Raw genomic sequence first — 57,671 nt, 5'->3', positions numbered from 1 at the left:
CTGCGCCTCGTCGACGATGACGAACGCGTCGTGCAGGGAGCGGCCGCGGATGTGCGTGAGCGGCAGGACTTCGAGCATCCCGCGCTCCAGCACCTCCGAGATCACGACGTCGTTGGTGACGGCGCCGAGCGTGTCGAACACGGCCTGGCCCCAGGGGCTCATCTTCTCGCCCTCGGAGCCGGGCAGGTAGCCCAGCTGCTGGCCGCCGACCGCGTAGAGCGGGCGGAACACGATGACCTTCTTGAACAGCTCGCGTTCGAGCACCTGCTCGAGCCCGGCGCACAGCGCCATCGCGGACTTGCCGGTGCCGGCCTTTCCGCCGAGCGAGACGATCCCGATCTCGGGATCGAGCAGCAGGTCGAGCGCGACCCGCTGCTCGGCGGAGCGGCCGTGGACGCCGAAGGCGTCCCGGCCCCGGATGAGGCGGATCCGCTTGTCCACAGTGACCCGGCCCAGCGCCTTGGAGCTGTTGCCGGTGAGGACGAGCCCGGTGTGGCAGGGCAGTTCCAGGTCGTGCGGGAGGTCGGCTTCACCGCCGTCGAAGAGCTGGTCGATCACTTCGTCGGCCACGGCGAGCTCGGCCATCCCGGACCACGTGGGGTCCACGGCCTGCCCGTGGCGGTACTCCTCGGTGGGGATGCCGACGGCGGAGGCCTTGACCCGCAGCGGCATGTCCTTGGTGACCAGCACGGCATCGGCGCCTTCGAGCCCCAGTGCCCGGGTGACGGCGATGATGCGCGAGTCGTTGGTGTCCACGGCGAAGCCGGCCGGCAGGCCGGAGGTGTCGACGTGGTTGAGCTCGACCCGGATGGAACCGCCGTGGTCCCCGACGGGGATCGGCTGGTCGAGGCGCCCGTGCCTGATGCGGAGTTCGTCGAGGCGCCTGAGGCACTCCCGGGCGAACCAGCCCAGTTCCGGATGGTGGCGTTTTGCCTCCAGTTCGCTTACTACGACGAGCGGAATGACCACGTGGTGTTCGTCGAACCGTGAGAACGCACCAGGGTCTGATAGCAGAACCGAGGTGTCGAGGACGTAAGTGCGTTGCACTGGCACGGTCGCCTCCCGGGTGTCGATGTGTAGGGGACGAGCCCCGTTGGTACTCACACTCTAGTTGGGAGGTACGTCACTTCGCCACCGTTAAATGCATTGAAAGCAACACTCGCAGTCACCGCAGCGTCGGAAATCCGACAAAGCAGACACGCCGGGTTATGGGCCGATCACTGAAAGTGGACGCGGTCTCGGTGAGAATGAGCCTGTGTCCACCGTGAGCGTCGCCGAACTCAAGTCCGCCATCGCCGCCGCCCTCCAGCAGGTCCGCGACGGCCAGGCCGCCATTGCCTCCGCCAGCCAGAACATCGAAGCCGCCCAAGGGAGCCTCACCGCCGTCACCGCAGGCTCGGGCCACGACTCGGTCGCCACCGCCCAGGCCGCGCTCGCGCAGGCGGCCGCCGAACTCGAGCAGTCCCTGGCCGCCACCTTCGCCGCCGCCGAGCAGGCCGAGGCGTACGCCGCGACCCTCTAGACAGTGCCTTCCAAGACCAGGCCCTTGCAGACCGTGCCCTCGAAGACAGTGTCCCTGTAGAACGGAGCCCCCTGTGGACGTCGCCGCCCTCGCCGGGCGCCTCAAGGCCCTGGCCGCCGACCTCCCCCTGCCCGCCCTCGACACCGCTGAGCAGTGCTTCGAAGCCGCCCAGGCGGAACTGAAGGAAGCCTCCCGGGAGTCGAACGCCGAGGTCGGCCTCCACAAGCTCGGCGCCGCCCGCGAACGCCTCGACGCGGCCCGGGTCCGCCTCACCGAGGCCGCCACCGCGATCGACGACTACCTCGACGGCATCGGCGCCGGAGCCGCCGCGGCACCGGCCGCGGCCGCCCCCAAGGGCAGCGCGGCGAAGCCGCCGCCGGTCGACCCGCGGCAGTGGTGGACCGACCGCGTGAACGAGCTCTGCGACCGCACCGGCGCCGCCGACCCGCAGCAGGTGCCGCCCACGCGACTCTTCAACGACCTGCTCAAGGCCGCCGGCGACGGCAACGCCGAGGCCTACTGCAAGCGTCTGCGCGACGCCGGACCGCAGACCGGGGTGAAGCTGCCCGGCCTCGCCTGGCCGCTCGTGCGCACCCTCGCCGCCGAACATCTCGGGCGCGCCCCGACCGCGCGCGACGTGCCCTCCCTGCGCGACAAGTGCGCCGACAAGGTGCGGTCGCTCGTCCCCAAGGCCGAACCCGACCACATCGGCGCCGCGCTCGCCTCGGCCTGCACCCTGGGGCGCAGGAGCGCCGACGACGAAGGCGACGCGGCCCGGACCGCGGCGATGGGCCCGGCCCTGGTCGCGGCCCTGCACCGGTTGAGCAAGAGCGAGCGGAGGGCCTGACCATGAGCAGCTGGCGGCGACGACTGGTAGCGGCCATGGGCGATGAACTCGGGCGCGCCCGCGGCGAGGCCCGGTTCCTCGCCGAGCGCACCGCGGCCCGAGCTGAGCACGAACGCGTCCAGGCCGAGCAGGCCATCACCGACACGAACCGCAAGCAGACGCAGCTCAAGAACATTCACGAGCGCATGCTCGCCACCCTCGAGGCCCGCAAAGCCGCTGCGGTGCAAGGCGCCCACGAAGCCGCCTTCCAGGCCGCGCTCGACGCCGCCCCGACGGCCGCCGGGGCAGCCTGGCGCGAGTGGAAGCCCGAATCGGCCCTGACCCGAGGCGCGGCCCCGATGCTCCGCATCGGCGCCCTCGCCGGCAGCGAGCGGATCCTTCCTTCCCCTCCCCCCGTGCCCACCCACCCCGCCTCCTCCACCACCATCGCCACCGCGCGCACCGGCGATGCTTCTGGCCGCGCCCTCAGCGGCGATGCCGCTGCCGCGCAGACCGGCGGCGCTTCTGGCCGCGACCTCAGTGCAGCCGCGGCTCCGCAGACCGGCGGCGCCCTTGCGATCGCGCCAGGCGGCGGTTGCGCTGCGCCGGCCGGAGCTGGCCCCGAAGTTGTCGCCTCCAGCGGCGGAAGCCCTGCGCGGACCGGCGATGCTCCTGATCGCGCACTCAGCGGCGATGCTGCTGCCGCGCAGATCGGCGGCGCCCTTGCGGTCGCGCCGGGCGGCGGTAGTGCTGCGCCGGGCGGAGTCGCAACCGAGGTTGTCGTCCCTGGCGGCGGCGCCGTGCGGGCTGACATCAGTCCTGAGTGGACCGCTTCCCGCGGTGGCAGCACTGCTGCGCGGACCGGCGCAGTTCCTGAGCCGATCGGCCTCGGCGGTGGTACCCCCGCCGAGGGCGGCTTCGGTTCGGGAGCGGGACGCGCCGCCGCTTCCGAGGGCTCCAGGTCTTCCGCCGAGTCCGGCCCGTACGCTGCCGTCTCCGCCGAAAGCCCCGGCGCCGCAACCGCTGCCGCCGCCGATCGTGCCGCGCGGCCCGGCCGACCCGGTGGCGCCGCTACCTCCCTTCTCGACTGCGCCCTTCCAAGTGCCGATGCCGGTGATGCAAGCGTGACAGGGGGGTACGACAATTCGGCACCCACAGCGACGACGAAATCACTGCCCGCACTGATCCCGCTGCTCGACCGCGCCCACCTGCGCATCGATGCCGATGCGGCGCAAGCACTCCCGGGGCTCCTCCTGCGCGCGGTCGGATCGGTCCCCGCAGGACTCACCCGACTCCACGTCTACGACCCCGAGCGGCTCGGCGGCTCGCTCTCCGCCTTCGCCGCCCTCGGCAAGGCCGGGCTGCTCTCGTTCATCGGGCCTTCAGGGCTCCGCGAGACCCTCGACGCGCTGGTCGAGACCGTCCGGCGCGTCAACGCCGAAGTGCTCGCGGGCGAGCACGCCTCCCTCGCCGAACTCGCCGCCGCCACCGGGCGCCGCCCCGAGCCGTGGCGCGTCCTGGTCCTGCTCAACGCCGACCTCGCCTCCTGGCCCGCCCACGACCAGGCCCAGCTCGCCCGCCTGCGCCGCACCGGCGTCGCCGCCGGGGTGCACCTCGTCGTCGTCGGCGACGACACCGCCGGTCCCGCAGACCTCCCGCGCCTCACCGCCACCGCCTACACCGGACTCCCGGGCGCCGCCATCGCACTCGACGGCCCCCCGCCCCTGAGCACCGTCACCGCCGCCGCCAAAGCCGTCGCCGAGAAGCACAGCGCCGGCAGGGAACCCGCCCGCCTCGTCGACCTCCTCCCGCCGCGGCTCTGGGCCGCCTCCTCCGCGACCGGCCTCTTCGCCGCCATCGGCGAGACCGCCGCCGGCGACGTCGCCCGCCTCGCACTCGGCGACAACCCGCCCCACGCGCTCGTCGGCGGCCCCTCGGGCTCGGGCAAGACCAACCTGCTCTACGCCTGGATCGCCGGCCTCGCCTCCAACTACAGCCCCGACGAACTCGCGCTGTACCTGCTCGACTTCAAAGAGGGCGTCTCCTTCGCGCGCTTCGCGTCCGGCCGCCGCGACCCCACCTGGCTCCCGCACGTGCGCCTCGTCGGCGTCAACATCAACGACGACCGCGAGTTCGGCCTCGCCCTCCTGCGCCACCTCAAAGAGGAGCTGCGCCGCCGCGCCGAAGCCGCCAAAGCCCACGAGGCCACCAAACTCGAAGAACTCCGCGCCGCCGACCCCGAAGGCCACTGGCCCCGCATCGTCGCCGTCGTCGACGAGTTCCAGGTGCTCCTCGAGACCCGCGACGCCGTCACCGACGAAGCCGTCCAGCTCCTCGAGGACCTCGCCCGCCGCGGCCGCAGCCAAGGCATCCACCTCGTCCTCGCCTCCCAGGACATCGCCGGGATCGAGGCCCTCTGGGGCCGACCCAGCCTCGTCGCCCAGTTCACCCTGCGCATCGCACTCCCCAAGGCCCGCAGGGTCCTCGCCGAGAACAACCACGCCGCCGACGCCGTCCCCCGCTTCCACGCCGTCGTCAACGACGAATCCGGGCACACCGGCGCCAACAAGATCGTCGCCGTCCCCAACGCCGGGCACGCCGACGCCTGGGAGCCGCTCCAGAAACGCCTCTGGGAAGCCCGCCCCAACGGCAACGAACCGCCCGCCCTCTTCGACGGCGACCACGTCCCCGACCTCACCCGGGCCGCACCGCCGCCCGAGACCGCCCTGCTCGGCCAGACCATCGACGTCGCCTCCCGCGGCGCCGAACTCGCCCTCCACCGCGCGCCCGGCCGCAACCTCGCCATCCTCGGCACCAGGGCCGCCGAAGCCGCCGACATCCTCGCCGCCGCCGCCCTCACCACCGCACTCGGCTCGCAGCAGCACGGCCAGCGCATCGGCGTCGACCTGTGCTGCCTCGAACCCGACGCCGCCCCGTCCGCGCTCGCCCTCGCCTCAGCGCTCGAAGCCGAAGGCGCCGAAGTCGACTGGCACGACAGCCTCGACAAGGTCTGCAAGGAATGGGAGCAACGCTGCGACGGCGCGCTGCGACTCAACCTGGTCTACGCCGTCGACGCCGGGTCGGTGCGGCTCGACGCCGCCGGCACGGCCGCCCTGCGCGCCATGCTCATCGACGGCCCCGAACGCCACCTCCACACCCTCGGCTGGTGGCGGTCGGTGCCGCGCCTGCGCGAGGACCTCGGCGGGTTCTCGGCCCGCTTCGACGCCGTCGACGCGTGGCTCGCCCTCGACGTCCAAGGGCCCGAGCTGGCCCCGCTCTCGCCCGCGAGCGGCGGCCCCGCCTGGTACCCGCGCGAGCGCCGCGGCCTGTACTTCGACCGCGCCCGGCACCGGACCCCGCAGGTCGTCATCCCCTACAAGACAGCCGCTCTGCTGCCGCGGCCCGGGGCCGTCCTCGACCTGCCGTAAAGGAGCGCCATGCCGAACAGCGACACCGAGTACGCCACCGCCGTCGCCGCCTACTTGAAGGAACGCGCCGACGCGGACGCTGAGATCCGCGCCGCCGTCGCCGCCTACCGGAGCGAGGCCGACCGGCTCGCCGCCGCCGTCGAGGCCGCCCGGACCGCCCGCGACGACGCCGACAGCGCCTCGGCGAACGCGGCGGCGCTCGTGGCCGAGACCGACAAGAACGTCACCGTCCTCTGGCGCTCCCTCGGGGACTTCGTGGGCCACCGCCGCACCGGACCCACGCCCGCCGCGGGCGAGCCCGACCCGGAGCCCGACCCCGAGCGGGTGCGGGCACGACTGGAACGATCCGAACGGCTCCTCTCCCTCGCCCGGCAGGGCGAACTGCCGATCGAGGCGCCCCGCCACACCGAGGTCACCGCCGCCGCGATCGGCCTCGGACTGGGGGCGCTCGCGGTCTGGGCGGCGCTGGGGATGCTCGAGTCCGGGAACGTGCCGTTCGCGGAGGCCCTGGCCGCGCTGACGCTGTTCGCGGGCATCGGGACGGGCCCGATCGTACTGGGCGCGTGGCTCTCGTGGCAGTACCGGGTGCGGGCGCGCCCGGGGCAGACGCTGGTGTGCGTGGGGGCGGCGATCGTGGCGGTGTGCGCGCTGGCGGCCCTGTTCATGCGGGGGCTGTAGGCGGCTGGGCGTGCCGCATCGGCGGCTCGCGGGCCCTCAGTCGGCAGGGCGTTGACGCGATGAGGTACACCTGATGCGTCAACTGAACGTGAGGAGTCCCGTCAATGGCCGCCAACGACGACACCGGCTCGTGGCATTACGGCCCACTGCCGTCCACTGACGACGCCCCCGCCTGGATCTACGGGATCGTCCCGGACGGCTGGATCGCCGGCATGCCCGATGTGACCGTGGACCGCGACGAGATGATCATCATCTGCCCGCTGCCGACGCCGGACCACCCGGCGGACGCGACGGAGTCCGACCGGGCCGCGACCGAGGAGGGCCGGATCTCGCGCTTCCGCGAGGCCACGCGCGACATGCGGGTGCAGATCGCGCAGCAGCTGCAGTACCGGTACCACCGGCAGTCCTCGTGGGGGGCGCGCTGCGGTTCCACGACGATGGTGTTCACGCACCAGTCGCTGCCGGTGACGACGCGTCTGCGCCAGCCCGAGCGGCTGGTGCTCGACACGCTCGTGGGCTCCGGGGTGGCCGCGTCGCGCTCGGATGCGCTCGCGTGGTGCGTGCGCCTGGTCGAGCAGCATGCGGAGGACTGGCTGAAGGAGCTGCGGGAGGCGATGGTGAGCGTGGACGAGCTGCGCCGCCGGGGGCCTTCGGTGTAGCCGCGACGACGAGATGCAGGGCCCGGACGTGCGTTCGGGCCCTTTCTCGTGCGCTCAGCGCAGCAGCAGGTAGGCGAGCACGACCGCCATGACGACGGCGATCGCGACGACGAAGCCGACGGTGGCGCTCTTCGCGCGGTTCGGCTGCGGTTCCGGTTCACGGTGCGCCATGGGCGTCTCCAACGCTTCGACACTCGGATGCGGCTGTGCAGACCTGCATCTTCACCCAGGACGGCCCGCTCTGCGGCGATTCGGACCAAAACGGCGGCGACCCGTGCGCGAAACACGATCGCGACAGCGCACTAACGCGCTCGTTCCATGATCGAAACCGATCGCATTAGTTGCGAGGATCGATCAAATTCAGTTCTTTGTGCGTGTTACTGCTCGGTCACGCAGAAAGTGCGAGTAGTTGTGCTCGTTTCGAGCTTGAATGCGCAACAGATCAGTATGTGGGAACGGAACCCCAGTTCAGGACCGGACCGATCGCGCATGAGTGCCTGCGCGCGCCCGGGTATTCCCGTAGCGTCCGAAAGACCGGCCCCGACCGGAGCGATCCGCTCCGGCCCTGACGCACGGCCCGACGCCGGCCGCCACGAGCGGCAGCGCGCACCGTGCATGAGAACAGCACCGAAGGAGCCACCGTGAGCATCGAAGTCTCCACCGCCGATCCCCTGATCGGACTCACCGATCCGCCCACCCGCCACCACAAGCTGCTCGCTTGGGTCGGCGAGGTGGCCGAGCTGACCGACCCCGACCAGATCGTCTGGTGCGACGGCAGCCCCGCCGAATGGGAGCGCCTGACCGCCGAACTCGTCGCGTTCGGGACGCTCGAGCCGGTCCCCGCGAAGCCGGACTCGTTCCTGGCCCGCACCGACCCGGGCGACGTGGCGCGCGTCGAGGAGCGCACCTTCATCTGCTCCAACGACCCCGACGACGCCGGGCCCACCAACAACTGGACCGCGCCCGACTACATGCGCGAGACCATGACCGGCCTCTACCGCGGCTCGATGCGCGGGCGCACCATGTACGTCGTCCCGTTCTGCATGGGCTCGCTCGAAGCGGAGAAGCCGATGTTCGGCGTGGAGCTCACCGACTCCGCCTACGTCGCCGTCTCGATGCACATCATGACCCGCATGGGCACCAAGGTGCTCGATGCGATGGGCAGGGACGCGGACTTCGTAAAGTGCCTCCACTCCGTCGGCGCGCCGCTCGCGCCCGGCCAGGCCGACGTGCCCTGGCCCTGCAACGCCACGAAGTACATCTCGCACTTCCCCGAGGACCGCGAGATCTGGTCCTACGGTTCCGGATACGGCGGCAACTCGCTCCTGGGCAAGAAGTGCTACGCCCTGCGCATCGGCTCCGCGATGGGCCGCGACGAGGGCTGGCTCGCCGAGCACATGCTCATCCTGCGGCTGACGAGCCCGGAAGGGAAGGTCTACCACGTGACCGGCGCGTTCCCCTCCGCGTGCGGCAAGACCAACCTGGCGATGCTCGAGCCGACCATCCCGGGCTGGAAGGTCGAGACCCTCGGCGACGACATCGCCTGGCTGCGCTTCGGCGAGGACGGGCGCCTGTGGGCCTCCAACCCCGAGTACGGGTTCTTCGGCGTCGCGCCCGGCACCGACTACAAGACCAACCCGAACGCCATGCGCACCATCGAGAAGGGCCACACGCTCTTCACGAACGTCGCGCTCACCGACGACGGCGACATCTGGTGGGAGGGCATGGGCGAGGCCCCCGACCACCTCATCGACTGGAAGGGCCGCGACTGGACCCCGCACTCCGATGAGCCGTCCAGCCACCCGAACAGCCGCTTCTGCACGCCCATCAAGCAGTGCCCGGTGCTCGCGCCGCAGTACGACGACCCGCGCGGCGTCCCGATCGACGCGATCCTCTTCGGCGGCCGCCGCGCCACCACGATCCCGCTCGTCACGCAGTCCCGCGACTGGGTCCACGGCGTGTACATGGGCGCGACCCTCTCCTCGGAGACCACGGCGGCCGCGGTCGGCCAGGTCGGCGTCGTGCGGCGCGACCCGATGGCGATGCTGCCCTTCATCGGCTACAACGCCGCCGACTATTTCGGTCACTGGATCGAAATGGGCAAGTCCGCCGTCAGCGAGGACCTGCTGCCCGAGGTGTTCTACGTGAACTGGTTCCGCCGCTCCGAGGACGGCCGCTTCCTGTGGCCCGGCTTCGGCGAGAACGCCCGCGTCCTCAAATGGGTCGTCGAGCGCCTCGAAGGCCGCGGTGAAGCCGTCGAGACCCCGATCGGGTACTGCCCGACCCCGGCGGCCATCGACGTGGACGGCATCGACGTGAGCGAGGCCGACCTCGAGGCCGCCCTCAAGGTCGACAGGGACGAGTGGGCCGCCGAGATCCCGCTGGTCGAAAGCTGGTTCGCGCGGTTCGGCGACCGGCTCCCGACCGTGCTCTGGAGCGAACTCGACGCGCTCAAGCAACGCCTCGACCTGCAGTAGGCCGAACTTCCATCGCCCGCGCGCCTCCCAGCGCGCGGGCGATGGCGCGCCCGCAGGATGACAAGGCCGCGCCCGGGCTTGCGAGCGGCAATTTCGGCCTGCACTGCGAGGCTGGCGAGGCGTCAATGCGGCCTCCGTGGCGAGGCTTGCGAGCCGTAAATCTGGCCTTCACGGCGAAGCTTGCGAGCCGTAAATTTGGCCTTCACGGCGAAGCTTGCGAGCCGTAAATTTGGCAGAGCCTACAATTGCCGGTTGTGGCGATCTCGAACCTGCTTTACCGGATCTACGAGCGTCGGCTCGCGCGCGAGCTGACCGGCCAGCCGCTGCCCAGGCACATCGGTGTCATGGTCGACGGCAACCGTCGCTGGGCCCGCGACATGGGCCTGACCGACCCCAACGACGGCCACCGGGCCGGCGCCAAGCACATCGAGCGCTTCCTCGGCTGGTGCGAGGAACTGGGCGTCGAGCACGTCACGATCTGGCTGCTCTCCACCGAGAACCTCTCCCGCCCCAAGGAGGAGCTCGACCCGCTCCTCGACATCATCGACGAGCTCGCCGGAGAGCTCGCCGAGGACGATCAGCCCTGGCAGCTGCGCATGGTCGGCGCCCTCGACCTCCTCCCCGAGGAGCACCAGGCCGCGCTCAAACACGCCCAGCAGCGCACCGCCGACAAGCGCGGCATGCAGGTCAACCTCGCCGTCTGCTACGGCGGCCAGCGCGAGATCGCCGACGCCGTGCGCTCTTTCATCCTCGAGCAGGCCGCCACCGGGGCGAGCTTGGAGGAGGTCGCCGAGTCCATCGACGCCGACTCGATCGCCCGCCACCTGTACATGACCGGCCAGCCCGACCCCGATCTGGTGATCCGCACCAGCGGCGAGCAGCGGATCTCCGGGTTCCTGCTGTGGCAGTCGGCCTATTCGGAGTTCTACTTCTGCGACTCGAACTGGCCGGACTTCCGCCGGGTCGACTTCCTGCGCGCGGTGCGGTCCTTCGCGATCCGCGACCGCCGCTACGGGAAGTAGCCCGCCGCATCTGAAAAAACTTCGACGGCCTCTGCGTCATTCCGCTCGGGTGCTTCGTGTGGGGAGTGCGATCAAACCGACTGCACGTCAACCTCCTGAATCGAGGAACCGGATGACTGCGAGCCCCATGGTGCAACAGTCCACTGTGTCCCATGTTTCGTCCGCCGACCGCGCGGACTTCGACGGCTTCTACGCAGCGAACGTCGACCAGATCACCGCGCAGATACGCGCCTACGTCGGCGACCTCGCCGAGGCCGAGGACCTGGTCGCGGAGGCGTTCTGCCGGGCGCTGGCGCGCTGGAGCGCCATCAGCGCCTACGACAACCCCGCGACCTGGGTGCGGCGGGTCGCGTGGAACCTGGCGACCTCGCGGCTGCGCCGCGCCGCCGTGCTGCGGCGGTTCCTGCGGTGGCAGCGTCCTGCGACCGCCGAAGGGCCCGGGCCAGAACGGCTCGACCTGGAGCAGGCGCTCTCGGAGCTGAACGAGCGCCACCGCAAGGCGGTCATCCTGCGCTACATGGCGGGCATGACCACCGCGGAGATCGCCGAGCAGGAGGGCGTGGCCGAGACGACCGTCCGCTCCTGGCTGACACGAGGAAAAGCGGCGCTTGCACAGCGCCTTCGCATCGAAGACAACCCCGCCGAATTCGAGGAGCACCGATGAACACCCCTCAGCGAGACCCTTTGAGCGCCATGTTCGACCAGTTCGCCGCCGCCACCGCCGCCGAGACCACCCGGTCCACCACCGGCCAGCTGCGCCGCCGGATGCGCCGCCACCGCACCACCCGCGTCGCCGCCGCAGGCGTCGCCGCAGCGGTCCTGGCCGTCCCGGGCGGCTGGATGCTCCAGCAGGCCGGAGCGAGCGACGGGCCGACCGGGGCCGCCGACACCGGCGAGGCGCCGCCCTGCCTGGAGGACGGCAGGTACGCAATCCTGGCCGAGGGCACCACGGTCGAGGACTACCTCGCCGCGGACAGCATGAGCGGCGGCATCGTCTTCACCGGGGGCGAGGACATCGAGACGATCGCCGCGGATCCGACGCTCTACCGGCTCGCCCAGCGCGCCCAGGAGGCTTTCACCGAGTTCGCCGAACTCGACGATCACTACCTCAACGCGGAGCGGCTTGAGGCGGAACTGCCGGAGAGCGCCGTCGTCGTGGAGTTCTACGGCACCTTCGAGCAGGGCGCTCCGGTCGAGGTGCTGTACCCGTGCGAGGAGACGCCCGTCGAGTCGCCGAGCGAAGGCGGCGGCACACCGACCGACGAGCCCACCGGGTCCTATGAGCCCTCTGCATCCGACGAGCCCACCGGGACCGACGAGTCGACGCCCGGGTACGAGCCCACCGACGCGGGGGAGGAGCCCACCCACGACGGCGACGCGACCCCGAGCTGGGAGGAGCCCACCACCGGTGCCGACGAGGTGTCGCCCTCCGGAGGCGAGGAGCCGAGCGAGCACTCCACTCCCTGATCGCATCCACACGGGCCCCTGCGAGCGATGCTCGCGGGGGCCTTCCTCGTGGTGGGCCGTTGGCGCTCCGCCTTATCGTGAGGGCGGCCCGCGTCCGAGACTGAGTCCGATCGGAGAAAACCCGGTGCCGCGGTGAGACGTCGCGGCCGGTTCGTTCGTGTGAAGGAGGCGATCGACCGATCGCCCTGCTGACCCCAGAGGAGCCCTATGGCAGCCAGCATCGCCGCGAACACCGCCGCGTTGGACCGGGCGAGTCCGACCGACCACCGCGCCGAGTTCAACGCCTTCTACGCCAGCAACATCGGCCCCATCACCGCGCAGATCCGCGCGTACACCGGAGATGCGGCCGAAGCCGAAGACCTCGTGGCCGAGGCCTTCCTCCGGGCCCTGACCCGCTGGAAGACCGTCGGCACCTACGACAACCCGGCGGTCTGGGTCCGCCGCGTGGCCTGGAACCTCGCGACCTCGCGGCTGCGGCGCGGCGCCTTCGTCCGCTCGTTCCTGCGCCGCCAGCGCATCGTGGACGTCGAAGGGCCCGAACCCGACCGCGTCGACCTGGAGCGGGCGCTCGCCGGACTCAACGAGCGCCACCGCAAAGCGATCATCCTCCACTACATCGCCGGCCTGTCGGGCGCGGAGATCGCCGAGCAGGAGCGGGTCGCCGAGTCGACCGTCCGCACCTGGCTGGCCCGAGGGCGCGCCGCCCTCGCTGAACGACTGCGCATCGACGACCTCAAGGAGCCGCAATGAACACCCCGGACCCGATGAAGAGCATCTTCGACGAGTACACCGGCGACGTCACCGCCGCCACCGACACGGGCGACGCCGACCGGTTGTGGCGCAAAGCGAAGCGCCGCCGAGTCGGCCGGGTCGCCGTCGCCGGCGTCGCCGCGCTCGCCCTTGCGGCGCCCGCGACGTGGCTCCTCGCCAACACCGCCGGCGCGGGCGAGCCGCAGCAGCCCCTGGCCCAGCCTGGAGCGCCCGAATCGACGGCAGCCGAGACCTCCCCGGAGGAGACGCCGCCCGCGTTCGAGTTCGTGCCGGACGATGACCCCGTCGACGCCAACGACATCATCGGTGCGACCGTCGACATGCCCTCCTTCGTGCCGGGGGACCAGGACGTCGAAGCGGCGTGCGGTTCCGGCGACACGGTCGTCGCCGACGGCACGTACCACGGGGCCGGAGTCAGCGGCGACGCCGAGGAAGGGGAGGCGTTCCTCTTGCTCGTCACGACAGCCGTCGTCACCCCGGAGGACCGCGCCGACGTCGCCGACGGCCTCGCTCACGCCGCGGACCTCAGCCTCGTGGCGTACTTCGGATGCGACGCCGGCGACGAGTTCGTCTTCCAGGTCGTGGTCCTCGAGGAGTCGGGCGACGGCACGTGGGGGGCCCAGCAGCTCGTCCACTCCCAGCCCGGGGGGACAGTGATCAAGGGCGCCATGGCCGGTGACGGCCTCCAGCTGCTGGTCGGGTTCGCCGAGCGGTGGGACCCCACCGCCACCAGTGCCGAGTCCGAAACCGAGCACTGGATCGAGAGCGTCCAGTTGGAAGAGGACGGGACCGTGGTCCGGGAGCCGTCCGAGTACGACTACTGGTCGTTGGTGATCGACTCGAGCCCGATGTTCTCCGCGGAGTAGTCCGGCCCCCGGTGCCCCCGCGAGCGCAGCTCGCGGGGGCACCGTCGTGTGCCCGCCCCGCCGCAGTGGGCGAGGCCACTGGAACTGCATGCGGGATCCGGTGCATTACTTTGCGATCGCCGCTCGTGTATTCAGTGCGGACCCCCGCCATACCCGAGTTGAGGAGCCCCGATGATGACCCGCGACAGCCCCGACGCCATATTGGACAGCGTGTCCGTGGAACCCCCACCGCTGCGCGCGAACCAGGAGTTCGACGACTTCTACGCCGCCAACGTCAGGGCCCTCACCAGCCAGCTCCTCGCCTACACCGGCAACAAGGCCGAAGCCGAAGACCTCGTCGCCGAGGCCTTCTGCCGGGCCCTCGCCCGCTGGAAGAAGGTGCGCGACTACCAGAACCCCGTGGCTTGGGTTCGTCGCGTCGCCTGGAACCTCGCCACCAGCCAGCTGCGCCGCCGCGGCGTCGTGCAGCGGTTCCTCAACCGCCAGCGGGAGACCCACGAGACCGCGCCCGACGGCGACCGGGTCGACCTCATGCGCGCCCTGGCGAGCATCCAGCCGAACCACCGCAAGGCCGTCATCCTCCGCTACATGGCCGGACTCACCGTGAGTGAGATCGCCGAGCAGGAAGGCACCCCCGAGGCCACGGTCCGCTCCTGGCTCTTCCGCGGCAAAGCCGCGCTGGCCGACCGACTCAGCATCCGAGACGAGAGGGAGCAGCGATGAGCACCCCCGAAGACGAGATCCGCTTCGCCGAAGCCTTCAACGAACTCGGCGAAGCCGCCGAACTCATGGTCGAACCGCCGGCCGCCGCCGACATCCGCGGCAGGGTCCGCCGCCGCCGCGCCACCCGCGTCACCGTCGCGGCCGTTGCCGCGCTCGCGCTGATCGCCCCCGCTTCGTGGATGCTCCAGCAGGCCGCGACGGCCGAGGAGCAGGCGCCGGCCGCCGGCGAGCCCACCGTCGAGGCCACCTCCGGCGACGTGCCGGTGAAGCCCCAGGACCCCACGTCCGCGATCGAGAGCGCACCGGACGCCGAGACGCAGACCCTCGAGACCGAGCCGCCGCCCGCCTATGACGACCTCCTGGGCCAGTCGCTCGAACTGCCCGACTTCGGGGAGGGCACGGAGGCCGCCTGCCCGACCGAACCCGCCCAGCTCACCTCGGCCGACGGCGACGGACCGATCCACCTGATCAAGGTCGTCCACGCCCGCCTCAGCGCGAACGGGCCGCTGCAGGCGGTCGCCCTCGTCGGCTGCCGCCCCGGCGAGGCCATGATCCGCCAGGTCCTCGCCATCGAAGCGGACGGCGACGGCTTCGCAGTCGCCGAGCAGCTCTACCGCTACGAGTACGGGGAGAACGGCTCGGTGTACGACATCGCCCCCGACGCCGAGTACGGGGTGCTCCTGGGCCTCCTCGCCGTGGAACCGTGCTGCTCGACGCAGATCCAGGACGTCGACCGCTGGATCGAGCGGTACCGCGACGGCGGGCTGGAGCAGCTCACCGGCGGGGTGCCGGGGACGCACATCACCGACCTGGCCGTGACCGCCGAAGTGGTCGGATCGGGAGCGGACACCCGCGAGGTCGCCGTGACCGTGACCAACCTCGGGGAGGACGACGCCGCGCAGTTCACGCTCGGCATCTGCTCGACCGAGTCGATCCGCCTCGCAGGCGAGGACCACACGGAGTGCTCTGACGGCTCGGCCCATGTCGAGACCGTGAACGGGCTGGAGGCCGGTGAGTCCTACGAGACGACCTGGACCATCGAGGTCGATCCGAGAGAGGAGTGGCCCGAGCATTCGCGGGCTTACGGGCAGGAGTTCATCGTCGTCCTCCAGATGCCCAGCAACCTGGTCGACGCGCTCGTCCTCGAAACCGACTGGGACAACAACAGCTTCCAGCGCATCTTCGCGTACGACGCGACGGACTGACCGCCGCACGGCGAGGCCCCCGCGAGCATCGCTCGCGGGGGCCTTCCCATGTCAATGATCAGGCGAGGGTCACGCCCGCCGCTTCGAGTTCCTTGAGGGCCTTGGCCTTCGTCTCCTCCGCGACCGCGGCGGTGTACTCGAGGAGCACCGTGGTCTGGAACCCCTCGGCGGCGGCGTCCAGCGCGGTGGCGCGGACGCAGTGGTCGGTGGCGATGCCCACGACGTCGACCGCGTCGACGCCGCGTTCGCGCAGCCATTCGGCCAGGCCCGTCTCGCCGGCCGAGCCCTCGAAGCCCGAGTACGCGGCCTCGTAGGCGCCCTTGTCGAACACGGCCTCGGCGACGGTGTGGTCGAAGTTCGGGTGGAAGCCCGCGCCGGCGGTGCCCACGACGCAGTGCGGGGGCCAGGAGTCGCGGAAGTCGGGTTCGGCGGAGAAGTGCAGGCCGGGATCGATGTGCCAGTCGCGGGTGGCGACGATGTGCTCCCAGCGGCCCGGGGCCGACCCGATCAGGTCGGTGACCGCGGAAGCGACGGCCGCGCCGCCCGCGACGGCGAGCGACCCGCCCTCACAGAAGTCGTTCTGGACGTCTACCACGATCAGTGCCCGGCTCATGCCCTGATCCTATTGCCATTCGCGGTGGGCTACAAGACGCGAGGTCCCCGACCCAGATCCTATAGGATATATCCTGCAGTACTGGGTACGAAGAAGCCCGGGGGCGATCGCCCCCGGGCTCTTCACGTGCGTCTTAGTGCCCCTTGACTTCCTTGACCAGGTGGCCCCACTTCTCGTCGAAGACGGGGCGCTCCGAGCGGATGCGCGGGAGGCGGTCGAAGTTGCGCAGCGGCGGCGGGCAGCTGGTCGCCCATTCGAGCGAGCCGCCGTAGCCCCACGGGTCGTTGGTCTCGACCACGCGGCCGGCCTTCCAGGACTTGAACAGGTTCCAGATGAACGGCAGCGTCGACAGGCCCAGGATGAACGCGCCCACGGTGGAGATCATGTTCAGCGTCGTGAACTCGTCGCTGGGCAGGTAGTCGGCGTACCGGCGGGGGAAGCCCTCGGCGCCGAGCCAGTGCTGCACCAGGAACGTGGTGTGGAAGCCGATGAAGGTCAGCCAGAAGTGGACCTTGCCGAGCCGCTCGTCGTACATGCGGCCCGAGACCTTCGGGAACCAGAAGTAGACGCCGGCGTAGACGGCGAACACGATGGTGCCGAACAGCACGTAGTGGAAGTGCGCCACCACGAAGTAGGAGTCGGAGACGTGGAAGTCCACCGGCGGGCTGGCGAGCAGGACGCCCGAGAGGCCGCCGAGGAGGAACGTGACCAGGAAGCCGATGCTGAACAGCATCGGGGTCTCGAAGGTCAGCTGGCCCTTCCACATGGTGCCGATCCAGTTGAAGAACTTCACACCCGTGGGGACCGCGATGAGGAACGTCATGAGCGAGAAGAACGGCAGCATGACCGAGCCGGTGGCGTACATGTGGTGGGCCCACACGGCCATCGAGAGGCCCGCGATCGCGAGGGTCGCGGCGACCAGCGTCTTGTAGCCGAAGATCGGCTTGCGGCTGAACACCGGGAAGATCTCGGAGACGATGCCGAAGAACGGCAGCGCCACGATGTACACCTCGGGGTGGCCGAAGAACCAGAACAGGTGCTGCCAGAGGATCGCGCCGCCGGTCTCGGAGTCGAAGACGTGCGCGCCGAGCTGGCGGTCGGCCATGACGGCGAGGAGCGCGGCGAACAGGATCGGGAAGACCAGGATCACCAGGAGGCTCGTGATGAGGATGTTCCAGGTGAAGATCGGCATCCGGAACATGAGCATGCCCGGGGCGCGCATCGTGATGATCGTGGTGATCATGTTGACCGCGCCGAGGATGGTGCCGATACCCGAGATCGACAGGCCCACGAACCACATGTCCGCGCCGATGCCCGGCGAGTTGACCGCGTTCGACAGCGGCTGGTAGGCGAACCAGCCGAAGGACGCGGCGCCGCCGGGGGTGATGAACCCGGAGACCGCGAGGATCGAGCCGAGCAGGTACAGCCAGTACGCGAAGGCGTTGAGCCGCGGGAACGCCACGTCGGGCGCGCCGATCTGCAAGGGCACCAGGTAGTTGCCGAACGCGAACACGATCGGGGTCGCGAACATCAGCAGCATGATGGTGCCGTGCATCGTGAACAGCTGGTTGAACTGCTCGGACGACACGATCTGGAGGCCGGGCTGGAACAGCTCGGCGCGGATCAGGAGGGCGAGGACGCCGCCGATCGCGAAGAACGCGAAGGACGTCACGAAGTAGAGCAGACCGATCTGCTTCGCGTCCGTCGTGCGGAGCGTGCGGGCGAGCCAGGAACCGTTGGGCTCCCGGCGTACCGGCCAGGGGCGCGCGACGATAGGCGTTGGCTCAAGCTTCGGCTCAACCGTGGTCACCTGTGGGCCTCCATGATTCATTTCCAGGTAGCGAAACGCAGCATAGCCCCGGGAAGGGCCGCCGATGCGGAGGGGGATTGCACTAGCGGCGTGGCGGAGCGTGACCGCATGCCGTGTGCTTCGTGGTTGTCGCAGGTCGCGTCAGCGACCGGCAGGTCGAGGGGAGTGTCGCCCGCGGGCCGCGCTCTCGGGCCGACGCCCGCGGGTGAGCAATCTCCTACAGGTTCACAGGCTGCCGCGGGCGTCGGGCTCGAGCGCGGCGTAGACCCGCTTGACCAGCAGGGCGGTCTCGTAGCCGACCTGGCCGAGGTCGCAGCCGGCGTTGGCGAGCACGGCGAGCTGGGCGCGGTCGCCGACGGCCATGAGCAGCAGCACGCCCTCGTCCATGTCGATGACGGACTGGCGGATCCGGCCGGCGTCGAGGACCTTCGCCGCACCCGTCGTCAGGCTCGCGAGCCCCGAGGTGATGGCGGCGAGCTGGTCGGCCCGGTCGGTCGACAGGCCGCGCGAGGCGGCGATGGCGAGTCCGTCGACGGACACCGTGAGCGCCTCTGAGACGTCTGGGACCTTCTCCACGAAGGAGGTCAGGAGCCAGTCGAGTTCACCGACGTTCTTGTCCTTGTTGTCCATCTCGCTGCTTTCTATTGGCGTTGTTCGTGCGCGGCGGCCGCCGCGATGCCGGAGGCGAAACCGGCGAGCCGGTCCCGGATCTCGGCAGGGTCGAGGTCGGTTCCGCCGCCGCCCGAACGCGAGCTGGGGACGGAACCGGGGAGCAGCCGGGAACCGGGCGCGCGGCGGGGCAGTTCCGCGCCGTTGACCCTGCCGGAGGTTTCGAGTGCTCGGTTCACTTTCCTGAAGGTAACATCCAGCGTCTCGGGCGCGGGCCCCGCAGGGGCGTGGGTCCCGTTCCCGCCGTTGAGTGTCGTACCAGCTACAGGCAGTGGTTCGGGGGCGGAGCCGGCGCGGCGCGGACGCGGCACGATCGGCTCGACGCCCGGCGCGCCCGTCTCGGCGCCCGTCCCGGTCACCGGCAGGTTCGCGGCGCGGGCCGAGAGCGCCAGCTGCGCGGCCGTGCCGCGGTCGGCCGGCGAGAGGCCCACAGGGTCCTCGGCGTGCGCGCTCGCGGGGATGCGCACGAGCGCGAGCGTGCCCTTGCCCATCGTGGAGTGCAGCTGGACGCTGATGGAGTGCTCGGCGGCGAGCCGGCCGACCACCAGGAGGCCCATGGTCGCGGTGAGCTCGGAGTTCAGCTGGGTCGGCTCGGCGAGGCGGCGGTTGATCGCGGCCATCGGCTCGGGGGCGAGGCCGATGCCGTCGTCGGCGATGGAGATGACGATCTCCGAGCCCGAGCGGCGCGAGGTCACCCGCACCGACTGCGTGGGCGGGGAGTAGGACGCGGCGTTGTCGAGCAGTTCCGCGAGGATGCGCACGAGGTCGCCGGCGGGCTTGGTCTCGAGCCGGACCGCGACCTGGTTCTCGACCACGACGCGCCCGGCGTCCTCGATCTCGGCGACGGCGTCGCGGATGATCGCCTCGAGCCCGGCCGGGTGGTTGTAGCGGCGCTGCGGGTCGCCGCCGGCGAGCAGGAGCAGGTTCTCCTCGTTGCGGCGCATGCGCGCGAGCAGGTGGTAGACGCTGCGCCACTCGTCGGGGATCGCGGACGGCGCGGTGCCCTCCACGAGGGCCTCCATGACCTGCTGCTGGCGGCGGATGAGGCTCTGGCCGCGGCGGGCGAGGGTCTTCATCATCGCCTCGACGTCGATGCGCAGCAGCGCCTGGTTCGCGGTCTGGCGCAGCGCCTGGTGGTGCGCGGCGCTGAAGGCCTCGGCGAGGCTGTCGAGTTCGTCGGCGTAGCGCGAGTCGGTCTGCAGCACCGTCTGCTGCTTCGCGGCCTGCAGCAGCCGGTCGACCTCGTTCGCGTTGGCGGCCTGGGAGACCGCGGCCACCGTCTTCGGCAGCGTGTCGTACGCGGCCGTCAGGGTCGCCTCGCGGACGCCGTCGACGCGGAGGCTGATCCGGCGCGCCAGCATCGCCGCGGAGATGATCGAGGTCAGCGCCAGCACGAGCACCAGCGCGAACGTGGTGAGCAGCGTGCGCGAGGCGGCCTCGCGCATGAGGTTCACGTCCTCGCCCATGAAGGACAGGACCGAGACCTGCGTGGTGTCGAGCGAGGCGACGACCGCGCCCTGCGCCGTCATGAAGTCGGCGGGCGAGATCGTGGGGATGTTGCCGCGCAGGTAGACGCTCATCGCGGTCCGGGCGTCCTTGGCGTCCTGGGACTCCATGGCGTCCCGGTAGACCGAGGCGGTCTCGTTCGAGGCGTTGGCCCGGAACTCGATGATCTGCTGGTCGAACTTCCCCGAGAGGCTCGCGACCCGCCCGAGCGCCTCGCGGTCGACCAGGCCCGCGGCCTCGGTCTCCAGCAGCGCCAGGTCGGCGGCGACGGTGAACTGGATCTCGGCGGCGATGCGCCCGGCCTGCATGACCGCGGCGAGGGAGTCGAGGTGCGCGGAGATCTCGGAGTCGTCGACGAGGCGGGGGAGGATCGCCGCGATCCCCACGATGTGGTCCGCGAGGTCGCGGTACACCTGGATGCCTTCCGCCACTTCGTCATCGGTGTAGACGGCCTCGCCGTTGTACATCGCGTCGAACGCGAGCCGGGCGGTGCCGAGCTCGTCGACCTTCGCGAACAGGGTGTCCATGTCGTTGCCGAGCTCGGGGAAGCGGGCCACGGCCGCGTCCGAGGTCCCCCGCAGCGCCTCGAAGGCCTCGTCGGTCTCGCGGCGGGCCACCGCGGAGTCGAACTGGCCGCCGCCGCCGTTGACCACGGCCATCACGACCGGCCCGATCTCGGCCTGGTGCTGGTCCAGGGTCTCGTTGAGGCCCTCCGAGAGTTCGGCGAGGACCTCGGCGTCGGTGGCGTTCTGATAGGAGTCCCACACCGTCACCGTCTGGAACAGCCCGAGCACCAGCATCCCCATGAGCGCCGCCGCGATCGGCAGCATCAACTGCATCCGAATCGGGAGGCGACTGGTGCGCTGCCGGCTTTTACGGGCCATCGGGGGGCGTCCTTTCTGAGGGGCGAAAGCGCTGCGGCGTGCTGCTCACATCTTCGCTTGTGCTTTCAGGGCTGTATGAGGCGGGGCTCACTCCCCGGGTCGGCCGTTCAGCCCACGAGCGGCCGTCCTTCCGGGTATCGGTACAGGCGGTGGCGGGAGCGGAGGGCGAGGGACGCGGCGAAGAGTACCGGCCCGATGCGCCCGGTGTACATCGCGATCGCCAAGAGCCACTTGGACGGCTCGGACAGGTCGTACGTGACGCCCGTGGACTGGCCGAGGGTCGCCAGCGCGCTCGTCACCTCGAACATGATCGACATGAGGTCCAGGTTCGGCTCGAAGCGCTGCATGAGGAACACGCCGAAGGCGTTGCAGGCCACGTACACCAGCGCCACCGTGAGCGCCTCGCGGATCACCGAGGGGTTGATGCGGTGCCGGAAGGCCGTGACGTCGGGCTCGCCGCGCACCTCGGCCCAGATGACCAGGAGCAGCACGAAGAACGTGCCAACCTTGATGCCGCCGGCGGTCGAGGCCGAGCCGCCGCCGATGAACATGAGGATGATCGAGGCGAGCTGCGAGTCCTGGTTCATCGCGCCGATGTCGATGGAGTTCAGGCCTGCTGCGCGCACCATCGAGGTCTGGAAGAACGCCGGCAGGATCCGGTCGTACCAGGGCCACTGCCCGAACGTGGCCGGGTTCGACCACTCGAAGAGGAGGAACGCGATCCAGCCGCCGACCAGCAGGAACCCCGAGCCGACGAGGGTGATCTTGGTGTGCACCGACCACTGCTTGCGGCCCCACTTGCGGCGTGTGACCTCGAAGATCACGGGCATGCCGAGCCCGCCGATGATGGTCGAGAGGCACAGCGGCAGGCAGATCCACCAGTCGGTCGCGTAGCTCATGAGCGAGTCCGAGAACAGCGAGAACCCGGCGCTGTTGAACGCGCTGACGGCGTGGAAGATGCCGTACCAGATCGCGTCGCCGAGCCCGAAGCCGTAGGCGGAGAAGCGGATCGCGAGCACCAGCGCGGTGGCGGCCTCGACGACGAGCGAGAGTGCCACGGTCCGCAGGAGCACGGCCTTCACGTCCCCGAGGCTCAGCGCCCGGCTGATCTCCGTCTGCGTCATGATCTTCGTGCGCAGGCCCAGCTTGTTCGACACCAGGAGCCCGACGAGCACCGCGCTGGTCATGATGCCCAGGCCGCCGACCTGGAAGAGCAGCAGGATGACGAACTGCCCGAACCAGCTCCAGTGGAAGGGCGTGTCGACCACGGCCAGGCCGGTCACGGACACGGCGGAGGTGGCGGTGAAGAACGAGTCGGTGAAGTGCGTGACGTCGTTCTCCAGGTGCGCGATCGGCAGCATGAGGAGGAGCGTGCCCGTCATGATCACGGCCAGGAAGATCAGCGGGATGAGCCGGGCGGGGTGGCGGAAGAAGGCCTTGACGCGGGTCATGTCAGGTCGTGGAGGCGAAGTGCTCGACCTTGGTGGTGGCACCGGAGACGATGAGGGTGTCCCCCTCGGCGATCACGGTGTCGGGTGTGGCGTAGGTGAAGTCCTCGCCGGGCTGCTTGACGCCGACGACGGTGACGCCGTACTTGCTGCGGAGCTTCGACTCGCCGAGGGTCCTGCCGACGGCCTCGGCGGGGGCCTTGGTCTTGACGATCGCGAAGCCGTCGTCGAACTCGATGAAGTCGAGCATCTTGCCGCTCACCAGGTGCGCGACCCGCTCGCCCATGGCCGCCTCGGGGTAGACCACGTGGTGGGCGCCGGTGCGGTGCAGGATCTGGCCGTGCTTGGCGTTGATGGCCTTGGCCCAGATCTCGCGGACCCCGACCTCCTCGCAGGCCAGCACGGTGAGGACGCTCGCCTCGATGTCGGTGCCGATCGCGACCACGACGTGGTCGAACTCGCCGATGCCGAGCTGGTTGAGCACGGTCGACTCGGTCGAGTCGGCCTGCACCACGTGCGTGAGGGTCTCGGAGGCGCGCTGCACGATCTCGGGCCGCTCGTCGATCGCGAGCACTTCGTGGCCGAGTCGCGTGAGGGACTCGGCGACCGCGGACCCGAAGCGGCCGAGGCCGATCACGGCCACGGTCTCCTCCGGGGCGCTTTCGCCCTTGCCGAACAGGTTCATCGGATCGCTTCCTCAGTAGGTGCTGACACGCTGTCTGATTCTGCCACCCGCCCGGCGGGGCGGCGGTCCGTACCCGCAGTGCGGCCGCGGCGGTGCGGTCCACAGTGCCGTCCACAGTGCGCTCGACGGCACGGTCCACTTCGGAATCCAGGGCGAAAAAGAAGAGGGGGGCGGCCGATAACCCCTCATGGCCGCCCCCCTCGAACACCCCTAACACTCTCCAAGGATGGAGGAGAACCTCAAGTCTACTCCGCGAGCACGGCCCTGAGGAAGTCCTGTGTGCGCGCTTCTCGCGGATCCGAGAAGATTTCGTCCGGGGCGCCCTGCTCGACGATCTGGCCCCGGTCGAACATCATCACCCGGTTCGAGACGTCCCGCGCGAAGCCCATCTCGTGCGTCACGATGAGCATCGTGATGCTGGTCGTGTCGGCGACGTCGCGCAGCACGCCCAGCACGTCGGCCACCAGCTCCGGGTCGAGCGCGCTGGTCACCTCGTCGAGCAGCAGGATGTCCGGGTCCATCGCCAGTGCCCGGGCGATCGCCACCCGCTGCTGCTGGCCGCCCGAGAGCTGCGACGGGTAGTTGTCCACTTTGTCCGAAAGGCCGACGAGGTCCAGGAGCTCCCGGGCCTTCGCCTCGGCCTCGTCCTTGGAGCGGCCGAGGGTGTGGACCTGCGCCTCGGTGACGTTGCGCAGCACCCGCATGTTCGGGAACAGGTTGAACGACTGGAAGACCATGCCGATCTTCTTGCGCACCCGCCGCAGGTGGCGCTCGTTCGCCACCACCAGCTTGCTCCCCTTCTGCATGTGGGACAAGGGCTCGCCCTCGACCCAGATGACGCCGCCCTCGGCGGCCGGGTCCTTGGGCGGCGTCACGTGCTCCAAGGTCATGAGCAGCCGCAGGATCGTGGTCTTGCCCGAGCCTGAGGGCCCGATGAGCGTCACGCGCTCGCCGGGCTGCACCTCGAGGTTCAACCGGTCGAGCACCTGCAGGTCGCCGAAGGACTTGTTCACGCGGTCGAAGCGGACACTGTACTCAGGCGCTCCATGCTGGTGCTCGCCGTTAGAAGTTGGATTTTGCAAGGCGGTTCTCCAATCTCCGCGCCGCGACCGCGACCGGGTACGAGGCGGCCAGGAACAGGATCCCGGCGATGGTGTAGCCCTCGACGGCGCCGTCGTAGTGCTGTCCTTGGTACTTCTGGGCCTGGGCGATCATTTCGAGGACGCCGATGATGAACAGCGTCGGCACCTCTTTGAACATGGCGATGATCCAGTTGGTCACCGCGGCGGTCGACCGCCGCATCATCTGGGGGAGCACGATCGCGCCCCACACCCGGTGGGTGGGCAGGCTCAGCGCCGTCGCGGCCTCCCACTGCCCGACCGGGATCGCCTCGATCCCGGCCCGGTACGACTCCGAGGTGTAGGAGGCGTAATGGACGCCCAGGACCGCCGAGCCCACGGCGAAGGCGCTCCACTCGGGGTTGATGTACAGGCTGGTGGCGGTCCAGACGAACAGGACCTGCACCAGCAGCGGGGTGTTCCGGACGAACTGGAAGAAGCCCGAGAGGACGCGCTTCAGCCAGGGCGGGCCGATGCGCTCCCCGATCGCGGCCAGGAGCCCCAGCAGCACGGCGATGATGCCCGCGACCAGGGTGACCTGGAGAACGACGATGAATCCCTGCCAGATCGACGGGAAGACCTCGGCGACGATCTCGTTGTCCCACTCGTTCATCAGGCCAGTCCCTTCTCGGCCACGGCCGGGGTCAAGCGGCCCTTGACGGGCTTCGCGTCGATGCCGAGGCCGCGCTTGGCACGGCGCTCGAGCGCCCGCATGCCGGTCCAGATGAGCCAGGCGAGGATGAAGTAGACGACGAGGATGAGCGCGTAATGCGGCAGCTGGTTCACGCCGCCGTCGCGCCCGCCGATGAGGCTCGCCATCCGAGTGAGGTCGGTGACGTTGATGAGCGAGACCAGGGCGCTGGCCTTGAGCAGCATGATGGCGAAGGCGCACAGCGAGGGGATCATCTCGGGCCAGGCCTGGGGGAGGACCACCAGGCGCAGCCGCTGGAGCGGGGTGAAGTTCACCGCGAGGCTCGCCTCCAGCTGCCCCTTGGGCACCGCGGCGATGGCGCCGCGCACCACCTCGGAGCAGTAGGCGCCGTAGTTGAGGCCGAGCGCGATGATCCCGGCGACGATCGCGTAGTCGAACTGGACGCCCAGGATCACCGGCATGGCGTAGGCGAACCAGAAGAGCTGCACCACGACCGAGGACCCGCGGATGAACTCCACGAACACGCGGGCAGGGGTGCGCACCGCCAGGTGCTTCGAGCTCGTCATGAGGCCCAGCGTGAAGGCGACGACGAGCGCCAGGGCCGCCGAGGCCAGGGTGACCTGGACGGTCACCAGCAGTGGCTCGGCGTACCGGGGCAGCGAGTCGATGACCGCAGAGAAGTCCATGACGCCTACTGGTACGTGCCCGGGCAGAGGTCTTCGGCGGTGAGGCCGTCCGGGTGGTTCTCCTCGACGGTGAAGCCGTACTCGGAGACCAGGCCCTCCCAGGTCGCGGTGTCCTCGAGGAGCTTGCCGAGCTCCTCGTTGAGCGCGTCGCGGAAGTTCGCGTCCTTCGGCTGGAAGACCGCCGCACCGGCGCCGATGATGTCCTCACCGGAATCGGGGTCGGTCAGCCAGAACCCCTCGGTGACCTCGAGTTCCCCGTCGGCGTCCGCGGCGAGCTTGAGGTTCGCGCGCGTCAGGCCGATCGCGTCGCAGCGGCCGGCCTTGAGCTCCAGGATGAGCGCGGCGAGATCCGCCTGGACGTTGATGCGCTCGGCGTCGAAGATCGCGTCGGCGACCTCCTGCTCGCTGGTGCCGTTCATGACGCCGATGACGCCGTCGGTCTCGGCCATGGCGTTGAGCGTCGTCCACCCGCCGGGGTTGCCGGCCTCCACCAGCAGCGCGTCGGGCATGACGTAGTCCGGATCCGCGAAGGCCACGGCCTCGCAGCGCTCGGGTGTGACGTACATGCCAGCGATGACCATGTCGTGGGTGCTGCCCAGGCCGGGGATGAGCGAGTCCCATTCGGTGTTGATCCACTCGATCTGATCGGCCTTGATGCCGAGCTTGTCGAGCAGGTAGGTGTGGACGTCGACGGACTGGCCGGTGGTCGAGCCGTCGTCGGCGGTGAAGGCGTAGGGCGCTTCCTCGGCACGGGCGATGCGGAGCTTGCCGCCGTCCTGGGCCTGTTCCAGCAGGCCGCCACCCTCGCCGTCGCCGCCCTGGTCAGTGCGTGAACAGGCCGCCAGTGCGAGCGCCGCCGCTCCGGCGGTCGCGCCGCCGAGGATATGGCGGCGGTTGAGGTGCAGATGGTTCGACACGGTGGTCGCCTCCAGTTTCGGGGTCGGGTACGTTGCCGACCCTAACGTTCTATTGTAAGTTTGTCGACAATACGATGATCGACGTTCGATAACAAAAATGCAAGCATGTTGACGGGGGACGCAACCGGAGCTTGCACCTGAACGTGATGTACCGGCAGCGCTAAGATGCTGCCCAGAAGAGACAGTGGGGGAGCAGGCAGAGTGTCGACGCACAGCAGCGGATTGAGCGGGCTCACGAGCGCCCGCCAGGTGGGGCGCCTGGCCCCGGTGCGACGCACCTCGACGGTGGACCTCATCGCCGACCGGCTCCGCGAAGCGGTCGTGGACGGGTCGCTCCCGCCCGGGGCCGCCCTCGGCGAAGCCGAACTCGCCTTCCAGCTCGGCGTCAGCCGCGGCCCGCTCCGCGAGGCCATGCAGCGGCTCACCGCCGAAGGACTCCTCGTCATCCCGCGCCGCCGCGGCCTCGCCGTGCGCACCATGACCCCCGAGGACGTGCGCGACATCCACTGGCTCCGCGCCCGCATCGAACCCGAACTCGGCCGCCGGATCCTCGCCCGCCCCCTCGCCGAACGCAAGACCGTCCTCGCCGAACTCGGCTCCGAGGTCAAGCGCATGCAGCGCGCCCTCAAGAAGGACGACGCCCGCGCCCTCGGCGACGCCTACCTCGACTTCCACCGCGGCCTCGCCGCCTGGGGCGGCTCGATCCGCCTGGCGCGCATGATGTCCACGCTCCTCATCGAGACGCGCCTGTGCACCTTCTCCATGTACGAGCACTTCGAGGTCGCCGTCGACCTCGTGCCCGAGCACGCGGCCTTCGTCGACGCGCTGGCCGCCGAGGACGCCGAGCGGTTCACCGCCCTCATGCGCACGCACCTCGACGCCGAGGTCCGGCGCCTGCTCGCCGAGCCCGAAGCGGCCAAAGAGGACGACGCCGACCGGCTCCTGGCCGAGACCCCGGACGAGCCGCAGCCGCTCGACCGCCTCGACCTCCCCGAGGGCATCTGACCTGCCGCGCGATCGGCTCCCGCGACCCGTTGCCGTGCAGGCGGGAACGACGACTGTCAATATCCTGACAGTTCACGGTCCGTTGGTGGACCGTCCGTTACGAAACCTATATAAATAGGGCCCCGACCCCGGACAAAATTCGAGACGGAGCCCAAAATGTCATACCCCCGACGAATCTCCACAATGGCGGCGGCACTCCTCGCCGCCTTCGTGACCGTCATGACCCTCACCAGCGGTGCCGCCCAAGCGCAGACCCTCGAGTACGTCGCCCTCGGCGACTCCTACGCCTCCGGCGTCGGCACCCGCGACTACCTCGACGACTCCGACTGCCGCCGTTCGGACGCGGCCTACCCCTCGCTCCTGGCCGAAGCCATCGGCGCGGACCTCACCTTCGCCGCCTGCTCGGGCGCGAAGACCGGTGACGTCCTCGCCGGCCAGCTCGGCGGCCTCTCCTCGAGCACCGACCTCGTCACGATCACCATCGGCGGCAACGACACCGGCTGGGCCGGCGTGGTCCAGCAGTGCGCCTACCCGTACCCGTGGACCTGCACCAGGGAGATCGACGCGGCCGAGGCCTTCGTCCGCGACGTGCTGCCGGGCCGCCTCCACGAGGTCTACGACGCGATCGAGGCCGCCGCCCCGAACGCCGACGTCATCGTGGTCGGCTACCCGCTCCTGTTCAACGGCGAGCAGTGCAACGCCATCACCCGCATCAGCCCCGCCGAGCAGGCCGCGCTCAACGACGCGACCGACCTCCTGGGCGACGTGATCGGCACGGCCGCCCGCGCCCACGGCTTCCAGTACGCCGACGTGCGCGCGGCCTTCGACGGCCACGCCGTCTGCGACGACGCCGAGTGGATCAACGGCCTCTCCTACCCCATCCGGGAGTCCTACCACCCCAACAAGGCCGGCCAGACCGGCTACTTCGACGTCGTCGACGACTACGTCTGAGCAGCGCAATCTGAGCATTGAAACGCGAAGGGCCCCACCGGAGATCCGGTGGGGCCCTTCGCTCGAGTCAGGGATCAGACCTCGCCGCAGGCGAGCCAGACGCCGTCTTCCTTGACGAAGTCCATGGTGTCCGACTCCTCCGTGGGCTCCTCGGTCCAGCCGGTGATCGACATGCCGTCGGCGCCCATCTCGGGCGACGGCATGTTGAAGCTGTAGGTGTAGTCGACCGTGGCCGTGTCGCCGTCCTCGCTCGAACCGGTGACCTCGTACTGGAAGTCGACCGAGATGTCGATCGGAGGCACGTCGGTGATGCCGTTCTCCTCCAGCTGACCGGCGAAGTCGAGCTCCTCGGTGGAGGCGTCCATCTCCGACTGCATGTCCGCGCACATGTACGGCTTCATGTCCTCGAGGACTGCCTGCACCTCTTCGGGCGTGCCGGTGAAGGCGGTCTCGAAGACCTGGCCCATCATCGGGAGCAGCTCGTTCGCGATGTCCTCAGGGGAGTCGGACTTCGACGGGGCGCCGCCGCCGAAGGGCTTCACGACGAGGAAGACGATCGCGACGATGAGCACCACGGCACCCGCGCCGATGGCGACGATGAGGCCGGTCTTCGACTTCTTCGGGGCCGGGGGCAGCGGCTGCCCGCCGCCGGGCTGGCCGAACCCGGGCTGCTGCGGCTGCTGCCCGTACCCGGGCTGCTGGCCGTAGCCGGGAGGCGGCGTCTGGCCGTATCCGGGCTGCTGGGGCTGCGACTGGCCGTACCCGGGCTGCTGCCCGTAGCCCGGCTGCTGCGGCTGCTGCCCGTATCCGGGCTGCTGGCCGTACCCCGGCTGCTGGGGCTGCGACTGACCGTACCCCGGCTGCTGGCCGTAGGGCGGTTGCTGGTTCGGGTCGAACCCCGGCTGCTGGGGCGGGTAGGCCATGACGTGTCCTCGTTTGTCGGGAGTGGGTTGCGCCAGGTTAACACGCAGACACCAACATCACCGCCCTCCGATCCCGCCGGAGAACGAACGACGCCGGAACCGTCGAGGTTCCGGCGTCGCCCGATGCGTCCGCGGCGTCAGCCGCCGCCTTCGCCTTCGCCCTCGCCTTCGGGGGCCTCGGTCTCGAAGACCTTCACGTCCTCGGTGTCCATCGCCATCTGCTTGCGCGCCTCGTACGGGTCGAGGTCCGGACCCCGCGGGATCAGGTTGATCATCTTGTACGGCACCGAGATCGGGTCGACGCCGCCGTAGCCGAGCATCGTCTGGGTGGTGTCCGTCGCCCCGTCGTCGGCGATGCCGTGGCGAACGCCCTGGTCGCTGATCATGAAGGTGATGCCCGAGATCGTCGCGCCCTGATCGGTGCGGCTGTCGATCAGCGCCGCCCGGCCCTGCGGGAGCACCGTCTGCGCCTGGAGGCCGTCGACGTCGGAGAAGATGTCGCCGTCCTCGGTGATCTCCACGGACTCCGCGCTGTCGACGAGGAGGTCCGGGGCCTCGTGGTACATCGCGACCTTGATCGTCGTCGTCTCCGACTCCTGCCCGTCCGGGTCGTACACGGCGCACACCGCCGGGCGGCTCTTGTCGGAGGTCCACAGGTTCGCGCTCAAGTCGGCCTTCGGGTACTCCTCCTTCTCGTACTGCGCCTGGGTGCCGAGGTCGGAGACGAGCGTCGCGGAGACCTCCTGCACGTCGCCGTAGCGCTTCTCCAGCAGCTTGGCCATGGTGGGCTGGATCACCGCGAACGTGTCCCGGCCGCCCTCGTTGATGAGCACGTACGTGTCACCGCCCGCTTCGACGGGCACGCCGTACTTGATGTTCCCGTTGCTGCCGGCCACGGCCGACTCGGTCCCGAACTCGGGCCTCGCCGTCGGCACCATCGGCGGTCCCGTCGGGATCGTGTTGAGCATGCTGTCGTTGAGGATCATCGCCTGGTTGATGTTCAGCCCGAGGTCGCCGATGAGTCGTTCGGCAGGGTACTCCTCGTCCCCGATCAGATAGCGCATGCCGTTCCACAGCAGGTAGTACAGGGGCACCTCGCCGCTGTCCTCCTTGACGGTGGTCTGCGCCAGGATCCAGGAGTCGTCGTTGAGCCACTGGTCCGGATCCTCGAGGTCCCCGACCACGAGCTGCGTCAGCTGGAACTGCGCCGTACCGCCCGCCTCGCGCGGCATCGAGCAGGTGTTCCAGTCGACGCCCTTCAGCAGTTCGCTCTTGTCCGGCGGCTGCGAGGGGATGCCCTGGATGCCGATGGTGAACGAGCCGCGCGGCACGTCCTTCAGCGACGAGGGCTTGAGGTCCTGCACCTCCGGCATGCCGGACGAACCGGGCTTGGCGAGCAGCAGCGCCGACGTGTAGTTGGCGACCTGCCACAGCCGCGCCGGGTCCTCTTTGGTGCCCTCCTTGCCGTCCTTCGTGATGTACACGTAGACCGCGTTGGAGCCCTTGATGGTGATGATGTTGCCCTCGACCGGCAGCGCGTTCCCCTTGTTGAACAGGGTCGCGATGGCGAACCCGCCGAACACCAGCGCCAGCACCATCACCGAAGCGAAGATCGAGACGCCGATGCGCCGCAGCGGACGCTCGATCGAGTCGGGGTTGGCCAGCACCAGCGCCTGGTTCATGCGCGAGGTGATGAACTTGTGGGCCTCCACCTGTTCGCGGCGGGAGCGCATCTGGGCCATTCGGGTTCGCCTCTCTCGGGAGTCGAGGTCAGGGGGTGGGGCTCAGCCGCGCAGCGACAGGGCGATCGAGTACAGGTCGCAGACCCAGCCGACCAGCGGCAGGATCGAGACGATGAGCAGTGCCTCGATGATGTCGAGGGCACGGCCCCAGGTGGGGGCGATCTTCTTGCCCGCCACGGCGAGGCCGTAGACCATCGCGATGAGCGTCAGGAGCGTGAGCGCGCCGAGGATGACCGTGAGGCGCACCAGGATGTTGTCCTCGCTGGCGACGAAGATCGCCGCGAGGGTCGCGGCGAGGCCGCCCATGCCGCCGGTGAGCATCACGATGCGGGCGGCGCGGTCCTCGACCGAACGCGACCGGCTGAGCAGCACGAGCGACAGGATCGTGGAGAGGATGAGGCCGGGGACCTCGCCCGAGAACGCGAGCGCGATCGAGGAGATCAGGCCGACCACGGCCGCGAACGAGTACAGGGCCTCGAGGTAGTTGCCGGCGTGCTCGGAGAGCTTGAGGATCCGCTTGCCGTCGATGGCCTCGGCGTCGCCCTCCTTCAGCTCCTCCGTGGTCGTCGGCAGCTGCGGGGTGGGCACCATCGCCATGGACAGCGCGAGTCCGGGGGCGAACGGCAGGATCACCAGCGCCAGCGGCGCGGCGATGCCGGCGGCCGTGGCGGCCGACCCCTGCGGGATGGCCATCATGAGCGCGGTCGAGATGCCGAGCACCACCGCGCCGAGGATCGTCACGATGAACACCGGCGCCGAGGCCATGTCGCCGACGGCGACCATGGACAGGACGCTGAACAGCAGGATCGCCGAGGCCGCGATGAGCACGTGCGGGCCCTCGAGGTCGAACAGGCCGGTGTTCTCGGTGTCGGCGATGAGCAGGCCGCCGACACCGCCGTAGAGCACGGCGGTGATGCCGAAGTACGTGGCCGCCCGCGAGTCGCCGACGGCGCGCGAGAGCAGCGCGGAGGCGCCGACCAGGATCGCGGCGACCGAGAGGCCGACGATCGCCGAGGCGAGGTGGCCGGTCAGCAGGATCGCGATGGCGCCCAGGGCCAGGGCCGCGGTGCCGACGCCGACGCTGAAGCGCTTGGTCGCCAAGTAGTCCCAGCGGTTGCCGCGTTGATCGGTGGCGGTGGCGATCGCGTCGATGATGTCGTCGAAGACCACCTCGGGCTTGGCGGCGTCGGCGGGGTTGAGGTACAGCATCTCACCGTCGTTGATCCCCAGCTGGGAGCAGGAGTGACCGGTGTCGATCGCCTCCTCGCCGAGGCGGGTGAGGATCCAGCCGCCGTTGTCGCCGGCTTCGTCGATGTAGTACTCGCCGGCTTGGTGCAGGATCGTCGGCAGCAGGTCGGACAGGGGGACGTCTGAGGGCAGTGCGAGGTCGATCCTCGTGCGAGGACTGACGATCGTCACCCTGGAAAGAGTGGCCGACTTGGTGCTCACCGTGCGAACCTCCGGGTCGGGTCGGTGATCGGGGGACTGCTCAAGGATAAATGCCGCATGCAACGGCGGGGGGACCGGCGTGGGCGTACCAGCGATGCGGCCGCACCGGCGGCGTGGGTGTACCAGCAGAGTGGCGACCCGGCATTACCCTAGTAGTGCGATACTCGACAGAGCGCACTTACATCTTTTATACGACAGCGCTAAGTTACGGCCAGCAAGCGTCCCCGTGGTAGGCGCATCCCCCGGTGAGCACAAGGACCCTCTGTGACGACCAAACTCTTCCGCAGGCCTCCGCGCAAGCGCGGACCGCAGGCCCCGCGCGGTGACATCCTCCTGGAGTCGCCGCCGGACATGCCCGACCCGCAGCCCAGGAACATCTCGCAGTATCTGATGATCCTGCCGATGCTCGCGGGGGCCGCGGCGATGGCGATGATGATGATGTCCCGCGTCGGCACCGGCTCGACGCAGAACTCGGGCAGCAACACCATGCGCATCGCCATGGGCGCCATGATGGGCATCTCCATGGTCGGCATGATGGCCACTTCCATGGGCGGCAACCGCGCCCAGAAGAAGGCCGAGTTCAACGCCGACCGGCGCGACTACATGCGCTACCTCAACCAGGTCCGCCGCCGTGCCCGCAAGGGCGCCGAGCGGCAGTGGCGCGCGGCCCGGTGGCGCCACCCGGACCCGAAGGCCCTGTGGTCCCTGGTGGGCTCGCGCCGCATGTGGGAGCGGCGCGCGAAGGACGACGACGCGCTGGACATCCGCGTGGGCGTCGGCAAGCAGCGCATGACGATGAAGCTGGTCCCGCCCGAGACCAAGCCGGTCGAGGACCTGGAGCCGATGACCTCGATGGCGCTGCGCCGCTTCGTGGCCGCGCACTCGAACGTCATCGACATCCCCCGCTCGATGAAGTACACCGAGGCCGCCCGCGTGGTCCTGCGCGGCGACCGGGCGCTCGTCGTCGACAACATCCGCGCCCAGCTCGTCCAGGCCGCGGTCCTGCACTCGCCCGACGACATCATCATCGCGGTGGTCGCGGACAACGAGCGCATGCCCGAGTGGCACTGGATGAAGTGGCTGCCGCACCTCCAGCACCCGTCCGCCGAGGACGGGGCCGGACCGGTCCGCATGTTCTACAACACCACCACGCAGCTGGAGAACTCGCTGCGCGAGCAGCTCTCGGGCCGCGGCGCGTGGTCGCCCGGCGCCACCGCGGGGGAGGGGCAGCCGCACCTGGTCGTCATCCTCGACGGCGGCGAGGTCGACCCCACCGGCATCATCGCCGCCGACGGCATGGGCGGTGTCACGGTCTTCGACTTCTCCGGCTACCTGCCGCGCAAGCCCGGACCGCAGATCAAGCTCTACGACGTCACGGCCGAGGAGATCTACACCGACCAGGCCGGCCGTCGCCGCGTGCTCGGCAAGCCCGACCGCATGTCGTACAACCAGGCCGAGGGCGTGGCCCGCTCGCTCGCGCCCTGGCGGCTGACGCTCAAGGGCGCGACCGGCAAGACCGAGTCGGGGGACGAGGACCAGTCGCCGCTGGCGAACCCGTCGTCGCTGCCCGAGATGCTCGGCTTCAACGACGCCGCGGCGCTCGACCCGGCCGTGCACTGGCGCGAGAAGCCCGTGAAGGACTACCTGAAGGTCCCGATCGGGCCCGGCCCCGACGGCGGCATCGTCGACATCGACTTCAAGGAGTCCGCGGTCGGCGGCATGGGCCCGCACGGCCTGCTCATCGGCGCCACCGGTTCCGGTAAGTCCGAGGTGCTGCGCACCATCATCGGCTCCCTGATCGCCACGCACTCCTCCGAAGAGCTCAACTTCATCCTCGTCGACTTCAAGGGCGGCGCGACCTTCGCGGCGCTGGACGACCTGCCGCACGTCTCCGCGGTCATCACCAACCTCGCCGACGAGATCGAGCTGGTCGACCGCATGGCCGACGCGCTCGAAGGCGAGCTGGTGCGCCGCCAGGAGGTGCTGCGCGCCGCCGGCAACTACACGAACCGCTGGGAGTACGAGAAGGCCCGCAAGGCCGGGCAGCCGATGGACCCCATGCCGACGCTGCTCATCATCGCGGACGAGTTCTCCGAGATGCTCGTGGCGAAGCCCGAGTTCATCAACCTGTTCCTCCAGATCGGCCGCATCGGCCGCTCGATCGGCGTGCACATGCTCCTCGCCTCGCAGCGCCTCGAAGAGGGCAAGCTCAAGGGCCTGGACACGTTCCTGTCGTACCGCGTCGCGCTCCGCACCTTCTCGGCGCAGGAGTCGCGCACGGTGATCGGCTCGGGCGCGGCCTACGAGCTGCCGCAGGCGCCCGGCCACGGGTACCTCCAGGTCGGCACGCAGGACCTGGTGCGCTTCCGCGCCGCCTACGTCGGTGGCCCCTACAAGCCGCCGAAACGCGTCGCCTCGCGCGCCGAGCGCATCGCGGCCGTGCAGCACAAGGTGCAGCGCTTCCTCCCCGGATTCGTCGAGCTCCCCCCGGAGCCCGAGGTCGATGAGGAACCGGAGGAAGTGCTGGAGGCGACCGAGGCCGACGACGAGAACGAGAAGCTCTCCGAACTCGAGGTCATGGTCAACAACTGCCTCGGCATGGGCCGCCCGGCCCACGAGGTGTGGCTCCCGCCGCTCCTCGAACCGCCGACGCTCGACCAGCTGCTGCCCCCGCTCGAAGCCGACCCGGTGCGCGGCCTGCACCCGAAGGGCTTCTCGCTCAACGGGAAGCTCCACGCCGTCCTCGGCGAGGAGGACCGGCCGTTCGAGCAGCGCCGCAGCCCGTTCGTGGTCGACCTCTCGGGTGCGCAGGGCACCGTGGCCATCGCCGGCGGGGCCCAGTCGGGCAAGTCGACGATGCTCCGCGGCCTCATCGGCTCGCTCGCGCTCCTCCACACGCCGCGCGAAGTGCAGTTCTACTGCCTCGACTTCGGCGGCGGCACCCTGCGCGGCATCGAGGACCTCCCGCACGTCGCGGGCGTCTTCGGCCGCCAGGAGGAAGAGGGCGTGCGCCGCACCATCCAGGAGGTCTCGACCATCCTGGACGAGCGCGAGAAGTTCTTCACCGACAACAAGATCGACGGCATGAACTCCTATCGGCGCATGAAGGCCGACGGGCGGTTCCAGGAGGACCCCTACGGGGACATCTTCCTCGTCATCGACAACTGGATGACGCTGCGCGAGGACTTCGAGCCGTTCGTCGACCAGGTCCGCGCCATCGGCAACCGCGGCCTGGCCTACGGCGTGCACGTCATGGTCACCTGCACCCGCTGGGGCGACATCCGCATGAACATGCGCGACATGTTCGGCCTCAAGCTGGAGCTGAAGCTCTCGGACAACATGGAGTCCGAGATCGACCGCAAGGCGGCGGCGAACGTGCCGAAGAACCGCCCCGGCCGCGGCCTCTCGCTCCAGAAGCTGCACTTCCTCTCCGGCGTGCCCCGCATCGACGGGATCCGCGACGGCGACGACCTGCAGGGCGGCGTCGAGGACTTCGTCAAGAAGGTCAAGCAGGCCTGGCGCTTCGCGCCCTGCCCGCCGGTGCGGCTCCTGCCGCGCCAGCTCCACGTGGCCGACTTCCTCCAGGCGGTCGACCGCTCGAAGCCGGGCATCCCGATCGGCCTCAACGAGGCCGGGCTCAAGCCGGTGTACCTCGACTTCCAGTCCGAGCCGCACCTGCTCGTGTTCGGCGACTCCGAGTCCGGCAAGACCAACCTCCTGCGCCACATCGCCCGGCAGATCCAGGCGACGTACACGCCCAAGGAGGCCAAGGTCATCATGGCCGACTACCGGCGCGGCATGCTCGAGGAGATCGCGAAGCCGACCCTCCTGGACTACGCCATGTCGGGCAAGCAGTTCGAGACCTCGATCAAGAACCTCAGGGGCCCGATCGAGCGGCGGCTCCCCGGAGACGACGTCTCCCCGGCGCAGCTGCGCGACCGGTCCTGGTGGACCGGCCCGGACCTCTACCTGATCGTGGACGACTACGAGATGGTGGCCCAGCGGGTGAACCCGATGACCGCCATCGCCGAGCTCATCCCGCAGGGCCGCGACATCGGCTTCCACGTGATCATCGCCCGCCGCGCCTCCGGTGCGTCCCGCGCGCTGATGGACCCGATCGTCGGCCAGATCAAGCAGCTGGAATCCCCGGGCCTGCTCATGAGCGGCCGCAAGGAGGAAGGCGCGATCTTCGGCAAGCTGCGCCCCAGCCCGCAGCCTCCGGGCCGCGGCACCCTGGTGCGCCGCAAGGACGGCGAGCAGCTCATCCAGACGACGCTGCTGCCCCCGAACGGCACCGCCTAGCGGATCACTGCGTTTGACGCACATCGCAGGGCCGCCCACCGCAACCGGTGGGCGGCCCTGCGGCGTATAGGTTGCAGAACGGACGCGAAACCCGCTCGCGCCACTGGACCCCAAGGCCCCGCATGAAACCGCTGCTCACGCCCCCCGGCCCCGACGCCCCCACTGTTGCAGACAGCAGCGGCGCGGGCACGGCCGAGACGGCGCCGCCGCACGCCCGGACACGGGCCCCCATGAGCGTCCAGATCCTCCGGCTCCTCCTCCTGGCCGCCACCGCGACGGTGGTCGCCACCTGGCTCTGGGCCTGGCAGGGCGTCCAGGCCTACGCCTGGCCCGGCATCGACAACCGCCTCACCGAACGCGGCCTCGCCTACCTCCTCATCCTCGCCCCCGCCGTCCCCGTGAACCTCATCGCCGCGATCCGCCTCGCCTGCGGCGGCCGGCGCGCAGGCCGCTACCTGGCCGCCGCCGCGGCCCTCGCCGCCGTCCAGACCGTGCTGCTCCTGACCCCGAGCGCCATGCCGCTGGCCGACACCATGAGCGACGGCTCCAACCACGTCGGCATCCGCCACCTCGTCACCACCGGGCCCCTCGTCTTCGCCGGCCTCTGGCTCGCCACCACGACCAAAACCCGCGCATGGCTCGGCGCCGCCCCCCGGCCGCACCGCCGCGTGCTCGGCCTCGAAGCGGCCGTCTGGTGCCTCGCCCTCGCCTGCGCCTTCGCCACGGGAACCGAAGTGCGCCAATGGGCCCACGCCGCCACCGCCACCGAGGCCCCGGGCGGCGAGTACCGCGAACCCGGCACCTGGGCCGGCCTCGAACAGGCCGTCACCGAGACCACCGACGCGATCCCCGGCTTCACCGGCTTCACCACCCGCACCCTCGACGTGCAGCCCTGCGACTACTACACCCCCGCCGGCCTGCCCACCTACCGCTACCTGCTCACCTACGAACTGCGCGACCGGGCTTCCACAACCAGCGCAACCGAACCCGGTGCCGCCGCCTCCATCGCGGCCCGCTGGAGCGAAGGCGAGTTCACCCTCACCTACGACGGCGCGGCCCTCGACGACACCCGCCTCGTCACCGCCGAACGCGCCTTCCCCGCCGACGGCGACGCCTACCCCACCGCCACCGGCGTCCACGCCATCAAGCTCGCCTACACCGAAGCCGCAGCCCCGACCCTCCACCTCGAGAGCCCCTGCGTCGAACGCGCCGCCGAACCCACCGAATGCATACTGCCCCAAGGCGACCCGCTCAATGACACCATCAACGGCATCACCTGCCGCGACTGACTACCAGATCGTCACGAACTCCGTCATCGAAAGATCCGCACCGTCCGGCACGTCCTTCTTCCAGACCTCGAGCTCACGCGTCGAATCCCCAGAGGGCACCGGCTCGATCAAGTAGAGCGTGGCAGCGCCGACCGGTGTCCCGTCGGCGCGGTGGAAGGCCGCCGTCAGGACGGGCCTGATCGCATGGGCGGCACTGTTCGTGATCGTCACCGAGAACCGCATCTCCCCGTTCGGATCGTCCCCCTCGTCGATCTCGTCCAGACGCGCACTCAGCGGCGACACCAGCGCCTCCGGGGACGTCCCGCCGTCCGAAGCGAACCACTCCAACTCCACGACCGCGATGTCGACCACAGGATCTGACGGGAAGTCATCGCCCAAATAGAACGATCCCCCGACCCGGGCCTCGCCGCCCGGCGGCGTCATCCCGCTGAAGGCCGACACGAACTCGCCGCTCACCAGATCGACCCCCTCGACGGACACCTGCAGCCCGAAGGTCGCCGCGTACTCGCCGTGGGTGTTGCGAACCGAAGCGCCCCAGGTGAACGCACTGCCGTCCACTGAAACGTCATGGCCGAACGCCTCGACCACAACACTCGACGCCGCCGGAGGCTCCTCGTCCGGCCGCACTTCGGCCAGCCCCAGATACTGGCCGACCGTTTCGGTCTCCGGCAGGTGGGTCTCGCTCACCGCCTGAGGCTCAACGAAATTCGCGGCGTCAGGAGCCCAGAGCGGCACATAGACCAAGGCCAGGATCGCAACTCCGAACCCCAGGGCGAACGACCAATCGGGCACACGACGTCGCTTGGGAGCTGCGGGTTCAGGTGAGGGATGCACCCTGCCATCATAGAAATCGGCCGCCACCGTGTGGATGCCCCGAAGTACGGTGAGTCGCAATCCCCGAAACCCCGAGCCGCCCGAGGAACCCGATGGTCGTCCGCCGAGTCAAGCCCGAACCTGGCAACCCGCAGCGCTGGCCCGACGTACCGATGCAGGCCCGCACCCGCCGCCGGATCGCCATCGCAGTCCCGTTGATCCTCGTCCTCGCCGCAGCCGGCTACACCGCGCGCTGGACGTACACGGATCGCCAGGCCGACGAACCGGTCGCAGTCGTGCGCGCCTTCCTTGAAGCCTCCCGCGCCGGCGACGTGGAGGCGGCGCTGGCGCTGACGACGGGCGACCACTACCGCTCGAAGGACCTGCTCGTCCCCGAGGCGATGAGTGCCGACTGGGAGATCCTGGACCTCGGCCTCCAGTCCTGGACGCAGTTCACCGTGGACGCACAGGTCTGGGCCACCGTCAAAGGGCCGGGCGACACCGAGCTCACGCACCAGTTCGACCTCGAACTGCTCGACGGCGACTGGAAGGTGGCGGACCCGTTCGCGACCTTGACCATCGACGAACTTCCCGTCCCCTATCTCGAAGTCAACGGGATCACCTTGCCGTTCGACATCGCGCCCGAGACCGCGTTCGAAACCGATTTCGCGCTGCTCCCCGGCGTCTACCGGCTCTACGAGCATGCCCCGGAGTTGTTGGCGTACAAGGGCGAACCGCTGCTCGCCCTGGGGGAACGCCTCGTCAGCGCCGACGGATCCGAGTCGCCGGGCCTCGTCGAGGCATTTGCAGGCTTCGCCGTCGTCGAAGGCGACGAAGCGGCACTCAACGAGCGGCTCACCGCGTACCTGGACGAGTGCCTGGCGGCCCCCGAAGGCCCGGAATCATTCGGCTGCCCGTTCGGCTTGCAGGACCACCACATCGACGACCTCGACTTCACCCTCGGCGACGACAACCGCTGGGAGATCATCGAGTACCCCCACGCCGCCCCCGCCTCCGTCGTCTGGGACACCATCTACCGCGCCACCGACATCGGCCTGCTGACCAGGCACGAAGGCCGCGCCCGCGTCACAGCCGTCGATGCAGCGACCGCTGAGGAGGTCGTCCTCGAATGCCCGCTCACCACCAACGGCCTCTACCTGGTCTTCGATGAAACCGGCGAGTACGCGATCGGCCCGAACCAGGACCCGAATGCCTCCACCGAATTCGATACGACCGCATGGGACGACGGCTACGAATCCTATTGCGAGCCGGCCTGATGAAACGTCGCGTCGCTTCGGAGCGAACGGGCGCGGTGAGGCTCGGACTCGGGGTCAGTTCGGGTGGCTTTGTGGAGTTACGCTCGCTGAATGAGTTATACGCCTCCCCAAGGGCAACCTGCGGGCTACGGCCAACCCCAGTACCCGAACCAGCCGCCGCAATACCCGCCTCCCGGGGGCTACAGGTACGGCGCACCTCAGTTCCAACCGCCCATGCCGCCCGCGCCGCCCAAGCGGCGGACCGGACTCGTCGTGCTCATCGTCGTCTGCGCACTGGTCCTCGTGGCAGGCGGTGCGAGCGCGTTCTACTTCCTCTCCAGCGAGGACGAGCCCGGCGACGTCACTGCAGCGGACGACGAGCAGGGCAGCGCCAGCGCCGAGCCCGAGACGAGCGAGTCCGCCACGGAGGTGCTGCCGTGCGACCTCGACCATCCGGACCTCGGCACCGCGACGCCGCTCCCGGGAGACGGCTGGAGCCCGATCAACTTCGAGTCGGGAGCGGGCTACGTGTCGGACGCATCGGTCGGCTGCCTCGTCATGCACAACGACGACCACATGTCGTACATCGAAGCCGGCGCCTGGCCCGAGGCCAGCTTCTATGACCCCGCCCGCCTCGGCGAATCCGCTGCGTACGTCGCAACTGCATGGGCTGAAAGCGAACACGTCGGCGGAGCGGACGCCGAGGCCAAGACCGTCGGTGCTCCCGAAGCCGGCGAACTCGACATGGACGGCCACGCCGCCGGCTGGTGCGAAGTCCGCGTCACCTGGCAGCCCGCCGCAGGAGAAGCCGAAACCTTCGAAGACGTCGCCGTCCTCGTGGTGGACATCGACGGCAGCACCGCGTTCGTTGCCATCGCGAGCATCCCCGAAATCGGCGAAGGACTCTACGAAGAGGCGACCCAGGCGCTCCTCTCCACGACCTTCACCGAATAGGGCCCCCTGCAGTTGGTCCGGTATCTTGTGGGACAGAGCGGACCGCGCTGTAACGACCGGCACACGGAAGGGGTCTCACCCTATGGCCACACCTCTCACGCCAATCCCTCTGCAACCCCCACCAGCGCGACGCACTTCAAACCCCCGCACCGCCTTCGGCGCGGGATTCGCAGCCCTCGCCACAGCAGCAGTCCTCGCAGCCGCCCCGAGCACCGCCCTGGCACAGGACCCCACCTACGAGGCCGACAACGCCTGGGTGCCGGAGCAGGTGCAAGCCCCTGCAGCTTGGGAAACCACAAGAGGCGAGGGCATCACCGTCGCGGTGATGGACACCGGAATCAACGACCATCCGTTCTTTGACGACAAGGACATCTTGGACGGCTATTCCGCTCTCGGCACCGAGGACGGCACTGGCTGGAACGACACCGATGGACACGGATCCGCTATTGCCGCTGCCGTGTTGCTTACGGCGCCTGAGGCCACCATCATGCCCGTCCGTCTCAGCACAGGCGCATCAGTCATCGCAGGGGGCCTGGGCGACATCGAGTTCGATGCTTTCCGATGGGCAGTCGACAACGGGGCGGATGTCCTGGTAGTTCCTTGGGCCGTCTATGGCCGCGGGTTCGAGGGAGATTATCTCGAAGTCCTGCAGTACGCAATCGACAAGGGTGCGATTGTCATTGCCTCAGCGGGCAATGATCCGGCTGAAGAAGTGCCCTATCCAGGATTCGTGCCTGGAGTGGTCACTGTGACTGGTACTGATCGCAACGGAAACATCTGGTTTGAGAACACCACTACTGGGCCTGAAGTTGAACTTGCCGCCCCGGCTGACGAGATGACCGCACCGCTGCCACAGGACAGCTCGCTGGGAAACACGGAGCTTTACGCTGACGTTATCGGTGGTACCTCGATGGGTTCAGGTGTTGTCGGCGGCGTCGCCGCATTGACCTGGGCCGCGCACCCGGAACTCGACGCGAGCAACGTCATCCAGCGCATGATCCAGACCGCTGGTGATGGGAGCGGCAATAAGAGCGAAGACACGGGATATGGGTTGGTGAACGCTGATCAAGCCGTGCATGCTGAGAACATCGAGGAAGTCACCGAGAACCCGCTTGGCTACCCGATGGGGGAGGCCGGAGCGAGCGGTGCCACCCCGGCTGACGACTCCTCCGAGGAACCCGCCGAATCCGCAGCGCCTGGTGAATCTGCAGGACCGGCCTCCGGTGGGGCTGAGGCGAACAAGGAATCGAATCTCTCGACCATCATCGTAGTTGCAGCGGCAGTCGTGCTAGTCGGTGCGGCCATCGCCGTCTGGTTGGTTCTCCGCGGTCGAGGCCGCAAGAGCGCTACTGCGATGGAACCCGGGGCTTACATCCCGGCCAACGGTCCGTCTCAGGGCGGACTTCAGCAACCACCTGCGATGCAGCAGCAATACAACGGCCCCCCGATGGGCGGCGGCCAGGCCTACGGCAGTCCGCCTCCGCCTGGCCCGCAGGGCTACAGCAGCCCTCCCCGTGGTCAACAAGGGTTCACGTCTCCGCCGAGTGGCGGGGATCAGGGCACGCCTTGGCGACCGAATGATCCGAACCGACAATAGCTCCTAGAAGGGGCCCAAGCGATGAGCTTGGGCCCCTTCTACTTTCAGTCTTGCGACGTGTGAGGGGCGGTTGGCTCCAGCCAACCGCCCCTCACACGTTGCTCAGTGTCCGTCAGTCGTCGTCATCGTCGTCGAGTTCTTCGCGACGGACATTGTTCTGGCTCCAGTCGACATCGTCCTCCCGCAGCCAGGTCTCGCGGGTGTACGTCTCATCCTCGTCATCGTCGTTGTACCCGGAACGGGTACCGCCACGAGGGTTGTTGCCCCCGCTGCCGCCACGACCGATCGTGTTGCGACTGGTCGAGGAGAGGCGGTTTCCGGTGTTGCCTCCGCGAGGGCTGCTGTTCGCACCGGAACGAGCGGGGCTCGACCCCGGCTTGCCGGCGTTCGCGCCGGAACGCGCCGGGCTGGAGCCGGCACCGCGATTGCCGCCCGTCCCGCCTTGGGAGGGACCGAACAGCCCTGCGCCACCGGGAATGTTGGAGCCTCCCATGCCGCCGGTACCGCCGCCGGTCGTGAAGCCGCTGCCCCCGCCGGGAATGGTCGTCGCGCTGGCAAGACCACCGACATCCGAGTCGACGTCGTCGTAGGAACCGAAGCCCCATTCGCCCGCAACCGGGTCGAGGTCGTCCGAAGCCGGGTCGAAATCGCCCGGTGCATCGGCGAAGCCGTCGCCATCGAGGTCGGCGGACTGGTCAGCAGGAACGCTACCGAGCGAGTTCGACGGGTTCAGCGCGGTCTCGGAGAACACGCCACCGGTGGGCTTCGTGTAGGTGTTGTTGCCGGGCATGTCACTCGGGGGAGGGGGCGGCAGCTCACCGAAAGTCTCTTCATTCGCCTTGGCGTAATGATCGCCGAGGTCAGCGACGATCTGAGCCAGTTCGCCATGCTTCGTGTTGAGGTCGTTCTGGTATTCCTGCTGCCACTGGGTCTTCTTCGACTGAGCCTCAGCGCTGGCCGGGTCGACCTTCTTCGTGCTTTCGACCCAGTCTTCGTACTCGTCGATGAAAGCGGGATTGAGCGCTTCCGATTGCGTCTGAGCTTGTTTGAGGTACTGAGCCAGCCGGGGAATGGCGATTTCTCCAGCGGTCTTCATTCCCTCTTCGGACTCGACGCTGTACTGCTTGACAAGATTCATACGGCCGTCGAACTCGTCCGAGGCAGGTCCGGTCCACTGCAAGCGCAGGGACTGGACGTGCGTGTCCATCTCCTCGCGCGCGGCCTTCATGCCGCTCGCGGCAGAGACCCAGATGTAGCCGGCTTGCTCGACCGTGTAGTCGTCGCCTTCGTGGAGCATGTCCCAGAGCTGCTGGTGGGTGTAGGTGCTCTTGTAGTAGTCGACACCTTTGCCTTTGGCGGCCATCTTCGACTCCTTCCTAGGGGGTCAGGTCTTCACCGATGAACGAGGACTAGAGGACCCGGGGCTGCTCTTCGGTACCGGTCCCGGATTCGGTGCCGGCACCGGTCTCGTCGCCGGCGGCGGGCATGTCGCTGCCGCGCTCGTTGTCCGAACGGGCCTCGTCCACGTCGCCGGCCGTGATGCTGCCGGTGCTGGAATCGAACTCGCTCTGGATGTTGACCACGTCGGCCGAGACGTTGCCGTCGTTCTCGAGGTAGCTGTTCTTGATGTCCTCGCTGACCACGCGACCGGTGTCCAGGCCGTGCACGACCCGGTCCAGTTGCTCTGCGCGGGAAGGATAGAAGACGGTCCGGTACGCCTCCTGCAGCTCGAGTGCGTCGTCGAAGCCGCCGAGCTTGAGGTTCTGCGCGTCGACCTCCTGCATGGCGCCCATGCTGAGGTAGTCCTGGTTCCAGCTCTCGCGGATGGTGACGACGGTGCCGGAGAGGACCCGGTTGCGGAAGAGCCCGAGATCCTGGATCGTGGTGTCCATCTTCGAGATGAACTCGTTGAAGGACTCCTCGGTCATCTGGGTCGTCACACCGGTGGAGGAGTTCGTGACCGAGTACAGGTTCTCGCTCGCGTCGTAGCTAGCCGTGTAGCCGGAGTCGGCGTCCAACAACGTCATCACCTCGGTGCAAAGATCGGGTTTACAGGGGGAATATCGACCCGAGCCGTTCGGCGTGGCGCTGCGGGCACGGTCGCTCGATTGTGCTGAGACCAGCATACCGAGGTGCGGCCACCAGGACCGAACAGGCCGTCTCGCATGGCACGAAAGCGGGAGTTCGGGACACAGGCCGCCAGCAGGTGCGTTCCCTGCCTTCGGCGACATCGCGCCGGCGCCGTCGCGGCGAACCGTTCGCCCCGGCAAGACCGGTTTGTGCACCCCTTGCGCCGCAACCTGACGGCCGGACTCCGGGACTCACCCGATCGGGGGAAGACCGCCTGTGGAGCTGGCACAAAGTGGGGATACACGGCCGTCGCCAATGCTTGTAAACTCAGAGGCGCACCGCCAACCCGGTGAGTTTGCACGGACGGGTTATGGTGACTGCGGAATCGATCGAAAACTCACTGGGATACCCCTGCAGGCCTAGGTTGCTAGCGCCTCAGCCCCCGGTTTATCACTTGGAGGTGAAATATGGCCGGTGTCGTAATGGACACAGAGACAGTTGCTCAAGCAGCGACTGACACGGTCAACACCAAGCTCGAGGTCGACGGTGAGCTCGACGCGCTGAAGGCTCTGTGCGACGACCTCGCCGCGGGCTGGACCGGTCAGGGTGCCGCCGCGTTCGCCAACGTCATGCAGGCGTGGGACGCCGAGGCCGCGAAGCTCCTCGACGCGCTCCAGGACATCGCGGACAGCCTCGACACCTCGGCCGCCCAGCAGGCGGAGCAGGACGCTGCGTCCAGCTCCGACTTCGGCGCCTTCGACGCCGAGCTTTAAAACTTCCCCCCGAAACTAAGGAAAGAGGTGAACCATGGGTTCTCGTATTTCTATGAGCTACGAGCAGCTCGAAGCTGCAACTGCTGAGATCGCGTCGCGGTCGGGCGCAATGACCAGCGCGCTCGCCGACCTTCGCACCAAGCTCGACGGCCTTGAGTGGGAAGGCGCCGACAAGGCTGCCTACGAAGAGTCCAAGGCCCAGTGGGACGCGTCCTTCGAGAAGATCAACGACATCCTCGAAGCAGTCGGCCGCGCGGTCGAGAACGCGAAGGAACGCTACCGGGAGACCGAGGCCGCGAACGCTGGCCGTTTCGGCGGGTAGCAGCTTCCCTGAGCTCGAAGACGACAGGAAACCCGGGTAGTCCACAGGACGACCCGGGTTTCTTCATGCCATGGATGCCGCCGCGACGTCAACGTTTCGAGGACGCCACGGGGCCGCCCCTCATTCGCGGCGTCCGGGGGAGTCCGGCTCGACAAGCAAGGAAGGGCGGGACCGCGCGGTCCCGCCCTTCCCCGTTCGCCTATGTCAGTCGGTCACGGTCTTCACCGGGACCAGGTCGGCTTTCCGGGTGCCAGGCCGCCAGCCGCGCCTGCGGCCCTTGGGAAGGATCTTCCGCAGCACGAGCACCAGCGTCACGAGCACGATCGAGCCGCCCACACTCGCCCAGGCGATCGCCTTCTCGGTGCGGAGCGGGTCGTAGTCGGGGTCGAGGCCGGCGATCGAGTCGCGGTCCTCCTCCGCGATCGGCGTCGCGCTCGGCGCCTCGGTCGGCGCCTGCGAGGCCGTGTCGGAGACGACCTCGTCCTGGTCGACCGGCGCGGTCAACGCCGCGCCCACGTTGAGGATGCCGTGGCCCTGGTAGATGTTGAACTCGTTCGGCGGGTGGATCGCGGTCTCCTGCAGACGCTGCTGGATCCACGCCGGCGTCGCCTCACTGCCGTACTCGCCCTTGAGGAGCGCGGCCGCCCCGGCCACGAACGGCGCGGCGAAACTCGTGCCATTGCCCGTGAGCCAGTCGCCTTCGCCGCCGGCGAACGGGTAGGCCAGCTCCTGCCCGGGGGCGAGCAGGTCGATGTTGGCCCCGAAATTGGTGCCCTCGTACCAGTTCCCGGACGGGTTGTGCGCCCCGACCGCGATGACCTCCGGGTAGTTGGCCGGATAGAACGTCTGCTTGTCCGCCTCGATGCTCGTGTCGTCCATATGCTGGGTGTCGTTGCCGGTGGCGGCCACCATGACGACGTTGTTCTCGATCGCGTAGGCGACGGCGGCGGCGAGCTCGTCCGTCTTGAGCATCACCGACGAGACGTTGATGACGTCGGCATCATGGTCCACCGCGTCCCTGATGGCCTGGGCCACCACCTTGCTCTTCTCGACATCCCCGCCGTCCCCGCCCGCGAAGACCCTGATGGGCAGGATGTTCGCCTCAGGCGCGACACCGATGAAGTCCTCGTTGCCCTGAACGCCGATGGGGCCGCCCGCGGCGATCGCCGCCACCGCCGTGCCGTGGCCGTCCTGCGCCGAATCGCACTTGCCCTTCGCGTTCGCGTCCCAGGCGTCGTAGCCGTCCAGCAGGCGGGAGCCGAACACGTCCTCACGCGCCGCCGCCACACCCGAGTCGATCACGGCGATCGTCACCGCCTGGCCCTTCTTGGCGCCCGTCTCGAACGTGCCGCGGTTGTACTGCTGCGCCTGCTCGAGACCGATGAAGTTCTTCGCCCATGGCCGCTGATTGAGCGTCGTACCGCCCTCGGAGACCGGAATGCATTCGGCGCGTTCGTCTTCGGGGGCCATACTCGAATCCCAGCCCGGCTGCTGCGTCTGCGCAGGGGGGGCAGGCGCCAGGATGAGCATGCCAGTCGCGAACGTGGCGACAGCGGCGGCATAGAGAGGTACACGCGGGAGGAATCGCACCCGGTCAGTCTAACGCCGCAATACCAGCGGGCAGGTGCACCCGTATCGGCGCGAAACACCGGAAGGGCGGGGGACCAAGAGGTGGACTCGTCCGCATACGATGGATACGACCACTCACCTTCATCTTGGAGACGTCGCCCATGACGATGCTGCAGGCCCAACAGCAAGCTCGCGGCACCGCGTCCGTGCAAGCCCAGCAGGGCAACGGCCCCGCCCCCGGCGAGTCGGTCGTGTTCACGACCCGTTCGACCGGCCGGCTCGGCCCGCTCACGGTCGCCCAGCTCATCACCATCGAGCTGGCGCTCGTCCTCGCGCTGGCGTGCCTCGCGTTCGGCATGATCCCCGGCGCCGTCGGCGGCGGCGTCGCCCTGATCGTGCTCATCATCGTCTTCTGGCGCAAGGGCGACTACTGGTGGTACCAGACCTGGCCGCTCAAGTCGCGCATGAAGCGGCGCATCCGCGCCCTCGACCCCGAGCAGCTCACCGAGGTCCTCCACCGGATCGCCCCCGACCTGGGCATCACCGGCATCGAGGACCGCGACGAGAACGTCGGCATCGGCCACGACAACGGCGGCTGGTTCTCCGTCATCGAGATCGGCACCACTGACGAGGGCACCAAGGCCGTCCCGCTCGAACGCCTCGAACGGCTCTTCGACGAGACCTCCGTCCCCGTCACCGCCGTCCAGCTCATCGGCCACACCACCCCGGTCGGCCTGAGCGCCTACGACAACAGCCCCGCCTCCCGCTCCTACCGCGAACTCCTCGGCGACTACCCCGCCGTCGTCCACCACAAGGCCTGGCTCGCCGTGCGCCTCGGCGCCCGCGACGCCCGCGAGGCCACCGCCGAGCGCGGCGGCGAGGTCGACGGCGTGTACAAGGCGCTGGCGAGCACTTCCCAGCGCGTCAGCAAGCTCCTGGGCAACGTCGGCGTCCCCAACCGCATCCTCGACGCCGAGGGCGTCCGCGAAGCGGTCTCGCAGTCGCTCGGTGTCGCGTTCGCGCCGGTCCCCGGCGAGCGCACCGCCGAAGAGTGGAGCCACTGGTACGCGGACGGCCTGCGCCACGTCGCCTACCGGATCACCAAGTGGCCCACCGACGCCGCGTCCCTTCACCGCACCGGCGACGCGCTCTCGGGCGTGCCCGCCGCGTTCGTGACCGTCTCGACCGTGGTCACCGCGGGCACGAACGGCAAGGTCAACCCCGACGGCCGCGTCACCGGACGCCAGCTCGCCGTCGAAGGAATCGTGCGCCTCGCCCTCGACCAGTCCTCCTGGGAGTCGGCCCAGAACCAGCTGCTGAACGTCGCCGACCAGCTCGGCGTCCGCCTGCAGCGCCTCGACGGCGAGCACGGCCCCGCCGCCTACGCATCCGCCCCCACCGGAGGAGGCCCCCGATGAGCGACCGCAACAACGGCACCGGCAACGTCTACGGCGGCGGCACCTACCAGGGGGGCTCGTACCAGAGCGGCGCCCACCGCACCAACCGCCACTCCGAAGAGGACGATGAGCAGCAGGGCGGCCAGCGCCGCGCCGTCGACGACGAGGCCTCGGGCACCGCGAAGATCGGCCGCCCCAGCACCGCGGGCGCGGCCACCCCGCCGCCGAGCGCCCGCGGCGGCGCGCAGCCCCCGCAGGGAGCCGTGTACGGCGCCCAGCCCCAGCCGGGACAGACCGGAAGCCAGCCCGCGCAGCCGCCCGCACCGGGTGCCGCCTACGGCGCCGCCCGCCAGGGCCAGCAGCCCGCCGCGCCGCAGGGCCGCCCGGCCTCGCCGCCGCAGTCGCCCACCGCCCGCGGCGGCGCGCAGCCGCCGCGTCCGGCGCAGCCCGTGTCGCCGCAGCAGCAGACGCCCCGGCCGCCCGAGATGCGCCCGCCGGCACCCCAAGGCCAAGTGCCGGGGCCGGCCTCGCCGCCGCAAGGCCAAGCGCCGCAACCGTCTTCGCCGCCGCAGTACCAGCAGCCGCAGCGTCCGCCGGCCCAGCCGCCGACGCCCGCCCGGGCCACGCCGCCTCCGCCGCAGCAGCAGACCCCGCAACCGCCTGTGGCGCAACCGCCCCGGCCGCAGCAGTCGCAACCGCAGACGCCGTACCAGCCCACGCCGCAGCCGGTGCAACCCGCGCAGCCGATGCATCCGTCGGTCGCACCGGTCTCCGCCGCGCCCGTCAGCGCCCCCTCGATCTCACCGGTCTCGGCGCAGCCCGTGTCCGGCCAGCCCGTCTCGGGCCAGCCGTTCTCCGCGCAGCCCGCCTCGGCCCAGCCGTACTCGGGCATGCCGTACTCCGGCGCGGCCCCGATCACCGGCGGCCCGATCAGCTCCCTGCCGACCTCCGCCGGCCTGTTCGGCGTCGGCTCGGTCTCCGCCGGGCCCACCGAGGGCACCGTCTACGGCCTCCCGGTCACCGACCGCGCCGTCGAGACCGCGAGCGACGCGGGCCGGCCCGTCGAGGCGGTCAAGCCCTCCCCGCAGATCCCGACCGCGCGGGCGCTGGAGCTCATGACCTCCGCCAGCCCGCCCTCCGGCCTCGTGATCGGCCGCGACGCCGAGCAGGTGCCCGTCGTCGCCCCGTTCTTCCGCCCGGAGGAGACGCGCATCAACCTCATCGGCGGCGTGTACCTCGCCCGCCTGCTCGTCTTCCGCGCCTTGGCGATCGGCACCCGCGTCGCGGTCTGCACGACCCGCCCGCAGGAGTGGAACGGCCTGGGCGAGACCGCGACCGGCCGCAACGACCGCCTCGCCGTCCTGCACGGCGACCAGCCGGTCACCGTCGAGGCCAGCCAGCACTCCCCGGCGCTGTACGTGTACGACGTGGGCGAGCGCGGCTCCCAGACCAAGCCGGTCCTCGGCCCCTGGCGCACCCAGCTCACCGTGCTCCCGCGCCTCACCAACTACGCGGACGAGCTCACCGGCGAGGCCCACATGACCGTCCTGCAGCGGCTCACCGCCGAAGAGGCCCAGATCGCCCGCTCGGCGATCCGCGTCAACCAGGAAGTGCTGCAATGGCTCCAGATGCTGCACGACGACATGATCGCCATGCTGCGCAAGGGCCAGAAGGAGCGCTACCTGTGGTGCTCCCCGACCTCTATCGAGGCGCAGATGTTCGGCGCGCCCATGCGCACGTACTGATCACGGCATAGCAAGAGGGGCGGGGCCATCGGCCCCGCCCCTCTTCGCATGCTGTCAGCTCGCGTCGCGCCAGTTCTCGAGGTACCCGTTCGCGATCTCCAGCGCCATGTCGGTCAGGCCCTGCTGGTCGAGCGCGGCGTCCGGCGACACCGAGAGCCGCACCACCACGTACGCGTTGTCGTCCTGCACATGGAGGTGGAAGTTCGCGGTCTCCCCCTCAGGGACGCGCGCGACCGCCGCCGACTGGTCGCCGATCTCCGGCGCCGGCTCCACCAGCGTCCAGGCCGCGCCAGGCTCGCCGACATCGCTCGTGCCCAACTCGAAGTAGACGCTCGCCCGCGCGTCCGTCTCGAAGACCGTGCCGTCGACCTCGAGCAGCGCCGTCGCGCGCTCGGCCTCGCCGTACGTCATCGAGCAGGTCTGGAACCACCCGCCGGTCTTCTCCTCGGCGTCCCCGACCGCCTCCGGCTCCCCACCGTCCACAACGGACTCGAGCGGCCCGGCGTCGACCAGCGAGCACGGCTCGTCACTGCCGTCGTACGTCAGATTCGTCTCGGTGCCCGCCGTGTTCTCGCCGCCGTCGTCGTCCCGGTTCATGAACCAGTACACGCCGCCGCCCACCAGGGCCAGCGCGACGACACCGATGATGACCTTCGGGACCGGGCTCGACTTGCGCGCCCGGCTCCGCACCTTCTGGAAGTCGGAGCGGCGCCGCGGCTCCTTCGGCATGTACCCGAGCCGACCGATCGTCGTCGTCTCGTTCCCCACACCCCACTCGCCGCGGGACTCATCGGCGAACGCGGCCTCCTCGAACGGCTCGTCCCTGCGCGAAGGCGGCTCGGTCCCCTGGAACTGCGGCTCACCCGCACCCCGCGGAGGCGAACCCGCGTCACGACGCGGCGGCGACCCGGCCTCGCGCCTCGGCGGCGATCCCGCGCCCCACTGGTCCGGGCGCGGCTCCGATCCCGGAGCGGTGCGCGGCGTCGAACCGGTCACCGGTCCGCCTTGCGGACGGCGCGACTCGTAGCCGCCGGTCTGCGGGGAGAAGTGCTGCGGCGACTGGCCCTGCCCCGCAGGACCGGGTCGGCCCTGACCGGGCTGCGGCCCGCGCCCCGCCGAAGGCCCGCCCGCACGCGGCACGCTGCCGCCGCGAGGGTCCTGCGAAGGCCGCCCGGCCTGCGGCAGCGGGCGCTGGCCGCCCTGAGGTCCTTGCGGTCCGCCTTGCGGGCCCTGGGGTCCACCGACCGGAGGGCCGCCCTGCGGTCCGCCCGCTTGCGGCATCTGCCCGCTGGGGTGCCGTCCCGGCTCGCCCTGCGCCCCGCGCGGTCGGCCCGCCCGGGGCCGCCACTGGCCCGCGCCCGGCCGCTGCCCGTCCTCGGGCTGCTCGTCGTATGCCGGGCCAAAGGGTGGTGTGGCGCTCACGATGATCCTCCGCGAATGATTCCCGGCGTGTCGACTTGACGCCGCGGTAGTCACCGCCAGCTTAAGGGGAGCCGCCTAATTCGCCACTCGGGGGAGCGCGTCGACGAGGCTCGTGCCGAGATCCTCGGTCAGTTGACGCACGTCGCCGCCCTCGGGCGGCACGCCGGTGAAGAACACCGTGACGGTCAGCGTCACGTTCGCGACCTGGACGTGGAGCCTGACCTGGGTCTCTTCGCTCCCGGCCACGGTCACGGCCGCCGCCTCCTCGCCGATGCCGCCCACGTCCTCGGTGGTGAAGCCCTTGGAGGCCTCGAACTCGAGCACCCCGGCGTGCGCGGCCCGCGCCTTCGACGCGTCCTCGTAGACCTGCACGGTTGAGAAGAGCGTCACCAGCCGGTACGCCTCGTCACCGGCGTACTCCGCCGAATAGGTGCAGTTGAACGTCCGCACCGCTTCCTTCGAGGACTCCTCGGGGTTGCGGGCCTGCTCGGTGTCGGCCCACGGCGTCAGCAGCTCGGTGTTCACCGAGAGCGCGCACAGGTCGTCGATCTGCCCGGCGTCGACGAAGGGCGCTTCGTCGCCGCTCCCGGAGGACCAGTACAGGACGGTGGCCCCGCCCGCGAGCAGCAGCGCGACCACGGCGAGCACCCAGCCCACGCTCGTGAGCTGGCGGAAGAGGTCGGCACCGCGATGCCGCCCCTGGTAGGTGGAGGGTTTGCCGTCCGCCCGGGGTTCCTCGGACTTGTCCGAGTCGATCACCTGGAGTGCGATGGTCGTCTTCCTTCAGTGCCGAAGCTTGCGGGGCGCGCCTGAGCTCGGTTCGGAGGGCTCGCTGCCGACGCGCCAGCCCACAGCCTACCGAGTACATGGGACACGGGCCACGCTCGAACCGTGCCAACCACGAGGAGTCGTGTTTTCTCACCCTTTCGTGACGGCGCTCATGGCTTCCGGGCCTGTGACGCGGCCCGGGACTGAGAGCGGCGGCACCGGTCTGCTGACCGGCTCGGCGAATGACGCAGAGTGTGCGATACTCGACCTTGTCGTACCGCACATAGCAACGGACGGTGCGACCTGGAGATGTCCTGTCCGCGTCCCTCACGACGGCGACGGACTTGACCACTCGGCTGGGGCAGAGGTTGAAATCCCAGCGCGAGTTGAGGCTTTCAGTGCGGCCCGAACGGCATGATTTGAGCGCCGGAGTATGGCTCGCCAGCCTCTTGGGCGAAGCGAGCCGGATGCCGGCCTCGCCAGGCCGGGAGGACCGCACTGCTGATGCCGCGCCCGTGCGGCAGCGGATGCAGATCGCATCACGCGCCCGGGCGGCGGCTGGAATGGAGATTTATTCATATGCGCGAGAATGAGCCGCGCGAACAGGTTCCCGTAGTCGCGGTGACCTTCATGGCTCCTCAGAAACCCAAGAACGACGAGCCTCCGGCGGAACCGCCGCGGACCGAGCGCCCCCGCGCCGCCGCTGCGACCGCCGCGCCGATGTTCGCCCCCCCGCCGAAGGTCCAGCCCAAGGCTGCCGAACCCAAGGCCGAACCCGCCAAGCGCGAACCGCGTGAGGAAGAGCCCGAGCCGCGCCGCGGCCAGGCGAAGAAGACGCAGGCCAAGAAGGCCCAGCCCCAGGAGCAGCAGGCGACGCGCAAGCGCACCCGCAACCGCTCCGAGAACCGGGCCGCAGAGAAGACCGCCGACAAGGGCCCCGAGAAGACCGAGCGGTCCTCCGACAAGCCCGAGCCGAAGGCCGAGGCGCCCGCCGTCGACGAGTACGACGACGACGATTTCGACGACGATGACGACTCCGAGGCCGGGCGACGCCGCCGCGGTCGCCGGGGCCGCCGCGGCCGAGGCCGCGGCAAGGGCGTCGACGGCGCCATGGACGACGACGAAGAGAACGACGACGAGGACCGCGAGTCCGACGACGAAGAGGACGAGGACACCGAGGCCGACGGCCCCGAGGTCACCCGTCGCCGCCGTCGCCGCCGCCGCCGCGCCGGCTCGGAGGACTCCGACCGCTCGCGACCGGACGACTCCGACGACGACGCCGAAGTGGTCGTCAAGGTCCGCACCCCGCAGCGCCGGGCCCTCTCCTCCAACGAGGAGGTGCGCGGCGTCTCCGGCTCCACCCGCCTCGAGGCGAAGCGCCAGCGCCGCCGCGACGGCCGCAAGTCCGGCCGCGGCCGCGTCAACGTCGTGAGCGAGGCCGAGTTCCTCGCCCGCCGCGAAGCCGTCGAGCGCCAGATGGTCGTGCGCGTGCGCAACGGCCGCTCCCAGGCCGCCGTCCTCGAGGACGGCATCCTCGCCGAGCACTACGTGTCGAAGTCCGGCACCCAGGGCCTGGTCGGGAACGTCTACCTCGGCAAGGTCCAGAACGTGCTCCCGAGCATGGAGGCCGCCTTCGTCGACATCGGCCGCGGCCGCAACGCCGTGCTCTACGCCGGTGAGGTGAACTGGGACGCCACCGGCCTCGCCGGCAAGGCCCGCTCCATCGAGCAGGCCCTGCGCCCCGGCGACGCCGTGCTCGTCCAGGTCACCAAGGACCCGGTCGGCCACAAGGGCGCCCGCCTGACCAGCCACGTCGCCCTCTCGGGCCGCCACCTGGTCTACGTCCCGGGCGGCAACGCCTCCGGGATCTCCCGCAAGCTCCCGGACCGCGAGCGCACCCGCCTCCGCGCGGCGCTCAAGAAGCTGGTGCCCGAGGGCGCCGGCGTGATCGTCCGCACCGCCGCCGAAGGCGCCGGCCCCGAAGAGCTCGCCCGCGACATCTCCCGCCTCCAGATGGAGTGGGAGGAGATCCAGGTCAAGTCGAAGAAGGGCAACGCGCCCAGCGTGCTGCACTCCGAGCCGGACGTCCTGATCCGCGTGGTCCGCGACGTCTTCAACGAGGACTTCAAGGAGATCGTGGTCGAAGGCGACGAGGCGTACGACGAGATCCACAAGTACCTCGAGTCGGTCTCGCCCGAGCTGCTCCCGCGGCTCAAGCGCCACACCGGCGCAAAGGACGTCTTCGCCGAGATGCGCGTCGACGAGCAGCTCCTCAAGGCCCTGGACCGCAAGGTCTACCTGCCTTCCGGCGGCTCGCTCGTCATCGACCGCACCGAGGCGATGACCGTGATCGACGTCAACACCGGTCGCTTCACCGGCGAGGGCGGCAACCTCGAGGAGACCGTCACCAGGAACAACCTGGAGGCGGCCGAGGAGATCGTCCGGCAGCTGCGCCTGCGCGACATCGGCGGCATCATCGTGATCGACTTCATCGACATGGTGCTCGAGTCGAACCGCGACCTGGTGCTGCGCCGCCTCACCGAATGCCTGGGCCGCGACCGGACCAAGCACCAGGTCACCGAGGTCACCTCGCTGGGCCTGGTCCAGATGACCCGCAAGCGCGTCGGTCAGGGCCTCATCGAGGCCTTCTCCGAGCCCTGCGAGCACTGCAAGGGCCGCGGCGTCATCGTCCACGCGGACGAGATCCTCGGCAACACCCGCAAGAAGGGCAACGGCGGCGGGGGCGGGGGCGGCAACGCCAACGCGAGCCAGTCCCAGGGGCAGCAGGGCCAGGGCGGCGGCAAGAAGAAGCGGGACCGGAACAAGTCCGGCCAGCAGAAGCAGCAGGAGCAGGCCGAGCCGCACGTGAAGTCGGCAGCGGCCGAGACCGCGAAGATCGCGGCCGCGCTCCCTGAGCACGACCACGACGATTACGACGAGGACGATTACGACGACGTCGCGATCGTGGACGAGACGACCGACGAGCACGACGAGGCGGCCACGGTCGTCGAGACCGAGCCCGTCGACCTCGCCGCCGCGACCGAGGAGGCCGTCCCTGCGGACGCCGACGAGGTCCTGGCCGAGGAGCAGACCTCCGCCGACTCGTCCACCGAGGCAGCGGAAGCCGACACCGAACCCGGCGACGAAGCCGGTTCGGCGGCACCCGAGCACTAGGACGGCCCGGCGCCGCGGACTGTGACGTCCGCGGCGCTGAGCTGATCCCGATGCCGGAACCAGCGGGTACATGACGTACCCTAGTGAGCGGCCTATAGAGCCCTCAGCTTTTCCTCCCCGCTCTCACGGGGATGAACGCGGAGCTCGATCGGCGGGCCGGCCCAGGTGACGTTCGCGAAACCGAAGACCGGCAGGTGCCTGGCACCGCGAAATTGACAAACACCGTTCCCCTGCGGGGAACTCATTTCCCCGCACCGGGGAGGACCCAAGGAGACCGCGTCGACATGTACGCAATCGTCAAGACTGGCGGAAAGCAGTACAAGGTCGCCGAAGGAGACGTCCTCGAAGTCGAGAAGCTTCAGGGCGCGCCCGGCGACACGCTTACGCTGCCTGCGGTGTTGCTCGTCGACGAAGGCACTGTGGTCACCGACGCCTCTGGCGTCACGGTGAGCGGTGAACTTCTCGAGCACACCAAGGGCCCGAAGATCAAGATCCACAAGTACAAGAACAAGACCGGCTACCACAAGCGACAGGGTCACCGCCAGCCGTTGACCCTCGTCCGGGTCACCGGCATCACCAAGTAAGGGGTTGGACAGATGGCACACAAGAAGGGCGCATCCAGCTCCCGCAACGGGCGCGACTCCAACTCCAAGCGACTTGGCGTCAAGCGCTTCGGTGGTCAGCACGTGAGCGCGGGCGAGATCCTCATCCGTCAGCGCGGCACCAAGTACCACCCGGGCGACCTGGTCGGCCGCGGTGGCGACGACACGCTGTTCGCCCTGGCCGAGGGAGAGGTCCTCTTCTCCTCCAAGCGCGGCCGCAAGCTGGTCAACATCGTCCCCGCCTCCACCGAGGTCGCGGCGTAAGACCGGAGCGGCAACGCTCGAAAGCATGAACAAGGGCCGGGCCCGTCGAAAGACGGGCCCGGCCCCTTCGCGTACCCGCCTCCAGGACGGCGCCATCGCCGGCGCCTCGGTCAGGGCGTGAACACCGATCGCAACGGTCTGTTCACCGCGACGACCCCGGAATGTCGGACCCTTCCCCTAGGTTCGAACCAGGGACCCCGCGATGAAGCGAGAAGAGCCGGCCCACCGGCGACCCGTTCGGATGGCCCTCCGGCCGATCCGACTGCGTCGCAGCGGCATCGCCGCAGTTCAGAGCCATCGCGATCAAAAAGGGGACCCCCTGTTTCATGCCCTCCAAAAGGCGTGTAATGTTGTCCTAGCCCGAGGGGGAACGGAACAGAGCCGAAACGGACTGGTCCGGAAGCCGCCGGAGACCAGCGACCAGCTCAGAGAGCTTAGGCGCGGTCCGGAAGCTGAATCTCGGGAATCTTTGAGACTCGCTAGAGACTCGATCGGTTGTGACACAGGTTAACTAGCCTGAAGGTTGCGGAACGAATCGAGACTGGTAAAGTTGAGAAGTTGCTCCGGCTGAGGCCGAATCCTTATGAGGATCGTTCTGGGTTGGCGTGTTGTTTGAGAACTCAACAGGGTGTTTGGATGGTCAGCGTGCGGG

General features: G+C 69.6%; 47 protein-coding genes (1 of these 47 running past the window's edge). 27 read left to right on the top strand and 20 right to left on the bottom strand.

The window, feature by feature from the left end; translation table 11 throughout:
• Positions 1 to 1,053, bottom strand: the 5' portion of a protein-coding gene (locus AB0I03_RS25120) for a PhoH family protein (protein WP_360416898.1). The gene continues 231 nt to the left of window position 1, outside the view; 1,053 of the gene's 1,284 nt are visible here — the first part of the coding sequence; its start codon is at positions 1,051 to 1,053; its stop codon lies off the left edge, out of view.
• A gap of 202 nt (positions 1,054 to 1,255) precedes the next feature.
• On the opposite strand from AB0I03_RS25120, the gene AB0I03_RS25115 reads away from it, so the two are divergent.
• From AB0I03_RS25115 to AB0I03_RS25055, 13 genes are all read left to right on the top strand, one after another.
• Positions 1,256 to 1,522, top strand: coding sequence for a hypothetical protein (locus tag AB0I03_RS25115; RefSeq protein ID WP_208496661.1), 267 nt, complete (start codon positions 1,256 to 1,258; stop codon positions 1,520 to 1,522).
• 73 nt (positions 1,523 to 1,595) lie between these two features.
• Positions 1,596 to 2,369, top strand: a complete 774-nt coding sequence (locus tag AB0I03_RS25110; RefSeq protein WP_360416896.1) for a hypothetical protein — start codon at positions 1,596 to 1,598, stop codon at positions 2,367 to 2,369.
• Positions 2,370 to 2,404: 35 nt separating this feature from the next.
• Positions 2,405 to 5,776 carry an FtsK/SpoIIIE domain-containing protein gene (locus AB0I03_RS25105; RefSeq protein WP_360416894.1) on the top strand — a complete coding sequence of 1,124 codons (3,372 nt, stop codon included), beginning with the start codon at positions 2,405 to 2,407 and terminating at the stop codon, positions 5,774 to 5,776.
• A gap of 9 nt (positions 5,777 to 5,785) precedes the next feature.
• Positions 5,786 to 6,454 carry a hypothetical protein gene (locus AB0I03_RS25100; RefSeq protein ID WP_360416892.1) on the top strand — a complete coding sequence of 223 codons (669 nt, stop codon included), beginning with the start codon at positions 5,786 to 5,788 and terminating at the stop codon, positions 6,452 to 6,454.
• A gap of 104 nt (positions 6,455 to 6,558) precedes the next feature.
• On the top strand, positions 6,559 to 7,113 hold the full coding sequence (locus AB0I03_RS25095) for a hypothetical protein (protein WP_360416890.1): 555 nt from the start codon (positions 6,559 to 6,561) through the stop codon (positions 7,111 to 7,113).
• A 671-nt stretch (positions 7,114 to 7,784) separates the two neighbouring features.
• Positions 7,785 to 9,590, top strand: a complete 1,806-nt coding sequence (locus AB0I03_RS25090; RefSeq protein ID WP_360416906.1) for a phosphoenolpyruvate carboxykinase (GTP) — start codon at positions 7,785 to 7,787, stop codon at positions 9,588 to 9,590.
• 254 nt (positions 9,591 to 9,844) lie between these two features.
• Positions 9,845 to 10,612 (top strand): isoprenyl transferase, encoded by a 768-nt coding sequence (locus AB0I03_RS25085; RefSeq protein WP_360416888.1) that lies wholly within the window; start codon positions 9,845 to 9,847, stop codon positions 10,610 to 10,612.
• A 112-nt stretch (positions 10,613 to 10,724) separates the two neighbouring features.
• A complete protein-coding gene (locus AB0I03_RS25080) occupies positions 10,725 to 11,276 on the top strand; it encodes a sigma-70 family RNA polymerase sigma factor (protein WP_360416886.1) in 552 nt (183 codons plus the stop codon).
• Positions 11,273 to 12,079 (top strand): hypothetical protein, encoded by an 807-nt coding sequence (locus AB0I03_RS25075; protein WP_360416884.1) that lies wholly within the window; start codon positions 11,273 to 11,275, stop codon positions 12,077 to 12,079. Before AB0I03_RS25080 ends, AB0I03_RS25075 begins: the two co-directional genes overlap by 4 nt.
• Before the next feature lie 207 nt (positions 12,080 to 12,286).
• The gene (locus AB0I03_RS25070; RefSeq protein ID WP_360416882.1) at positions 12,287 to 12,829 is read left to right on the top strand and encodes a sigma-70 family RNA polymerase sigma factor; all 543 of its coding nucleotides are present in this window, start codon (positions 12,287 to 12,289) and stop codon (positions 12,827 to 12,829) included.
• Positions 12,826 to 13,716: a hypothetical protein gene (locus AB0I03_RS25065; protein ID WP_360416880.1), complete on the top strand. Its 891-nt coding sequence runs from the start codon at positions 12,826 to 12,828 to the stop codon at positions 13,714 to 13,716. The genes AB0I03_RS25070 and AB0I03_RS25065 overlap by 4 nt, the downstream gene beginning before the upstream one ends.
• A gap of 171 nt (positions 13,717 to 13,887) precedes the next feature.
• Positions 13,888 to 14,439, top strand: coding sequence for a sigma-70 family RNA polymerase sigma factor (locus AB0I03_RS25060; RefSeq protein ID WP_360416878.1), 552 nt, complete (start codon positions 13,888 to 13,890; stop codon positions 14,437 to 14,439).
• Entirely contained in the window at positions 14,436 to 15,644 is a 1,209-nt protein-coding gene (locus AB0I03_RS25055) for a hypothetical protein (RefSeq protein ID WP_360416876.1), read from the top strand. Before AB0I03_RS25060 ends, AB0I03_RS25055 begins: the two co-directional genes overlap by 4 nt.
• A gap of 58 nt (positions 15,645 to 15,702) precedes the next feature.
• Here AB0I03_RS25055 and AB0I03_RS25050 read toward each other — a convergent pair whose 3' ends face one another.
• The 10 genes from AB0I03_RS25050 to AB0I03_RS25005 all read right to left on the bottom strand — a co-directional run bounded on the left by AB0I03_RS25050 (position 15,703) and on the right by AB0I03_RS25005 (position 26,632).
• Positions 15,703 to 16,257 carry an isochorismatase family protein gene (locus tag AB0I03_RS25050; RefSeq protein ID WP_360416874.1) on the bottom strand — a complete coding sequence of 185 codons (555 nt, stop codon included), beginning with the start codon at positions 16,255 to 16,257 and terminating at the stop codon, positions 15,703 to 15,705.
• Positions 16,258 to 16,390: 133 nt separating this feature from the next.
• Positions 16,391 to 18,067 (bottom strand): cytochrome c oxidase subunit I, encoded by a 1,677-nt coding sequence (ctaD, locus tag AB0I03_RS25045; RefSeq protein WP_360416871.1) that lies wholly within the window; start codon positions 18,065 to 18,067, stop codon positions 16,391 to 16,393.
• Between the two features lie 225 nt (positions 18,068 to 18,292).
• Positions 18,293 to 18,697: a roadblock/LC7 domain-containing protein gene (locus AB0I03_RS25040; protein ID WP_205324330.1), complete on the bottom strand. Its 405-nt coding sequence runs from the start codon at positions 18,695 to 18,697 to the stop codon at positions 18,293 to 18,295.
• 11 nt (positions 18,698 to 18,708) lie between these two features.
• On the bottom strand, positions 18,709 to 21,072 hold the full coding sequence (locus AB0I03_RS25035; protein WP_360416869.1) for an ATP-binding protein: 2,364 nt from the start codon (positions 21,070 to 21,072) through the stop codon (positions 18,709 to 18,711).
• Positions 21,073 to 21,233: 161 nt separating this feature from the next.
• Positions 21,234 to 22,577: a potassium transporter TrkG gene (locus AB0I03_RS25030; protein WP_360416867.1), complete on the bottom strand. Its 1,344-nt coding sequence runs from the start codon at positions 22,575 to 22,577 to the stop codon at positions 21,234 to 21,236.
• 1 nt (position 22,578) lies between these two features.
• Complete coding sequence (locus AB0I03_RS25025; protein ID WP_360416865.1) at positions 22,579 to 23,259, bottom strand: TrkA family potassium uptake protein; 681 nt, start codon at positions 23,257 to 23,259, stop codon at positions 22,579 to 22,581.
• A 245-nt stretch (positions 23,260 to 23,504) separates the two neighbouring features.
• The gene (gene ehuA, locus AB0I03_RS25020) at positions 23,505 to 24,341 is read right to left on the bottom strand and encodes an ectoine/hydroxyectoine ABC transporter ATP-binding protein EhuA (protein WP_360416864.1); all 837 of its coding nucleotides are present in this window, start codon (positions 24,339 to 24,341) and stop codon (positions 23,505 to 23,507) included.
• On the bottom strand, positions 24,322 to 24,990 hold the full coding sequence (locus AB0I03_RS25015) for an amino acid ABC transporter permease (protein WP_360416861.1): 669 nt from the start codon (positions 24,988 to 24,990) through the stop codon (positions 24,322 to 24,324). Before AB0I03_RS25015 ends, ehuA begins: the two co-directional genes overlap by 20 nt.
• The gene (gene ehuC, locus AB0I03_RS25010; RefSeq protein ID WP_360416858.1) at positions 24,990 to 25,715 is read right to left on the bottom strand and encodes an ectoine/hydroxyectoine ABC transporter permease subunit EhuC; all 726 of its coding nucleotides are present in this window, start codon (positions 25,713 to 25,715) and stop codon (positions 24,990 to 24,992) included. Before ehuC ends, AB0I03_RS25015 begins: the two co-directional genes overlap by 1 nt.
• A gap of 5 nt (positions 25,716 to 25,720) precedes the next feature.
• Complete coding sequence (locus AB0I03_RS25005) at positions 25,721 to 26,632, bottom strand: transporter substrate-binding domain-containing protein (protein WP_360416856.1); 912 nt, start codon at positions 26,630 to 26,632, stop codon at positions 25,721 to 25,723.
• A 201-nt stretch (positions 26,633 to 26,833) separates the two neighbouring features.
• Between AB0I03_RS25005 and AB0I03_RS25000 the strand changes: the two genes are divergently transcribed.
• Positions 26,834 to 27,637 carry a GntR family transcriptional regulator gene (locus AB0I03_RS25000; RefSeq protein WP_360416854.1) on the top strand — a complete coding sequence of 268 codons (804 nt, stop codon included), beginning with the start codon at positions 26,834 to 26,836 and terminating at the stop codon, positions 27,635 to 27,637.
• A gap of 156 nt (positions 27,638 to 27,793) precedes the next feature.
• A complete protein-coding gene (locus AB0I03_RS24995; protein WP_360416852.1) occupies positions 27,794 to 28,588 on the top strand; it encodes an SGNH/GDSL hydrolase family protein in 795 nt (264 codons plus the stop codon).
• A gap of 74 nt (positions 28,589 to 28,662) precedes the next feature.
• On the opposite strand, the gene AB0I03_RS24990 is transcribed toward AB0I03_RS24995, so the two are convergent.
• The 3 genes from AB0I03_RS24990 to eccD form a co-directional block, all read right to left on the bottom strand.
• Positions 28,663 to 29,511 carry a hypothetical protein gene (locus tag AB0I03_RS24990; protein WP_360416850.1) on the bottom strand — a complete coding sequence of 283 codons (849 nt, stop codon included), beginning with the start codon at positions 29,509 to 29,511 and terminating at the stop codon, positions 28,663 to 28,665.
• A gap of 137 nt (positions 29,512 to 29,648) precedes the next feature.
• Positions 29,649 to 31,253 (bottom strand): type VII secretion protein EccB, encoded by a 1,605-nt coding sequence (eccB, locus tag AB0I03_RS24985; RefSeq protein WP_360416848.1) that lies wholly within the window; start codon positions 31,251 to 31,253, stop codon positions 29,649 to 29,651.
• 42 nt (positions 31,254 to 31,295) lie between these two features.
• Positions 31,296 to 32,702: a type VII secretion integral membrane protein EccD gene (gene eccD / locus AB0I03_RS24980; protein WP_360416846.1), complete on the bottom strand. Its 1,407-nt coding sequence runs from the start codon at positions 32,700 to 32,702 to the stop codon at positions 31,296 to 31,298.
• Between the two features lie 264 nt (positions 32,703 to 32,966).
• On the opposite strand from eccD, the gene eccCa reads away from it, so the two are divergent.
• Together eccCa and AB0I03_RS24970 are read left to right on the top strand one after the other, a co-directional pair.
• Positions 32,967 to 37,004, top strand: coding sequence for a type VII secretion protein EccCa (eccCa, locus tag AB0I03_RS24975; protein ID WP_360416844.1), 4,038 nt, complete (start codon positions 32,967 to 32,969; stop codon positions 37,002 to 37,004).
• A gap of 122 nt (positions 37,005 to 37,126) precedes the next feature.
• A complete protein-coding gene (locus tag AB0I03_RS24970) occupies positions 37,127 to 38,293 on the top strand; it encodes a hypothetical protein (protein ID WP_360416842.1) in 1,167 nt (388 codons plus the stop codon).
• Here AB0I03_RS24970 and AB0I03_RS24965 read toward each other — a convergent pair whose 3' ends face one another.
• Complete coding sequence (locus tag AB0I03_RS24965; RefSeq protein WP_360416840.1) at positions 38,294 to 38,980, bottom strand: hypothetical protein; 687 nt, start codon at positions 38,978 to 38,980, stop codon at positions 38,294 to 38,296. It abuts the gene before it with no gap.
• A 239-nt stretch (positions 38,981 to 39,219) separates the two neighbouring features.
• Between AB0I03_RS24965 and AB0I03_RS24960 the strand changes: the two genes are divergently transcribed.
• The 3 genes from AB0I03_RS24960 to AB0I03_RS24950 all read left to right on the top strand — a co-directional run bounded on the left by AB0I03_RS24960 (position 39,220) and on the right by AB0I03_RS24950 (position 42,913).
• Positions 39,220 to 40,383 carry a hypothetical protein gene (locus AB0I03_RS24960; protein WP_360416838.1) on the top strand — a complete coding sequence of 388 codons (1,164 nt, stop codon included), beginning with the start codon at positions 39,220 to 39,222 and terminating at the stop codon, positions 40,381 to 40,383.
• Positions 40,384 to 40,596: 213 nt separating this feature from the next.
• The gene (locus tag AB0I03_RS24955; protein WP_360416836.1) at positions 40,597 to 41,316 is read left to right on the top strand and encodes a hypothetical protein; all 720 of its coding nucleotides are present in this window, start codon (positions 40,597 to 40,599) and stop codon (positions 41,314 to 41,316) included.
• Between the two features lie 256 nt (positions 41,317 to 41,572).
• On the top strand, positions 41,573 to 42,913 hold the full coding sequence (locus tag AB0I03_RS24950; protein ID WP_360416834.1) for a S8 family serine peptidase: 1,341 nt from the start codon (positions 41,573 to 41,575) through the stop codon (positions 42,911 to 42,913).
• A gap of 112 nt (positions 42,914 to 43,025) precedes the next feature.
• Here AB0I03_RS24950 and AB0I03_RS24945 read toward each other — a convergent pair whose 3' ends face one another.
• On the bottom strand, positions 43,026 to 44,276 hold the full coding sequence (locus AB0I03_RS24945; protein WP_360416832.1) for a hypothetical protein: 1,251 nt from the start codon (positions 44,274 to 44,276) through the stop codon (positions 43,026 to 43,028).
• 46 nt (positions 44,277 to 44,322) lie between these two features.
• The gene (locus AB0I03_RS24940) at positions 44,323 to 44,940 is read right to left on the bottom strand and encodes a hypothetical protein (protein ID WP_360416830.1); all 618 of its coding nucleotides are present in this window, start codon (positions 44,938 to 44,940) and stop codon (positions 44,323 to 44,325) included.
• A gap of 525 nt (positions 44,941 to 45,465) precedes the next feature.
• On the opposite strand from AB0I03_RS24940, the gene AB0I03_RS24935 reads away from it, so the two are divergent.
• Both AB0I03_RS24935 and AB0I03_RS24930 read left to right on the top strand, forming a co-directional pair.
• Entirely contained in the window at positions 45,466 to 45,756 is a 291-nt protein-coding gene (locus tag AB0I03_RS24935) for a WXG100 family type VII secretion target (RefSeq protein ID WP_360416828.1), read from the top strand.
• A 52-nt stretch (positions 45,757 to 45,808) separates the two neighbouring features.
• On the top strand, positions 45,809 to 46,078 hold the full coding sequence (locus AB0I03_RS24930; protein WP_360416826.1) for a WXG100 family type VII secretion target: 270 nt from the start codon (positions 45,809 to 45,811) through the stop codon (positions 46,076 to 46,078).
• A 204-nt stretch (positions 46,079 to 46,282) separates the two neighbouring features.
• Here AB0I03_RS24930 and AB0I03_RS24925 read toward each other — a convergent pair whose 3' ends face one another.
• A complete protein-coding gene (locus tag AB0I03_RS24925) occupies positions 46,283 to 47,548 on the bottom strand; it encodes a S8 family serine peptidase (RefSeq protein WP_360416824.1) in 1,266 nt (421 codons plus the stop codon).
• 260 nt (positions 47,549 to 47,808) lie between these two features.
• Here AB0I03_RS24925 and eccE point away from each other — a divergent pair, with 260 nt between their 5' ends.
• Both eccE and AB0I03_RS24915 read left to right on the top strand, forming a co-directional pair.
• Positions 47,809 to 49,065, top strand: a complete 1,257-nt coding sequence (gene eccE, locus AB0I03_RS24920; protein ID WP_360416822.1) for a type VII secretion protein EccE — start codon at positions 47,809 to 47,811, stop codon at positions 49,063 to 49,065.
• Positions 49,062 to 50,789 (top strand): hypothetical protein, encoded by a 1,728-nt coding sequence (locus tag AB0I03_RS24915; RefSeq protein WP_360416820.1) that lies wholly within the window; start codon positions 49,062 to 49,064, stop codon positions 50,787 to 50,789. The genes eccE and AB0I03_RS24915 overlap by 4 nt, the downstream gene beginning before the upstream one ends.
• A 54-nt stretch (positions 50,790 to 50,843) precedes the next feature.
• Here the strand turns inward: AB0I03_RS24915 and AB0I03_RS24910 are convergent, their stop codons facing one another.
• Both AB0I03_RS24910 and AB0I03_RS24905 read right to left on the bottom strand, forming a co-directional pair.
• On the bottom strand, positions 50,844 to 52,211 hold the full coding sequence (locus AB0I03_RS24910) for a hypothetical protein (RefSeq protein WP_360416819.1): 1,368 nt from the start codon (positions 52,209 to 52,211) through the stop codon (positions 50,844 to 50,846).
• A 75-nt stretch (positions 52,212 to 52,286) separates the two neighbouring features.
• Positions 52,287 to 52,970, bottom strand: coding sequence for a hypothetical protein (locus tag AB0I03_RS24905; protein ID WP_360416817.1), 684 nt, complete (start codon positions 52,968 to 52,970; stop codon positions 52,287 to 52,289).
• A 588-nt stretch (positions 52,971 to 53,558) separates the two neighbouring features.
• Between AB0I03_RS24905 and AB0I03_RS24900 the strand changes: the two genes are divergently transcribed.
• The 3 genes from AB0I03_RS24900 to rpmA all read left to right on the top strand — a co-directional run bounded on the left by AB0I03_RS24900 (position 53,559) and on the right by rpmA (position 57,019).
• Entirely contained in the window at positions 53,559 to 56,153 is a 2,595-nt protein-coding gene (locus AB0I03_RS24900; RefSeq protein ID WP_360416815.1) for an Rne/Rng family ribonuclease, read from the top strand.
• Positions 56,154 to 56,437: 284 nt separating this feature from the next.
• On the top strand, positions 56,438 to 56,737 hold the full coding sequence (gene rplU, locus AB0I03_RS24895) for a 50S ribosomal protein L21 (RefSeq protein ID WP_205324359.1): 300 nt from the start codon (positions 56,438 to 56,440) through the stop codon (positions 56,735 to 56,737).
• Between the two features lie 12 nt (positions 56,738 to 56,749).
• Positions 56,750 to 57,019, top strand: a complete 270-nt coding sequence (rpmA, locus tag AB0I03_RS24890; RefSeq protein WP_205324360.1) for a 50S ribosomal protein L27 — start codon at positions 56,750 to 56,752, stop codon at positions 57,017 to 57,019.
• Positions 57,020 to 57,671: the final 652 nt, after the last annotated feature.

The sequence above is a fragment of the Glycomyces sp. NPDC021274 genome, from assembly GCF_040641195.1.
Taxonomy (GTDB): domain Bacteria; phylum Actinomycetota; class Actinomycetes; order Mycobacteriales; family Micromonosporaceae; genus Glycomyces.
This window is presented reverse-complemented; position numbering and strand designations above follow the sequence as displayed.

What these genes read in the sequence shown, in the direction of transcription:
- AB0I03_RS25030 (WP_360416867.1), bottom strand. Translation starts at nt 22,577, where the DNA reads ATGACCCGCGTCAAGGCCTTCTTCCGCCACCCCGCCCGGCTCATCCCG.
- AB0I03_RS25055 (WP_360416876.1), top strand. Translation starts at nt 14,436, where the DNA reads ATGAGCACCCCCGAAGACGAGATCCGCTTCGCCGAAGCCTTCAACGAA.
- AB0I03_RS24955 (WP_360416836.1), top strand. Translation starts at nt 40,597, where the DNA reads ATGCCGCCCGCGCCGCCCAAGCGGCGGACCGGACTCGTCGTGCTCATC.
- AB0I03_RS24970 (WP_360416842.1), top strand. Translation starts at nt 37,127, where the DNA reads ATGAAACCGCTGCTCACGCCCCCCGGCCCCGACGCCCCCACTGTTGCA.
- AB0I03_RS25095 (WP_360416890.1), top strand. Translation starts at nt 6,559, where the DNA reads ATGGCCGCCAACGACGACACCGGCTCGTGGCATTACGGCCCACTGCCG.
- AB0I03_RS25060 (WP_360416878.1), top strand. Translation starts at nt 13,888, where the DNA reads ATGATGACCCGCGACAGCCCCGACGCCATATTGGACAGCGTGTCCGTG.
- AB0I03_RS24960 (WP_360416838.1), top strand. Translation starts at nt 39,220, where the DNA reads ATGGTCGTCCGCCGAGTCAAGCCCGAACCTGGCAACCCGCAGCGCTGG.
- AB0I03_RS25065 (WP_360416880.1), top strand. Translation starts at nt 12,826, where the DNA reads ATGAACACCCCGGACCCGATGAAGAGCATCTTCGACGAGTACACCGGC.
- AB0I03_RS25100 (WP_360416892.1), top strand. Translation starts at nt 5,786, where the DNA reads ATGCCGAACAGCGACACCGAGTACGCCACCGCCGTCGCCGCCTACTTG.
- AB0I03_RS25035 (WP_360416869.1), bottom strand. Translation starts at nt 21,072, where the DNA reads ATGCTGCCGATCGCGGCGGCGCTCATGGGGATGCTGGTGCTCGGGCTG.
- rplU (WP_205324359.1), top strand. Translation starts at nt 56,438, where the DNA reads ATGTACGCAATCGTCAAGACTGGCGGAAAGCAGTACAAGGTCGCCGAA.
- AB0I03_RS24995 (WP_360416852.1), top strand. Translation starts at nt 27,794, where the DNA reads ATGTCATACCCCCGACGAATCTCCACAATGGCGGCGGCACTCCTCGCC.
- ehuC (WP_360416858.1), bottom strand. Translation starts at nt 25,715, where the DNA reads ATGGACTTCTCTGCGGTCATCGACTCGCTGCCCCGGTACGCCGAGCCA.
- AB0I03_RS24915 (WP_360416820.1), top strand. Translation starts at nt 49,062, where the DNA reads ATGAGCGACCGCAACAACGGCACCGGCAACGTCTACGGCGGCGGCACC.
- AB0I03_RS25050 (WP_360416874.1), bottom strand. Translation starts at nt 16,257, where the DNA reads ATGAGCCGGGCACTGATCGTGGTAGACGTCCAGAACGACTTCTGTGAG.
- AB0I03_RS25015 (WP_360416861.1), bottom strand. Translation starts at nt 24,990, where the DNA reads ATGAACGAGTGGGACAACGAGATCGTCGCCGAGGTCTTCCCGTCGATC.
- AB0I03_RS25070 (WP_360416882.1), top strand. Translation starts at nt 12,287, where the DNA reads ATGGCAGCCAGCATCGCCGCGAACACCGCCGCGTTGGACCGGGCGAGT.
- rpmA (WP_205324360.1), top strand. Translation starts at nt 56,750, where the DNA reads ATGGCACACAAGAAGGGCGCATCCAGCTCCCGCAACGGGCGCGACTCC.
- AB0I03_RS24930 (WP_360416826.1), top strand. Translation starts at nt 45,809, where the DNA reads ATGAGCTACGAGCAGCTCGAAGCTGCAACTGCTGAGATCGCGTCGCGG.
- AB0I03_RS25040 (WP_205324330.1), bottom strand. Translation starts at nt 18,697, where the DNA reads ATGGACAACAAGGACAAGAACGTCGGTGAACTCGACTGGCTCCTGACC.
- AB0I03_RS25080 (WP_360416886.1), top strand. Translation starts at nt 10,725, where the DNA reads ATGACTGCGAGCCCCATGGTGCAACAGTCCACTGTGTCCCATGTTTCG.
- AB0I03_RS24925 (WP_360416824.1), bottom strand. Translation starts at nt 47,548, where the DNA reads ATGGCCCCCGAAGACGAACGCGCCGAATGCATTCCGGTCTCCGAGGGC.
- eccE (WP_360416822.1), top strand. Translation starts at nt 47,809, where the DNA reads ATGACGATGCTGCAGGCCCAACAGCAAGCTCGCGGCACCGCGTCCGTG.
- AB0I03_RS24935 (WP_360416828.1), top strand. Translation starts at nt 45,466, where the DNA reads ATGGACACAGAGACAGTTGCTCAAGCAGCGACTGACACGGTCAACACC.
- AB0I03_RS24940 (WP_360416830.1), bottom strand. Translation starts at nt 44,940, where the DNA reads ATGACGTTGTTGGACGCCGACTCCGGCTACACGGCTAGCTACGACGCG.
- AB0I03_RS25025 (WP_360416865.1), bottom strand. Translation starts at nt 23,259, where the DNA reads ATGAACCTGTTCGGCAAGGGCGAAAGCGCCCCGGAGGAGACCGTGGCC.
- AB0I03_RS24990 (WP_360416850.1), bottom strand. Translation starts at nt 29,511, where the DNA reads ATGGCCTACCCGCCCCAGCAGCCGGGGTTCGACCCGAACCAGCAACCG.
- AB0I03_RS24900 (WP_360416815.1), top strand. Translation starts at nt 53,559, where the DNA reads ATGCGCGAGAATGAGCCGCGCGAACAGGTTCCCGTAGTCGCGGTGACC.
- AB0I03_RS25105 (WP_360416894.1), top strand. Translation starts at nt 2,405, where the DNA reads ATGGGCGATGAACTCGGGCGCGCCCGCGGCGAGGCCCGGTTCCTCGCC.
- AB0I03_RS24945 (WP_360416832.1), bottom strand. Translation starts at nt 44,276, where the DNA reads ATGGCCGCCAAAGGCAAAGGTGTCGACTACTACAAGAGCACCTACACC.
- AB0I03_RS25075 (WP_360416884.1), top strand. Translation starts at nt 11,273, where the DNA reads ATGAACACCCCTCAGCGAGACCCTTTGAGCGCCATGTTCGACCAGTTC.
- eccB (WP_360416848.1), bottom strand. Translation starts at nt 31,253, where the DNA reads ATGGCCCAGATGCGCTCCCGCCGCGAACAGGTGGAGGCCCACAAGTTC.